At 64.9% G+C, this 56,290-nt stretch carries 50 protein-coding genes and 10 pseudogenes; 19 read left to right on the top strand and 41 right to left on the bottom strand.

Features of this window, described 5'->3' with window-relative positions; translation table 11 throughout:
* Positions 1-67: 67 nt before the first annotated feature.
* The 3 genes and pseudogenes from ACLQI9_RS00905 to ACLQI9_RS00895 all read left to right on the top strand — a co-directional run.
* Positions 68-191: pseudogene (locus tag ACLQI9_RS00905) on the top strand (cytochrome P450); the annotation flags it as partial.
* Between the two features lie 30 nt (positions 192-221).
* Complete coding sequence (locus ACLQI9_RS00900; RefSeq protein ID WP_442384415.1) at positions 222-1,070, top strand: mycofactocin-coupled SDR family oxidoreductase; 849 nt, start codon at positions 222-224, stop codon at positions 1,068-1,070.
* A gap of 53 nt (positions 1,071-1,123) precedes the next feature.
* Positions 1,124-1,972, top strand: coding sequence for an SDR family NAD(P)-dependent oxidoreductase (locus tag ACLQI9_RS00895; RefSeq protein ID WP_442384413.1), 849 nt, complete (start codon positions 1,124-1,126; stop codon positions 1,970-1,972).
* Here ACLQI9_RS00895 and ACLQI9_RS00890 read toward each other — a convergent pair.
* From ACLQI9_RS00890 to ACLQI9_RS00845, 10 genes and pseudogenes are all read right to left on the bottom strand, one after another.
* Positions 1,969-2,471 (bottom strand): annotated as a pseudogene (locus ACLQI9_RS00890) (SDR family NAD(P)-dependent oxidoreductase). The gene ACLQI9_RS00895 and the pseudogene ACLQI9_RS00890 overlap by 4 nt on opposite strands.
* A complete protein-coding gene (locus ACLQI9_RS00885) occupies positions 2,468-4,906 on the bottom strand; it encodes a CaiB/BaiF CoA transferase family protein (protein ID WP_442384411.1) in 2,439 nt (812 codons plus the stop codon). The pseudogene ACLQI9_RS00890 and the gene ACLQI9_RS00885 overlap by 4 nt, the downstream one beginning before the upstream one ends.
* Before the next feature lie 3 nt (positions 4,907-4,909).
* Positions 4,910-5,863 carry an enoyl-CoA hydratase/isomerase family protein gene (locus ACLQI9_RS00880; protein WP_442384409.1) on the bottom strand — a complete coding sequence of 318 codons (954 nt, stop codon included), beginning with the start codon at positions 5,861-5,863 and terminating at the stop codon, positions 4,910-4,912.
* 2 nt (positions 5,864-5,865) lie between these two features.
* Positions 5,866-6,996, bottom strand: a complete 1,131-nt coding sequence (locus tag ACLQI9_RS00875) for a M24 family metallopeptidase (protein ID WP_442390762.1) — start codon at positions 6,994-6,996, stop codon at positions 5,866-5,868.
* Between the two features lie 45 nt (positions 6,997-7,041).
* Positions 7,042-8,283 (bottom strand): M24 family metallopeptidase, encoded by a 1,242-nt coding sequence (locus ACLQI9_RS00870; protein ID WP_442390760.1) that lies wholly within the window; start codon positions 8,281-8,283, stop codon positions 7,042-7,044.
* A gap of 9 nt (positions 8,284-8,292) precedes the next feature.
* On the bottom strand, positions 8,293-9,354 hold the full coding sequence (locus ACLQI9_RS00865; RefSeq protein WP_442390788.1) for an amidohydrolase family protein: 1,062 nt from the start codon (positions 9,352-9,354) through the stop codon (positions 8,293-8,295).
* Positions 9,355-9,532: 178 nt separating this feature from the next.
* Positions 9,533-10,786 carry a cytochrome P450 gene (locus ACLQI9_RS00860; protein WP_442384403.1) on the bottom strand — a complete coding sequence of 418 codons (1,254 nt, stop codon included), beginning with the start codon at positions 10,784-10,786 and terminating at the stop codon, positions 9,533-9,535.
* Positions 10,787-10,789: 3 nt separating this feature from the next.
* Positions 10,790-10,984: a ferredoxin gene (locus ACLQI9_RS00855; protein WP_442384401.1), complete on the bottom strand. Its 195-nt coding sequence runs from the start codon at positions 10,982-10,984 to the stop codon at positions 10,790-10,792.
* Between the two features lie 20 nt (positions 10,985-11,004).
* Positions 11,005-11,667 (bottom strand): TetR/AcrR family transcriptional regulator, encoded by a 663-nt coding sequence (locus ACLQI9_RS00850; protein ID WP_442390758.1) that lies wholly within the window; start codon positions 11,665-11,667, stop codon positions 11,005-11,007.
* A gap of 44 nt (positions 11,668-11,711) precedes the next feature.
* A complete protein-coding gene (locus ACLQI9_RS00845; protein WP_442384399.1) occupies positions 11,712-12,527 on the bottom strand; it encodes an SDR family NAD(P)-dependent oxidoreductase in 816 nt (271 codons plus the stop codon).
* Positions 12,528-12,768: 241 nt separating this feature from the next.
* Here ACLQI9_RS00845 and pstS point away from each other — a divergent pair, with 241 nt between their 5' ends.
* The 3 genes and pseudogenes from pstS to pstA all read left to right on the top strand — a co-directional run bounded on the left by pstS (position 12,769) and on the right by pstA (position 15,777).
* Positions 12,769-13,893, top strand: coding sequence for a phosphate ABC transporter substrate-binding protein PstS (gene pstS / locus ACLQI9_RS00840; protein WP_442384397.1), 1,125 nt, complete (start codon positions 12,769-12,771; stop codon positions 13,891-13,893).
* Between the two features lie 117 nt (positions 13,894-14,010).
* Positions 14,011-14,875, top strand: a pseudogene (gene pstC, locus ACLQI9_RS00835) (phosphate ABC transporter permease subunit PstC).
* Complete coding sequence (gene pstA, locus ACLQI9_RS00830; RefSeq protein ID WP_442384393.1) at positions 14,872-15,777, top strand: phosphate ABC transporter permease PstA; 906 nt, start codon at positions 14,872-14,874, stop codon at positions 15,775-15,777. Before pstC ends, pstA begins: the two are co-directional and overlap by 4 nt.
* A gap of 10 nt (positions 15,778-15,787) precedes the next feature.
* Here pstA and ACLQI9_RS00825 read toward each other — a convergent pair whose 3' ends face one another.
* From ACLQI9_RS00825 to ACLQI9_RS00780, 10 genes are read right to left on the bottom strand one after another with little or no spacing between them, the layout of a single operon-like run.
* Positions 15,788-16,621 (bottom strand): alpha/beta fold hydrolase, encoded by an 834-nt coding sequence (locus ACLQI9_RS00825; protein ID WP_442390756.1) that lies wholly within the window; start codon positions 16,619-16,621, stop codon positions 15,788-15,790.
* Positions 16,622-16,631: 10 nt separating this feature from the next.
* Positions 16,632-16,778 (bottom strand): hypothetical protein, encoded by a 147-nt coding sequence (locus tag ACLQI9_RS00820; RefSeq protein WP_442384389.1) that lies wholly within the window; start codon positions 16,776-16,778, stop codon positions 16,632-16,634.
* 9 nt (positions 16,779-16,787) lie between these two features.
* Positions 16,788-17,384 carry an NADPH-dependent FMN reductase gene (locus ACLQI9_RS00815; RefSeq protein ID WP_442384387.1) on the bottom strand — a complete coding sequence of 199 codons (597 nt, stop codon included), beginning with the start codon at positions 17,382-17,384 and terminating at the stop codon, positions 16,788-16,790.
* Between the two features lie 14 nt (positions 17,385-17,398).
* Positions 17,399-18,388, bottom strand: a complete 990-nt coding sequence (locus ACLQI9_RS00810; protein ID WP_442390754.1) for a cyclase family protein — start codon at positions 18,386-18,388, stop codon at positions 17,399-17,401.
* The gene (locus ACLQI9_RS00805; protein WP_442376778.1) at positions 18,376-19,206 is read right to left on the bottom strand and encodes a coniferyl-alcohol dehydrogenase; all 831 of its coding nucleotides are present in this window, start codon (positions 19,204-19,206) and stop codon (positions 18,376-18,378) included. Before ACLQI9_RS00805 ends, ACLQI9_RS00810 begins: the two co-directional genes overlap by 13 nt.
* 19 nt (positions 19,207-19,225) lie before the next feature.
* Positions 19,226-20,536: an LLM class flavin-dependent oxidoreductase gene (locus tag ACLQI9_RS00800; RefSeq protein ID WP_442390752.1), complete on the bottom strand. Its 1,311-nt coding sequence runs from the start codon at positions 20,534-20,536 to the stop codon at positions 19,226-19,228.
* Positions 20,533-22,278, bottom strand: coding sequence for an FAD-binding protein (locus ACLQI9_RS00795; protein ID WP_442390786.1), 1,746 nt, complete (start codon positions 22,276-22,278; stop codon positions 20,533-20,535). The genes ACLQI9_RS00800 and ACLQI9_RS00795 overlap by 4 nt, the downstream gene beginning before the upstream one ends.
* A 5-nt stretch (positions 22,279-22,283) precedes the next feature.
* Positions 22,284-23,204, bottom strand: coding sequence for a 3-carboxyethylcatechol 2,3-dioxygenase (locus ACLQI9_RS00790; RefSeq protein ID WP_442376783.1), 921 nt, complete (start codon positions 23,202-23,204; stop codon positions 22,284-22,286).
* Positions 23,152-24,861, bottom strand: coding sequence for a bifunctional 3-(3-hydroxy-phenyl)propionate/3-hydroxycinnamic acid hydroxylase (locus tag ACLQI9_RS00785; protein WP_442376784.1), 1,710 nt, complete (start codon positions 24,859-24,861; stop codon positions 23,152-23,154). Before ACLQI9_RS00785 ends, ACLQI9_RS00790 begins: the two co-directional genes overlap by 53 nt.
* A 2-nt stretch (positions 24,862-24,863) precedes the next feature.
* On the bottom strand, positions 24,864-25,727 hold the full coding sequence (locus ACLQI9_RS00780) for an alpha/beta fold hydrolase (RefSeq protein ID WP_442376786.1): 864 nt from the start codon (positions 25,725-25,727) through the stop codon (positions 24,864-24,866).
* 178 nt (positions 25,728-25,905) lie between these two features.
* Between ACLQI9_RS00780 and ACLQI9_RS00775 the strand changes: the two genes are divergently transcribed.
* Together ACLQI9_RS00775 and ACLQI9_RS00770 are read left to right on the top strand one after the other, a co-directional pair.
* Positions 25,906-26,595, top strand: coding sequence for an IclR family transcriptional regulator (locus ACLQI9_RS00775; RefSeq protein ID WP_442376788.1), 690 nt, complete (start codon positions 25,906-25,908; stop codon positions 26,593-26,595).
* 24 nt (positions 26,596-26,619) lie between these two features.
* Entirely contained in the window at positions 26,620-28,233 is a 1,614-nt protein-coding gene (locus ACLQI9_RS00770) for an FAD-dependent oxidoreductase (RefSeq protein ID WP_442376790.1), read from the top strand.
* 8 nt (positions 28,234-28,241) lie between these two features.
* Here the strand turns inward: ACLQI9_RS00770 and ACLQI9_RS00765 are convergent, their stop codons facing one another.
* The 3 genes from ACLQI9_RS00765 to ACLQI9_RS00755 are packed head-to-tail and all read right to left on the bottom strand — an operon-like array spanning position 28,242 to position 30,565.
* Positions 28,242-28,616 (bottom strand): nuclear transport factor 2 family protein, encoded by a 375-nt coding sequence (locus ACLQI9_RS00765; protein WP_442376792.1) that lies wholly within the window; start codon positions 28,614-28,616, stop codon positions 28,242-28,244.
* A 40-nt stretch (positions 28,617-28,656) separates the two neighbouring features.
* Positions 28,657-29,679, bottom strand: a complete 1,023-nt coding sequence (locus ACLQI9_RS00760) for a zinc-dependent alcohol dehydrogenase (RefSeq protein ID WP_442376794.1) — start codon at positions 29,677-29,679, stop codon at positions 28,657-28,659.
* A 28-nt stretch (positions 29,680-29,707) separates the two neighbouring features.
* Positions 29,708-30,565: an SDR family oxidoreductase gene (locus tag ACLQI9_RS00755; protein ID WP_442376796.1), complete on the bottom strand. Its 858-nt coding sequence runs from the start codon at positions 30,563-30,565 to the stop codon at positions 29,708-29,710.
* 66 nt (positions 30,566-30,631) lie between these two features.
* Between ACLQI9_RS00755 and ACLQI9_RS00750 the strand changes: the two are divergent.
* A pseudogene (locus ACLQI9_RS00750) lies at positions 30,632-30,820 on the top strand (TetR/AcrR family transcriptional regulator); the annotation flags it as partial.
* Here the strand turns inward: ACLQI9_RS00750 and meaB are convergent.
* Positions 30,801-31,694 carry a methylmalonyl Co-A mutase-associated GTPase MeaB gene (gene meaB / locus ACLQI9_RS00745; protein ID WP_442376798.1) on the bottom strand — a complete coding sequence of 298 codons (894 nt, stop codon included), beginning with the start codon at positions 31,692-31,694 and terminating at the stop codon, positions 30,801-30,803. The pseudogene ACLQI9_RS00750 and the gene meaB overlap by 20 nt on opposite strands.
* A 136-nt stretch (positions 31,695-31,830) precedes the next feature.
* Between meaB and ACLQI9_RS00740 the strand changes: the two genes are divergently transcribed.
* On the top strand, positions 31,831-32,592 hold the full coding sequence (locus tag ACLQI9_RS00740; RefSeq protein ID WP_442376799.1) for an SDR family NAD(P)-dependent oxidoreductase: 762 nt from the start codon (positions 31,831-31,833) through the stop codon (positions 32,590-32,592).
* Between the two features lie 87 nt (positions 32,593-32,679).
* On the opposite strand, the gene ACLQI9_RS00735 is transcribed toward ACLQI9_RS00740, so the two are convergent.
* From ACLQI9_RS00735 to ACLQI9_RS00720, 4 genes are read right to left on the bottom strand one after another with little or no spacing between them, the layout of a single operon-like run.
* Complete coding sequence (locus tag ACLQI9_RS00735; protein ID WP_442376801.1) at positions 32,680-33,447, bottom strand: enoyl-CoA hydratase/isomerase family protein; 768 nt, start codon at positions 33,445-33,447, stop codon at positions 32,680-32,682.
* A gap of 1 nt (position 33,448) precedes the next feature.
* Entirely contained in the window at positions 33,449-34,537 is a 1,089-nt protein-coding gene (locus ACLQI9_RS00730; RefSeq protein ID WP_442376803.1) for an acyl-CoA dehydrogenase family protein, read from the bottom strand.
* Complete coding sequence (locus tag ACLQI9_RS00725) at positions 34,524-35,429, bottom strand: acyl-CoA dehydrogenase family protein (protein ID WP_442376805.1); 906 nt, start codon at positions 35,427-35,429, stop codon at positions 34,524-34,526. The genes ACLQI9_RS00730 and ACLQI9_RS00725 overlap by 14 nt, the downstream gene beginning before the upstream one ends.
* Positions 35,407-36,852, bottom strand: a complete 1,446-nt coding sequence (locus tag ACLQI9_RS00720; RefSeq protein WP_442376110.1) for a class I adenylate-forming enzyme family protein — start codon at positions 36,850-36,852, stop codon at positions 35,407-35,409. The genes ACLQI9_RS00725 and ACLQI9_RS00720 overlap by 23 nt, the downstream gene beginning before the upstream one ends.
* A 72-nt stretch (positions 36,853-36,924) precedes the next feature.
* On the opposite strand from ACLQI9_RS00720, the gene ACLQI9_RS00715 reads away from it, so the two are divergent.
* Both ACLQI9_RS00715 and ACLQI9_RS00710 read left to right on the top strand, forming a co-directional pair.
* Positions 36,925-37,935 carry a 2Fe-2S iron-sulfur cluster-binding protein gene (locus ACLQI9_RS00715; protein ID WP_442390750.1) on the top strand — a complete coding sequence of 337 codons (1,011 nt, stop codon included), beginning with the start codon at positions 36,925-36,927 and terminating at the stop codon, positions 37,933-37,935.
* 52 nt (positions 37,936-37,987) lie between these two features.
* Positions 37,988-38,440 carry a TIGR03618 family F420-dependent PPOX class oxidoreductase gene (locus tag ACLQI9_RS00710; protein WP_442390748.1) on the top strand — a complete coding sequence of 151 codons (453 nt, stop codon included), beginning with the start codon at positions 37,988-37,990 and terminating at the stop codon, positions 38,438-38,440.
* On the opposite strand, the pseudogene ACLQI9_RS00705 reads toward ACLQI9_RS00710, so the two are convergent.
* Both ACLQI9_RS00705 and ACLQI9_RS00700 read right to left on the bottom strand, forming a co-directional pair.
* Positions 38,437-39,329: pseudogene (locus ACLQI9_RS00705) on the bottom strand (TIGR03620 family F420-dependent LLM class oxidoreductase). The gene ACLQI9_RS00710 and the pseudogene ACLQI9_RS00705 sit on opposite strands and share 4 nt — an antisense overlap.
* Positions 39,329-40,227 (bottom strand): annotated as a pseudogene (locus ACLQI9_RS00700) (SDR family oxidoreductase). The pseudogenes ACLQI9_RS00705 and ACLQI9_RS00700 overlap by 1 nt, the downstream one beginning before the upstream one ends.
* 165 nt (positions 40,228-40,392) lie before the next feature.
* Between ACLQI9_RS00700 and ACLQI9_RS00695 the strand changes: the two are divergent.
* Positions 40,393-41,322: a LysR substrate-binding domain-containing protein gene (locus ACLQI9_RS00695; protein ID WP_442385259.1), complete on the top strand. Its 930-nt coding sequence runs from the start codon at positions 40,393-40,395 to the stop codon at positions 41,320-41,322.
* On the opposite strand, the gene ACLQI9_RS00690 is transcribed toward ACLQI9_RS00695, so the two are convergent.
* The 8 genes from ACLQI9_RS00690 to ACLQI9_RS00655 form a co-directional block, all read right to left on the bottom strand.
* A complete protein-coding gene (locus tag ACLQI9_RS00690; RefSeq protein ID WP_442385261.1) occupies positions 41,289-42,317 on the bottom strand; it encodes a CaiB/BaiF CoA transferase family protein in 1,029 nt (342 codons plus the stop codon). The two genes, ACLQI9_RS00695 and ACLQI9_RS00690, sit on opposite strands and share 34 nt — an antisense overlap.
* Positions 42,314-43,270, bottom strand: coding sequence for an LLM class F420-dependent oxidoreductase (locus ACLQI9_RS00685; RefSeq protein WP_442385263.1), 957 nt, complete (start codon positions 43,268-43,270; stop codon positions 42,314-42,316). Before ACLQI9_RS00685 ends, ACLQI9_RS00690 begins: the two co-directional genes overlap by 4 nt.
* A complete protein-coding gene (locus ACLQI9_RS00680) occupies positions 43,255-43,680 on the bottom strand; it encodes a cobalamin-dependent protein (protein ID WP_442385265.1) in 426 nt (141 codons plus the stop codon). Before ACLQI9_RS00680 ends, ACLQI9_RS00685 begins: the two co-directional genes overlap by 16 nt.
* Positions 43,681-45,258: a methylmalonyl-CoA mutase family protein gene (locus tag ACLQI9_RS00675; protein WP_442390746.1), complete on the bottom strand. Its 1,578-nt coding sequence runs from the start codon at positions 45,256-45,258 to the stop codon at positions 43,681-43,683.
* Positions 45,259-45,395: 137 nt separating this feature from the next.
* Complete coding sequence (locus ACLQI9_RS00670) at positions 45,396-46,208, bottom strand: class I SAM-dependent methyltransferase (protein WP_442378679.1); 813 nt, start codon at positions 46,206-46,208, stop codon at positions 45,396-45,398.
* Between the two features lie 103 nt (positions 46,209-46,311).
* Positions 46,312-47,001, bottom strand: coding sequence for a M15 family metallopeptidase (locus tag ACLQI9_RS00665; RefSeq protein ID WP_442378678.1), 690 nt, complete (start codon positions 46,999-47,001; stop codon positions 46,312-46,314).
* A gap of 33 nt (positions 47,002-47,034) precedes the next feature.
* Positions 47,035-47,382 (bottom strand): hypothetical protein, encoded by a 348-nt coding sequence (locus tag ACLQI9_RS00660; protein WP_442378677.1) that lies wholly within the window; start codon positions 47,380-47,382, stop codon positions 47,035-47,037.
* Between the two features lie 541 nt (positions 47,383-47,923).
* Positions 47,924-48,211 carry a PEP-utilizing enzyme gene (locus tag ACLQI9_RS00655; RefSeq protein WP_442378682.1) on the bottom strand — a complete coding sequence of 96 codons (288 nt, stop codon included), beginning with the start codon at positions 48,209-48,211 and terminating at the stop codon, positions 47,924-47,926.
* Positions 48,212-48,496: 285 nt separating this feature from the next.
* Here ACLQI9_RS00655 and ACLQI9_RS00650 point away from each other — a divergent pair.
* The 3 genes and pseudogenes from ACLQI9_RS00650 to ACLQI9_RS00640 form a co-directional block, all read left to right on the top strand.
* A pseudogene (locus ACLQI9_RS00650) lies at positions 48,497-49,285 on the top strand (IS481 family transposase); the annotation flags it as partial.
* A gap of 236 nt (positions 49,286-49,521) precedes the next feature.
* Positions 49,522-49,770, top strand: a complete 249-nt coding sequence (locus tag ACLQI9_RS00645; protein ID WP_442378676.1) for an IS110 family transposase — start codon at positions 49,522-49,524, stop codon at positions 49,768-49,770.
* Positions 49,739-49,930: pseudogene (locus ACLQI9_RS00640) on the top strand (integrase core domain-containing protein); the annotation flags it as partial. The gene ACLQI9_RS00645 and the pseudogene ACLQI9_RS00640, both read left to right, overlap by 32 nt.
* Before the next feature lie 69 nt (positions 49,931-49,999).
* Here ACLQI9_RS00640 and ACLQI9_RS00635 read toward each other — a convergent pair.
* A pseudogene (locus ACLQI9_RS00635) lies at positions 50,000-50,179 on the bottom strand (hypothetical protein); the annotation flags it as partial.
* Between the two features lie 160 nt (positions 50,180-50,339).
* Between ACLQI9_RS00635 and ACLQI9_RS00630 the strand changes: the two are divergent.
* Complete coding sequence (locus tag ACLQI9_RS00630; RefSeq protein WP_442390744.1) at positions 50,340-50,546, top strand: hypothetical protein; 207 nt, start codon at positions 50,340-50,342, stop codon at positions 50,544-50,546.
* Positions 50,547-50,590: 44 nt separating this feature from the next.
* On the opposite strand, the gene ACLQI9_RS00625 is transcribed toward ACLQI9_RS00630, so the two are convergent.
* The gene (locus tag ACLQI9_RS00625) at positions 50,591-51,421 is read right to left on the bottom strand and encodes a phthiotriol/phenolphthiotriol dimycocerosates methyltransferase (protein WP_442378674.1); all 831 of its coding nucleotides are present in this window, start codon (positions 51,419-51,421) and stop codon (positions 50,591-50,593) included.
* 115 nt (positions 51,422-51,536) lie between these two features.
* Positions 51,537-54,015, bottom strand: a pseudogene (locus tag ACLQI9_RS00620) (SDR family NAD(P)-dependent oxidoreductase); the annotation flags it as partial.
* 154 nt (positions 54,016-54,169) lie between these two features.
* On the opposite strand from ACLQI9_RS00620, the gene ACLQI9_RS00615 reads away from it, so the two are divergent.
* Positions 54,170-55,564 (top strand): cytochrome P450, encoded by a 1,395-nt coding sequence (locus ACLQI9_RS00615; RefSeq protein WP_442378673.1) that lies wholly within the window; start codon positions 54,170-54,172, stop codon positions 55,562-55,564.
* Between the two features lie 389 nt (positions 55,565-55,953).
* A partial coding sequence (locus ACLQI9_RS00610) for an AMP-binding protein (RefSeq protein ID WP_442390742.1) occupies positions 55,954-56,290 on the top strand: 337 nt, incomplete at its 3' end.

Genomic DNA, 56,290 nt, shown 5'->3' with positions numbered 1-56,290 from the left:
GAAGCCCTGTGACGGTCACTGCCCCGGACGGGGTCTATTACGACCCGTACGACGTGCAGATCAATGCCGATCCCTACTCGAAGAGATCTTGAAACGGTTCCCCGAATGGGAGGTCGACCTCAGCTGCGCCGAGTTGTCTCCGACATCCACCGTGCGTGGTTGGGGAGGCAATGCCGGCGGTTCTCGGTTGAGCCAAACACAAATCAGGAAATGAGGTAAAGATGGCGGGTCGAGTGGAAGGCAAGGTCGCGTTCGTCACCGGCGCGGCCCGTGGACAGGGCCGCTCGCACGCGGTGCGGTTGGCGCAGGAGGGCGCCGACATCATCGCAATCGACATCTGTAAGCCGATCCGCGAGGGCGTGACGGACACCGCGATCCCGGCGTCGACGCCGGAGGATCTCGCCGAGACCGCCGACCTCGTCAAGGGCCACAACCGGAGGATCTTCACAGCCGAGGTCGACGTGCGTGACTACGCCGCACTGAAAGCCGTGGTGGACAGCGGCGTGGAGCAACTCGGCCGGCTGGACATCATCGTGGCCAACGCGGGTATCGGCAATGGCGGCGACACTCTGGACAAGACCAGCGAAGAAGACTGGACAGAGATGATCGACATCAACCTGGCAGGGGTGTGGAAGACCGTGAAAGCCGGTGTGCCGCACCTTCTCGCCGGCGGCAACGGCGGTTCGATCATCCTGACCAGCTCGGTCGGCGGGCTCAAGGCCTACCCGCATACCGGCCATTACGTGGCAGCCAAGCACGGTGTCGTCGGGCTCATGCGGGCCTTCGCAGTTGAGTTGGGACAGCATATGATTCGCGTCAACTCGGTGCACCCAACCCACGTGAAAACACCCATGCTGCACAACGAAGGCACCTTCAAGATGTTCCGCCCCGATCTGGAAAATCCCGGTCCGGACGACATGGCGCCCATCTGTCAGATGTTCCACATCCTGCCGATTCCATGGGTAGAGCCGGCCGACATCAGCAATGCGGTGCTGTTCTTCGCATCCGACGAGGCGCGCTACGTCACGGGTGTCACGCTTCCCATCGACGCGGGTAGCTGCCTGAAGTAGCCGGCAAGGGGTCGTCGCCGAGCACTCGAGACCATCGGTTAACGTCGGGCGGCATGGACGGTTTCGAAGGTCGGTTCAAAGGAAAAGCTGCCGTCATCACCGGCGGTGCGAATGGTATCGGGTTCGCTACTGCCACCGAGTTCGCTCGCCGTGGAGCACGTGTCGTGCTCGCCGACGTCGATAAACCCGCGCTGGAACAGGCGGTGGCACACTTGCATGGTCAGGGGTTTGACGCGCACCCCGTGATGTGCGACGTCCGGCAACTCGATGAGATGGTTCACCTGGCGGACGAGTCATTTCGTCTTCTCGGCCAGGTCGACATTGTCTTCAGCAATGCGGGCATTGTGGTCGCAGGTCCGATCGCGGAGATGACCCACGACGACTGGCACTGGGTGATCGACATTGATCTGTGGGGCTCCATCCATGCCGTCGAGGCGTTCTTGCCGAGGCTGCTCAATCAAGGTGCGGGCGGCCATATCGCCTTCACCGCATCGTTTGCCGGCCTGGTACCCAACGTCGGCCTCGGAGCCTACAGCGTCGCCAAATACGGCGTCGTCAGCCTGGCTGAGACGCTGGCCCGTGAGGTCAAAGAACACGGCATCGGTGTGTCGGTGCTCTGCCCCATGGTCGTCGAAACCAAACTGATCTCCAATTCGGAACGAATCCGCGGCGCGGATTACGGCCTGGCATCAACGGCGGTCGTGACGGAGGGGCCGGGGCCGGCTCCTTCCCAGGAGGACACCCTCAGCGTCGATGAGGTGGCCCGTCTCACCGCAGATGCGATTGCGGCCAACCGCTTGTACGTGCTGCCACACGCGGCGGCTCGTGCGTCAGTCCGCCGCAGGTTCGAGCGTATTGACCACACGTTCGACGATCAGGCCGCCGACGGCTGGACCAACTAAAAGGCCAGAGCCACTAGCAAGCCGGGCCCGAACTTGTAGCCGCCCGTTTCGGGGTGGTGGTACCAGCCGCCGGCGGCCTGTGTTCCACCGTCGACGTGAATGGTCTGCCCGGTGATATAGCTCGCCATTTCCGAGGCGAGAAATAGCGCGGTGCTGGCGATCTCGTCGACGTGACCGGGCCGACCCAGCGGGATGGCGTGGCTGATTTCGGGTCCCAGACCCTCGGGACTGAGCTGCATGAGCCCTTCGGTCAGCGTGAGGTCGGGTGCTATGGCGTTGACTCGGATTCCTTGCGGCGCAAGTTCGAACGCGGCGGTCTTGGTGTAGTTGATCACGCTTCGGGGGCCGAGCCGCAGCTTTCTACGTCTCGCTCCCAGATCGCCACCGAGGCGCCGAAAGCGGTCATGCCGGCTGCGATGCCTTGGCCGATACCGGCGCCGCCGCCGGTCACCACCGCGACCCGGTCGTTGAGCAGGATGTCGGACGGCTTGATTGTCACCGCCCGGCAGCCGTTCTCGCGCCGCCGGGGGCCCGGCCGATGACACCCTCGGCTTCCAACTCGGCGATCTCGGGTTCGCTCAGCCCGATCTCCGCGAGCAGCTCGTGGTTATGCTGGCCCAGCAGAGGTGCGGGCTGCAGATGGAATCGATCAGGTCCGGCGGAAAACCGCACCGGCACTGTGCTGTGGGCGACTCGGGCGTTGACCGGGTGACCGACGTCCTCGAAGAAGCCGCGGAACTGGAGTTGCGGAATGTCGGTCTGGCGATGCGGCTGCAGTACTTTGGCCACCGGGACGCCGGCATCCCATAGGCGCCGGACGATCTCGTCGCCGCTGCGATCCTGACACCACGCGCCGAGATGCTCGTCGATCAGGTCGTGCTGTTCTCGCCGGCCGGCTGCATCGAACAGCCCGGTATCCATTGCCCACGGCGGCCGGCCCAGCGCCTCACACAACCCCGCCCACTGCTCATCGTTCGCCACGGCGACCGCGACCCAGCTGTCCAGACGACCGAATTCATCGACATCGGCTGTGCGGTAAAGGCTTTGGGGCGCCGAGGTCGGCCCTCGATTGCCTGCCCGTTGTAGCAATGCCCCGTACGCGGAGTATTCGATGACCTGCTCGGCGGCAATGTTGAGTGCGGCATCGATCATCGCGGCCTCGATCAAAGCTCCTTGCCCGGTGCGGCGCCGGTGCTCGAGCGCCAGCAGCAGCGCGTTGACCGCATGCACGCCGGCGTTCGGGTCGCCAACCGAGTACGGCTCGTAGGGGTTTCGGTCCGGATAGCCGGTCAGCCAGCTCACCCCCGACGCGGCCTCGATGACGTAGGCGAATGCCGGGTTGTCTCGCCACGGCCCGTCCAGTCCGAACCCGGGCATCCGCAGCAGGATCACGTCGGACCGTAGCGCCTGAACCGCCGCGAAGTCCAGGCCGATCTGGTCCAGCACCCGAGGCGTGAAGTTCTCCACGACGACATCAGAGGTTGCGATGAAGCGGCGCAACACGTCCCGCCCCGCTGAGGTCTGCAGGTCGAGGGTCAATCCCTTTTTATTCGTGTTGAGAGCCGAAAAGATCGGCGATTTTTCCCACCATCGGTCTTCGGTAACCGGTACTCCGGCGATCAGCCGAGTGCCGTCCGGTTTGCGAGTGGACTCGACATGGATTGCCTCGGCCCCGAGCATGGCGAGAAAATGCGTGCAGCTCGGACCGGCCCAGAAGGTCGTCATGTCCAGCACACGTAAGCCCTTGAACGGCAGCCGATCCACAGTGCCCGGCAGCGTCAACGGCTTCCGCGGCGGCCGACCGGCCCGGCGGTGCTGTGTGGTGTGCTCACCGAGGCGCGGGGCGGGTTGCGGCCGTCGAAGTAGCGCGGGCCGCATCCGATAGGGATGGTCGGGCTGACGGAACCCGTCGCGGGGGTTGGCGACGAATGACCGTCGCTCCCGGAAGTGGTCGAACTCGGCGATGTTGGCCCCGTTCGCCACCGGCGCGTTGGGAATCCGGAAGCCGGTGGCGACGTCGAGGATCTCGTCAACGGTCTGGCCGGCAAACCACGCATAGATCTCCTCGGCCTTTTCGTTGGCCTGCTCGGTGATTGATACCGGTAGGTCCTCGTCGATCCAGTCCTGGCGTCCGATCATTGCGCACAGGTCGAACCATTGCTGGGCGGTTCCACATCCCACGTCCACCAGCCCGTCCCTGGCCCGGGCGATCCCTGGGACGGTGACCTTGCGGGCATCGCGCCACGGCCGCCCGAGCATCTGGAAATAGGTGACCGGGTAATAGGTGAGCCCCAATATCTGCGCTTCGAGCATGGACAGATCGATGAGTTCACCCGCACCACACTCAATCTGCCGTAACCGCGATGCCAACGTCGCCGCGCTGGCATAAGCGCCGGCGAGATACTCACCGACCTGCCCACCGACGAATGTCGGTGCGCGGTCGGGCGATCCGCGACCAAGCCCGACGATTCCGCCCGACCACGCCTGCAGGGTGAATTCGGTCGCCGGACGATCCCGCCACGGGCCTTCGAGCCCGAACGGGGTAATGGACGTGACGATCAGGTGCGGATGGGAACGACGCAGCGCGGCGGGCATGAATGCGTCGCACTCGGCCACCGTCGAACCACGCGACCACACCACCGCGTCGGCAGAGGCCAATAGATCGCTGACGAACCCGACGTCGCCGTCGACGCCCGGATCGGCGACGACACTATGCTTGGAACACGCCAGGAAACCGAACAAGGCGCCGTCACTGGCGGGTTCGATGCGCGCCCCGGACGCCGACCAGCCGCGCAGCGGATCACCTTGTGGTGACTCGACTTTGATCACCTGCGCACCGCCGTCGGCCAACAGCTTGGTGCAGTAGGCCCCGGCGATGCCGGTGGAGAGTTCGACGACGGTGTAGCCGTGCAGCGGGCCAGTCTCCGGCTGCACGGCCTACCCTTTCTTCGCCCGGCCCGACTTACTCAACCGGAAGTCGGGCGGAAACTTGCTGTCGTTGTCCTTCACTGTGTCGGCGAGGCCGCTGTCGATCGCGTCGCTCAGCATCAGCTCATCACCATCGGGTCTGACCAAGCTGCCCATCGACTCGAAGAAGGCGCTCAGCATGCTGCCCAGGTATTCGCCTTGATACTGCTTCACCATTTCGAAGAATGCCTTCTGCATGAAGACGGTATCGATGGGTCGATTGCGGGCACACGCCAGTGCGTATTTGTCGACCTCGGCTTCCAGCTGATCCCGCGGCACGACCTTGTTCAGGAAGTTGCACTGGAACATCTCGTCTGCGGTGAATGGCCTCCCGGTGAAAACCATTTCCTGAAACTTGCGCAGCCCCATGGTCTGGACCCAGGTCCACATCCGTGGCCCCCAGCCGTAGTACCGGAAGGACGGATGGCCGAACAGCGCGTCGTCACTGGCGATTACCAGATCGGCGTCACCGGCCTGATAGAAATGCCAACCGTAGCAGTACCCCTTGGCCTCGACGATGCTGATCTTTTTGAACTCCTGCAGTGAGCGGTTGCCGGCCTGCGCATTCGCGTACCATGCGCCGATCGTTGCGCCGTGGCGAAACGATCCCTTCGGCGGATACCGAATATCGTCTTCGTCCAGGCGCAGCTCGGCGAGCCGGAAGCCGGGCGAATCCGCGCCTTCCATGACCTCGGGAAGATCTGCGCCGCTACCGAAGTCGTCGCCGACGCCGCGAATCACCACCACCTTGACGTCGTCGTCGACACCGGCAGCGTGCAGCAGGTCGGCATACCGGAGCCGCGCCGCCGCGGTGGGAGCGTTGAGAAACTCGGGACGGTTGAACGTGATCGTCGCGATCTTGGTCTTTGGGTCCTTCGCGTAGAGGATGATCTCCTCAGGCGACGGCCGCTCGTTCTCCGCCATTTTCAAGCGCCGACAGCGACGTTGGCCGACGGGCTCGATGTCAGGATTTCAGGGCCATCGGTCGTGATCAACACCGCCTCGCGCCCAAACACCGCGCCAATACCTTCTTGCCAGACATAGCCGGTAACAGCCAGCACCATCCCCGCCTCCAGGCGTTCCCCGGCAGCTGTCGCCGGCAAGTGCTGCGAAACGACCGGGGGGTCGAATCCCAGGCCCAGGCCTCGGGCAATCGGCATCGGCGGCAGCTGCTCCTCCGCAGCCTGGTAGGCGGCCACCAGGTCGGTACCCGGCGCGCCCGGTCGGCATGCGTCATACAGCTTGTGCCACAAGGCATCCCATCGCCGATACAGATCGGCAGCACCGCTGGGTTCGCCGACAGGCCAGGTGCGTCCCACCTCGCCGGTATACCCGTTGTCCAGCACGCCCGCGGAGAACGCCACTAAGTCGCCGGGCTCAACCCGCCCGTCGTCACTCGCGCGTCGCCACGGGTGATCCCGTGAGGTCACCCACGCAGCATCTTGGGTCGACGGGGTGCTCACCCCTCCCGCCGCCATGGCCTCTAGCAGGACGCCGACCAGCGTCTTCTCGCTGACCCCCGGTCGCAGCTCGGCGACTGCCGCGGCCAACCCGACTTCGGCGACCCGGATGGCCTCGCGAAGCGCGCTCACCTCCTCGGCGGTCTTGATCCGCCGGGCGGCCCGCATGGCCAGCTCACCGTCGACCAGCTCGGCGTTAGGGAAGGCCACCGGCAGCAGCTGCGCAAACCCCGGTGAAAGCGCATCGGTGCCAACACATTTGGCAGAGGCTGCGCCATCGATACGCTTGAGCACCGAGATCGTGTTCATCGGATTCCAAGTGATGCCATAGAGATTCTCGTGCGGGATGTCGTCCGGAACCCCCTCGTCCCAGGTGCTGAGCAGATGGATCGCCCCGGTCCGACGGACGAGCACGCAGGTGGGTCCGAATGGGCGGGTGCCTGCCACCCACAGCTGCGGCGCACCGGAGACGTAGCGCACGTTGGCCTGCCGACCCAGCACCAGCACGTCGAGGTCGTGCTTTTCCATCTGGGCCAGTGCCCGCTCCCGGCGACCTGCGCGCAGCGCGCGGTCGTCCGGCAGAACCTCAGTCGCCATCGGCGCTACTCCTCTTCATCGCTTCGCTCTGCATCGTCGTCAGCGCTAGCCATAGGGGTGATAGGGGTAGTCGGTCAACGGGATCCAGCCTTCCTCGGTGATGACGATGATCTCTTCGCTGCGATAGCCGCCGGTGCCGTCCTCCCACACCACCGGTTCCAGGACCAACACCATCCCCGGCTCGAAGACGAAGTTCTCATCGAACTCATCACCGAGATCGGTTCCGATCATGGGCGTTTCGGCGGCGTTGACACCGATGCCGTGGCCCAGATAGAAGTGCGGCAACCATGGTCGGGTACCGCCGTTGGCTTTGGTGGCCGTTCTGCCCAACTCGGCGGCGGTGGCACCCGCGCGGGTCACGTCGAGCACCGCGTCCATGATTTCCCGCCACTTGGCGAATTGCGCTTGCTGGCGGGGTGTCGGTTCGGCGCCGACCACCCAGGTGCGGCCGAAATCGGAGCAATAGCCCGCGTAAGTGATACTGACATCGGTCCACAGCACGTCACCGGCGACCAGCTCGCGCTCAGTTGTCAACAGCGGCAATGCCAAATCACCATGGGTGGTCCAGACCCCGTCTGCCTTGGATTGCGGCATCACCTGCCAGATCGGTTCCAGCATGCTGGCCATCGCGCCCAGCTCGAAGGCGCGGCGCATGAAACCGGCCGACAGGTCGATCTGGCGAATCCCGGGTGCCAGCGCGGCCTGCACGTCGACCATCGCTTCGTCGGTGATCCGGCACGCGGTGCGCATGCAGGACAGCTCGTCGGGAGTCTTGATGAGCTTGGCGGCGCCGACGATCTGCGCGGCGTCAGCGGGCCGCCCGGACGGGAAAAGTCGCGACTGCGCGCGCCGCATCGCGCCGGTGAGTTCGTCCACGGCGAGCACCGCCCCGACCGGGATCAGGTCCTCGACCACCCGCGCGAAGCTCTCCACACCTTCGTCGAACTCGAGATAAACCGGGCCGTGCAGGTGGTCGGCCGGCAGCCCCGATTCCGACGCGGCCCCTTCACGAAACGGCAGAAACAGGTGCGGATACGGGTCGTCGGCGAGCACCACCGCGACTGGACGCTCGACATAAGACAATCCGGCGTCACCCAACGGCCAGCTCACCCCGGTGGCGTAGACGACGCTGTTGTTTCCGAGCAGGATCAAGGCGTCCACGCCGCGGTCGGCCATCGCCGAGCGCAGCCGCGCGCCGGTCTCGCGCCGCATCCGATCGAGATCGGGTGTGTCCGGGATGTCGAGCGCAGACGTTGGTGCGGCCAGGAACGAAGTGATCGAAGTCATCTAGCAGCCTTAAACACCCAGGAATTCGGTGATATTGCCGCTCACGATCCGCGTCGCTGCCTCAGCGCCGACCGACTCGACAACCGCGGCCAACGACTTCTCGGAATAGCCAAAGGTGCTTTCGTTGTGCGGATAATCGCTAGACCACATCACCTTGTCGACGCCGATCTGGTCGATCAACTTCAGTCCGAGCGGGTCGACCATGAACGATGCGCTCATGTGATTGTCCCAGTAGTAGCGAACGTCATGCTCCAGCGGCCGATTGAACATGTGCTGATACGACGCCACCAGGTGCTCGGCGTCCTGCAAAGCCCATGGCACCCAGGCGATTCCACCCTCGAACCAGCCGATCCGCAGCCTTGGGTGATCATCGAGAATTCCGGAGAAGATGTACTTGGCGAACTGTTCGCGGAATCCGTCGATATTGATCATCATGCCGACGACGACGCTGTTGAACTGACACGGGCTCTTCGGCGGGGTCTCGCCGATGTGGTGGCTCACCGGGAGGCCGGCGTCTTCGATCTCGTCCCATACCGGCTTCATCCCGGTGCTGCCGTAGTCGATCGGATTGCCTTCGTCGTCCTTGCCCGGGTTGAGCGGCAGCAGGAAGGTCTTGAGCCCCAACGATTTCAGCTCCGCAAGCGTCCGGCGAGTGCCTTGTGGATCCCACCAGTTGATCAGGCCCGCACCGTAGAAGTGGCCGTTGGAGCGCTCCTGCAACTCGGCGATGTACTCGTTGTAGATGCGGAACGCGAGCTCGCGAAGTTCCTTATCCGGGTAGTGGAACAGCGCCAGGATGGCATTGGGGAACGCCAGTTCCTTCTCCACACCGTCCTCGCGCAGCTCCTGAATCCGGGCCTCGATGTTGGTACTGGCGGCCCCGGGCAGGTCGTCGTACTGCATCAACACCGCGCTGAAGTCGACCGGCAAGAACGACTGTCCTTTACGCCCGATTTGGTAGGCGCCGTCCTCGTACCAGATTCGCGGCGCCTTGTCCTTGAGGGCCTCTGGAAAACGCTGATAGAAAATATCGTCGGCCAGCGAAATGTGGTTATCCGCAGAGAAAACCACGGTTCCTTCCGGCAGGCCCACGTTCGTGCCGTTGGCTTGGCCGTGCCGATCCTTGGGTGCGCCAAATCCTCCGGGCGGGTAGAGCGAGACGGCGCTTGTTTGAGTCGACATCATTGACACTCCAATCGGATCCACACGTTTTCGACAGTAGTCATTTCGGATCGCTTGGTGAACGGATTCACCAGGTCACCGGTAGTTCATAGACGCCGTATGCGAGCCGGTCGTGCTTGAACGGAATGTCTTCGATCGGCACGGCCAGTTCCAGCGTGGGGATGCGGCGAAGCAGCGTGTGAAAGACGATCTGCAGTTCGGCCCGGGCCAGCTGCTGACCGACGCATTGGTGCCTGCCGTAGCCGAATGCGACGTGCTGGCCGGCGCCCGAGCGATGAAGGTACAGCCGCTCGGGTTCGGCAAATGCGCTGGCATCCCAGTTCGCCGGCGCCAGGTCGATGATGATCCCTTCACCGGCGCGGATCACCTCGCCGTCGATTTCAATATTTTCAGCGGCGACGCGGCGCTGCCCGTTCTGAATGATGGACAGGTAGCGCAGTAGTTCCTCGACCGCGTTGGCGACGACTTTCGGGTCGTCGGTGTCACGCAGCACGGCCGCCTGCTCCGGGTATTGCAGCAACGCCAGCACGCCGAGGCCGATCATGTTGGCCGTGGTTTCGTGCCCGGCGATCAGCAGCCCGGTACCCAGCTGCGCGGCCTCCTTGACGCTGAGCTCTCCCGCCTTGACCCTTTCGGCCAAGTCCGACACCGCATCTGCCGAATCTTCCAGTGGAGCCTCCATCTTCGACTCGACCAGCTGGGCAAGATATTTGTGCAGACTCATCGCACCTTTGACGGTGTCCTCACCGGTCGCGTAGCGCGCAAGCCCGATATTGGCGTGGTGCTGAAACATCTCGGCGTCCTCATACGGCACGCCCAGCAGCTGGCTGATCACCAGGGACGGCACCGGCAGCGCCAGCGCCGTGACGATGTCGCCCGGCTGCGGTCCGGCCAGCATTGCGTCGATGTGCTCGTCGGTGACCTGCTGGATCACCGGCCGCAGGCCTTCGACCCGCTTGAAGGTGAACGGCTTCGACAGCATTCGCCGAAACCGCGTGTGCTCTTCGGCGTCAGAGGTGAAGACCGACCTGGGGCGCTTGTGCACCGTCGACAACATGCCCTCGTTCCAGTGCGGAAAGCCGGGCCGCCGGTCATCGACGCTCACGCGGGAGTCAGAGAACAGCGTCCGCACTTCGTCGTATCCGGTGATGAGCCATGGTGTGCTGCCGTCCCAGATCCTGACTCTGGACAGCGGCCGCGCCGCTCCGAGTTCCATCACCTCCGGCGGCGGGGCGAACGGGCAGCCGGCTGCCCTTCCCATCGGATATTCCGGGGCGTCAGGAACCGCCTCGATTGCGGTGCCGGTGAGGGTGTCGGACACTTCTCACTCCTCGATGTCGATGGCCAGTGCGGGGCAACCCGCGGCGGCCTTGCGGGCGTTGTCAGCCTGTTCGGCGGGCGGGTTCTCGTTCAGCAAAACGACGACTCCGTCATCGTCGCGCTGGTCGAAAAGTTCGGGAGCATGCATCACGCAGTTGCCTGACGAAGCGCATTTGTCTTGGTCCACAGTCACTTTCATAGTTTTTACAGCCAACTTCTTCACTCGTGCGGGGTGACCGGCGCCAGCCAGAGTCCCACGACCGCGTCGATCAGACCGGAACCGGCGGCCTGCCACGACGAACCCGGCACGGATGCGCCCGCGGCCATTGCCCTCTCACGCTCGGCACAGGTGTGCATCAACAGGTTCCGGGCCATCAGATTGCGTTCCACCCGAACCTCGATTGGCAACTCGGGAAGGCACCGGTTGATGCCGTCGATCACCTGGACCAGCGATTCAGAGGTGAGCGCATCTTTCACCACGATGTTGTAGTAGGCCGGATCGGTCATCACTTGCGCGGCGAAGCGCGCGTACCAGGTCGGGTTGCCGAGCGCTGCGAGGTGGTCGGTCAGTGGACGTACCAGACACGCCACCCAGCTCCGCATATCGTCACCGGCCCCCGATTGCAGCGTCTCGGCCACCATGGTTTCGCGCAGCTGCTCGATGGCCACCCGATGCCGCTGCTCGATGGCCCGCACCAAATCGGTTTTGCTGCCGAAGTGGTAGCCGACCGCGGCATTGTTGCCCTGACCGGCAGCCTCGCTGACCTGCCGATTAGAGACCGCGAAGACGCCATGCTCAGCGAATAGCCGCTCGGCCGCGGTCAGGATCGCCTCCTGGGTGGTGCTGGCCCGGTCGCTGCGCGCAGCCCTCGCGGTGGTCACCTGGCCAGTCAACGCTCTGATCCTGATTAAGTCAAGCGATTGATTTAATTCCCCTTGTCGCTGCGACGCCGGATTGCTTTGCCGGTGGCGGTCCCGCCGTCGACTCGCAGGACGATCCCGGTCACGTACTTGGACCGGTCGCCGGCCAGATATAGCGCGGCCTCCGCGACGTCCTCGGGTGTGCCTTCTCGCTTCAGCGGGCGGTCGGCTCGCATCTGCTCTCGAATCGCCTGCTCGAACCGCTGCACCTCGGCGGCATCCTTTTCGCTGTTCGACGAGGCCAGCAGCGGTGTCGGTATGCTGCCGGGCGCGATGGTGTTGACCCGAATGTCGTAATAGGCCAATTCGATTGCGGCGGACTTGGTGAACTGGATGACCGCAGCCTTTGACGCGCGGTAACTCATGACGCCACCGCCGGCCTGGATACCGCCGATCGACGACACGTTGACGATCGACCCACCTCCGCGGGTCGCCATGTAGCGCGCTGCGTCGCGCGTGCCGGCCATCACGCCCAACACGTTGACCGACATGACGCGATGGAAATCGGCGAGGTCATCGTCTAAGAAACTGCGGTGCATCTTGCTGGAGACTCCGGCGTTGTTCACCATCACGTCCAGCCCACCGAACGTCTCGACAGCCCCGGTGACCAGCGCATCGACCTGATCGGGGTCGGAGACATCGGTCAATCGAAAGGCCGCGTCGGCGCCCAGGGTGGCGGCGAGATCTTCGCCGCGATCGCGCTCGACGTCGGCGATCACCACCCGCGCGCCTTCCGCCAAAAACTTCTCGACGATGCCGGCACCGATGCCTGAAGCGCCGCCCGTGACGATCGCGACCTTGCCGGCCAGTTCGTTGACCATGTCGACGAGTTAATCGGCGCGACATCGGTTAAGTCAAGCGATTGATTTACCCAACGGCTCCGCAGCCCGCCTCGGCCTGGTGCTACGTTCCGCTCGGCGAGGCTATTTGTTTGCTTCGAATTTTCTTGGCGTTGGCCTAGAACAGCCACGGTTTCGTAATGTCGGCAGGGTTCCGTGGTCCGGCCTGAGCGGGTGGCGCAGTGAAAGTCGTCGTCACCCCCGATCGTTCAAAGGAAACGATTTGAAAATCAACCGATTTGGCGTCGCGCTGAGTGTGCTGGCCACCGGTGCGCTGATGCTGTCCGCGTGTGGAAACAACAACACGACAAATGAAGGCGGTGCCACGTCTGGTTCGGCTGGTTCGTCAGCGGCCAATGTTAGTTGTGGTGGGAAGCAGACGCTGAAAGCCAGTGGATCGACCGCCCAGGCGAATGCGATGGCCCGATTCGTCAACGCCTTCGAGCAGGCATGTTTAGGCCAAACCTTGAACTACACGGCTAACGGCTCAGGGGCCGGGATAAACGAATTCTTAGGCAACCAGACCGATTTCGGCGGCTCGGACGTGGCGCTGAAGGACGACGAACACGCCAGAGCACAGCAGCGGTGCGGTTCGCCGGCGTGGAACCTGCCGGTGGTGTTCGGCCCGATCGCGGTGACCTACAACGTCGACGGCGTGACCTCACTGAATCTGGACGGGCCGACCGCGGCGAAAATCTTCAACGGGACCATCAAGACGTGGAACGACCCGGCCATCACGGCGCTCAACACCGGCACCACCCTGCCCGCGCTACCGATACACGTCGTCTTCCGCAGTGACCAGTCCGGCACGTCGGACAACTTCCAGCAATACCTCGATGCCGCATCGGACGGTGCATGGGGCAAGGGCGCCGGAAAGTCTTTCAACGGCGGCGTTGGTGAAGGCGCCAAGGGCAACGATGGCACCTCGGCGGCCATCAAGAACACCCCGGGCTCAATCACCTACAACGAATGGTCCTTCGCCCAGGCGCAGAAGCTCAACGTGGCCAGGATCGTCACGTCGGCAGGCCCCGACCCGGTGGCGATCAGCGCCGATTCGGTTGGCAAGACGATCGCCGGGGCGACGGTAAAGGGAATGGGCAGCAACGACCTGATGCTTAACACGATGTCGTTCTACAAGCCGACGCAGCCGGGCGCCTATCCGATCGTGTTGGCAACGTATGAGATTGTCTGCTCCAAGTATCCGGACAGTAAGGTCGGCACGGCCGTGAGGGCGTTCCTGCAGGCCACCATCGGTCCCGGTCAGAATGGGTTGGCGGACAACGGATATATTCCCATTCCCGACGCATTCAAGTCGAGGTTGTCGGCCGCGGTCAACGCCATCGCGTGATCCAGGGCCATCGTGTCGACCGCGACGACGCCTGCGCTGACGGCTAGCGACGGAGATAAGGCACGGCGGGGCGACCGACTGTTCGAGTCGGTCGCCGCCCTCGCCGGCTCGACGATCATGCTCGCGATCGCTCTGATCGCGATCTTCCTGCTGGTCCATGCCATCCCGTCACTGCGCGCCAACCATGCGAATTTCTTCACCAGCGCGCAATTCGATACCACCCACAGCAACAACCTGGCGTTCGGTATCCGTGACCTCTTCATGGTGACGGTGCTGAGCTCACTATGCGCCCTGGCCTTAGCGGTACCCGGTTTCGATCGGGATCGCGGTGTTCCTCACGCAATATGCGCCGGCAAGACTGTCACGCCCTTTCGGCGCGTTAGTCGACCTGCTCGCCGCGGTGCCGTCGATCGTCTTCGGGTTGTGGGGGATTTTCGTGCTGGCACCGCAACTCGAGCCGATGGAAGCATTTCTCAACCGCGACCTGGGATGGTTATTTCTGTTCAAGGGCGGCAACGTTTCATTGGCCGGGGGCGGCAATATCTTCACCGCCGGCGTCGTGCTTGCCGTGATGATCCTGCCCATCATCACCTCGGTATCGCGAGAAGTGTTCCGGCAGACCCCGAATACTCACATCGAAGCGGCGCAAGCATTGGGCGCGACAAAGTGGGAGGTGGTGCGGATGACCGTGCTGCCGTTCGGTCGTAGCGGTGCCGTCGCTGCATCGATGCTCGGATTGGGCCGCGCTCTGGGCGAAACCGTGGCCGTGTTGATCATCCTGCGCGCGTCGGCCCATGCCGGGAATTGGTCGCTTTTCGACGGTGGCTACACGTTCGCCTCCAAAATTGCCTCTGCGGCAAACGAATTCAGTGACCCACTGCCGACAGGTGCCTACATCTCGGCCGGATTCGTGCTGTTCGTCCTCACGTTCATCGTCAACGCGATCGCCCGCGCAATCGTTGGCCGGGCGGTCAAGCAATGAGCGTCTCCACCCTCCACCTGCCCGTCAAAGATGCAGCAGTTCAGCCGGTCAGTGTCGGGCGGCGGATCAAAAACAACATCGCGACGGTGCTTTTCGTCGTTTCCTTCGTCAGCGCGTTGGTGCCGCTGGTGTGGCTGCTGTGGGTTGTCTTCCAACGAGGCTGGTACGCCATCACGCAGCCCGGATGGTGGAGCCACTCACTGCGCGGAGTGCTACCGGAGCAGTTTTCCGGCGGGGTTTATCACGCCATCTATGGGACCCTGGTGCAGGCTGGGGTGGCGGCTATCCTCGCCATACCACTGGGATTCATGACCGCGGTGTACTTGGCGGAATACCGTTCCCGTCGGCTGGCGCGGTTCACCAGCTTCATGGTTGACGTGCTGGCCGGGCTGCCCTCGATCGTGGCGGCACTGTTCATCTTCAGCCTGTGGATCGCCACCCTGGGATTCCAGCAGAGCGCCTTCGCGGTATCACTCTCGTTGGTCTTGCTGATGTTGCCGGTCGTGGTGCGGTCATGCGAGGAGATGCTCAAGTTGGTGCCCGATGATCTGCGAGAAGCAAGCTATGCCTTGGGTATTCCGAAATGGAGAACCATCATGCGGATCGTCGTCCCGATCGCGATGCCGGGCATCATCTCCGGCGTCTTACTGTCGGTCGCGCGTGTAATGGGGGAAACCGCGCCGGTGCTGGTGCTGGTTGGCTACAGCCGCTCCATCAACTTCGACATCTTCAATGGCAACATGGCATCGCTGCCGCTGTTGATCTACACCGAACTCAACAATCCCGAACACGCCGGCTTCCTGCGGGTTTGGGGCGCCGCTCTGACATTGATCCTCGTCGTAGCAGCGGTCTATCTGGTGGCCGCGGCAGCCAATCGCGTGATCACAATCCGCAGACGCTGAAGCACGCGGCTCAGGCAGCTCCGTCGGCATCTACCAGAAACTCCAGCAGCAGCTCGTTGACGATCGCCGCTTGCTCAATCTGCGGGCAGTGACCGGCGGCCTGGACCACGGCTGACCGGGCCCCGGAAATCTGGTTGGCGATTTCCTTCGCCCAGCCCGGTGGAAGAAGTTTGTCGCACGCGCCCTCGACGACAAGCGTCGGAACCGAGACACGCTCATAGGCCCGTTTACTCGACGGGGTCGGTGGTGGCGCCGCTCCTGGGCGGCGAAAACGGACCGCGGCGAGTGCCTCCCACGCACCTGGAGCGATGCTGGACTCGAAACGACGCTGCACGTAGTCATCGTCAGCCGGATAGGACGGATCGTGAAACAGCGCCTCGACGATACGGCGCATGGCCGGCATGGTCGCGTCGTAATCGTAGAGCGCCTCCATGTACTGGTTGCGCTGGATTTCGCCGCCGCCACAGATGGCGACCATGCTGCGCATCGGCAAGGCCGGCGACTCCGATGTGGCGTCGACGAGCAGCATGATGGCGCCCATCGAATTGCCGATGAAATGCGCCGAGGCGATGGACAGCTCGCTGCAGAAGCGGGCGACATGGCGGATCCGCATGCCACGCCCGTCGTTGAAATCGATGACTTTGGCTGATTGCCCAAAGCCCAACATGTCTGGCGCCAGTACTCGATACCGGGCGGCGAGCGCAGGCATCGTTCGCTCCCAGCCGATTTCGGCGCTGACACCGAACTCGCCACCGTGCAGCAGAATCACCGGATCGCCGTCGCCGGCCTCCAGGTAGCTAGTGGTCAGCCCGTCGACCACGATGGTTCTGCGTCGAATCTCCATGGCGGGCACCTCAGTTCGGGTCAAGCGGGCCGACGGGTTTGGTGGTCGTCGCATAGACCAGCAGTTCGGCCAGCTTTTGCGGCCTACTCAGGAACGGAATCCTGCGGCTCCAGCACCGTCCGGAGTGAATCCCACCGCGCACCAGCACAAACCGCATCGCTCATCCTTACCTGACGACTTGGCCCGGGCCCGACCGCGCGAGCGTCAACAACTGCGTCGCCAATAAGTCCAGTTGATTGGCGACAATCACGTCGATCAGTTCGCCCGCCTCGTCCCAGATTTGATCGGCCGAGTTGATCGCGACGCCGAGAGGAGTCGGCCAGGCCCGCAGCGCATGACCGATGCCGCGGAGCTGGTTCAGCGTGCCTACCGCCGCCTGCCACCCGTAAGCGCAGCTGATGCATCCCCACGGCTTGTTGTCGAGGTAGACCCGCGAGTCCGCACGCATGTCTTCGATGTAGTCCAGCGCGTTCTTCACCAGCCCGGAGACCCCGCCGTGGTAGCCGGGCGAGCCGACGATCACGGCGTCGGCCTCACGCAGGGCCTCGATCAGCTGAACAGCCTCCTGCGTGCGGGCGGGTTCGTGCGGGTTGTACATCGGTAGATCGATGTCGTCGCCGCAATAGAGTTTGGTGCGTCCGCCTTGACGCTCGACGGCAGCCAGGCACTGGCGCAACGCTTGTTCGGTCGATGAGCTCGACCTCAGGGTGCCGCCGACGCCGACAACCAGCGGCCCTTGGCCTTCCGGGCCTTCCGTCAACATCGACCGTGCCCTCCTTACTTGATCGCGATGGGATTCACCGGAGAGCCCACCGCACCAACGATTCTCAACGGTGGCGCGATGAGCTGAAACTCGTACACACCATCGGCCGCACAGTCCACCGCCAGTGCGGTGAGATCCCAGTACTCGCCGAGCACCAGCCCCATGTCCCGCAGGCACAGCATGTGCATGGGCAGAAACGTTCCCTCGACCCCGGATACCGGGTCTTCGACCATGAGATTATCGGCGGCCACAGCCGCGATGTCGTGGTCATGCAACCAAGAGGCGCAACGCCAGTCCAGCCCCGAACCAGGCTCAGCCCCGTTGCCGGTCTCCAGAAACCTTGCCCACCAGCCGGTTCGGATCAGGACGATGTCGCCGCGCCCGACTGTAACGCCCTGCGATCGGGCAACGTCGTCGAGTTCGGCAGCGGTGATCGGATTGCCGAGCTCGAGAAAAGTCTCCACACCGCGATGGCGAACGAGATCTAGCAGCACGCCACGCGAGGTGATGCCCTTGCCGTCGACCTTGTCGATTCCGCAGTGGAATGCGCCGAGACTGGTCACCGAGTCTGCCGGGAAGCCGTTGTAGAGCTTGTCATCGTAATAGACATGGGAGAGCGCATCCCACTGGGTGGCCGCCTGCAGCGGCATGATGATCATGTCGTCGTTGAAACGAAATAGACTGTCCTGGAAGTATTTCCCAAGCTCTCGCGCACCCGGGTTCGCGGCCCATTCCGACCCGTAGCGAGCCAGCGTGTTCACATCGCCACCGTCCACCGTCATCACATGGATCGGGTTGTGCCGAAACTTGAATGCCCCCTGGGGACCCGACGAACCGAAGTCCACCCCCAAGGGAAACACCTTGCCGTGCTTGACCAGACTGGCTGCTTGGGCGACCTTGTCCCCAGTGATGAAGTTCAGCGTCCCGAGCTCGTCGGCGTCTCCCCACCTTCCCCAGTTGCGGACATCGCCGGCGACTCGGCGGAAGTCGGTCAGGCTGGCCACAGTGCTCGCCCTTCCTCGAACTCGCGCGCAACTGCGGCGCCGACATTGCCGCCGTCGACCCAGAGGACTTGGCCCGAGATATAGCTGGCGGCTTGGCTATTCAGGAACACCAGGACCGCGGCCTGTTCGGCCGGGTCGGCGACGCGGCCCAATGGTTTGGGGATGTCATCGAGGTACTGCTGCCCGTAGGCAGTGCGCAACTGGTCAAGAATCGGGGTCTCGGTAACGCCCGGCCCAGTGCAGTTGATGCGAATACCTCGAGCACCGAGCGCGGCGGTATTTCTCATGGTGTAAAGGATGATCGCTTCTTTGGACAACCGGTAGCCCCCGTCGGCCAGCGCGTCGGGATGGCGGTGACACCACTGAATTCCCTCGGGCATCGTGCGGGTGTTCAGCAGTCCGCCGACGACCTGCTGGTGCTCCCGATACCCGGCCGCCGCGAGCGAGGACACACTCACGATGGACGATCCGGCCGGCATCTGCTCCAATAACGCCTCGGTGACATGGCGTAGGCCGAGGAAGTTGATCGTGACGACGAGCAACCGATCGCCGATGCCGGAGGAGACGCCGGCGATGTTGAACAACGCATCGACGTCCCGGCCAATCGACGCCACAGCGCGGTCGATGGATGGCGGGTCGGTCAGGTCAAGGGCGTGGAATTCGGCGATATCGGTGCTGGGCGGATGCTTATCCAATCCGACGACGTCGGCCCCGAGTTCGGTGAGCTGTCTGACGACGTGGGCCCCAATGCCCGACGCGCATCCGGTCACCACAGCACGGCGACCGTCGTAACGCCACAGCTCGTCGATCTGTCCCAAGGTCAGGCAACTTCCGGTATCACGACTGCTGCTCTTTCTGCTCTTTGGCACGCTGCGCCGCCTGGACGCGACCTTCGTTGATTTCGGCCATGGCCTCTGGGATCTCGCTGGCGGTGAACTTCCCTCCGCGGCCGGTGGGCAGGCCGCCGAACGAGTAGCCCTCGTCAAACTGCGGGGCGGTCGACTCCGGCCGACGCGCCTCGATCTTCTCGATGACCGGCGCTAACCGCTTGGCCTTGTCGGCCACCGCCTTTGCGTCGCGTTCGATGAATTCCGGCAGCACTTCTTTACCCATCAGCTCGATGGATTCCATGGTGCCTTCGTGGCTGCGCGGGTTGAGCAGCAGGATGATCTCGTCGACGCCGCTCTCCTCGTAACCGCGCAGGAACTCCCGAACGGTGGCCGGCGAGCCGATGGCGCCGCGGCCCGGACCGTAAGCCAGCGTCGGGTCCTTCTCACATTCTTCGAGATAGCGCTTCCAGACTCCGGTCCGTCCGGGCGTGTGGATTCCGGTCATGTAGTAGTGCATGATCCCGAACGAGAAGAACCCGCCGCCCATCCCGAGGCGCTCGAGTGCCTGCTCGTCGGTGCGGGCGACCATCATCGACAAATCGCCGCCGATGGCAAGAATGTTCGGGTTGATCTGCGGGGTGATTGGGACACCGCTTTCCTCGAGCTCCTTGTAGTAGCCGTTCACCCGCTCGGTGAGCGGACCCGGGCCGGTGTAAGCGAAACTCAGTGCGCCGATGCATTTCTGGGCGGCCATCTGCACCGACGCCGGCCTGGTGCAGGCGACCCACACCGGCGGGTGCGGCTTTTGCAACGGCTTGGGGATGACGTTGCGAGCCGGCATCTCGATGTGCTCGCCCTTGAACCCGGTGAAGGGTTCCTCGATCATGCAGCGGATCGCCACCTCCAGCGCCTCTTCCCATTGGGCACGCTTGTCGGCGGGGTCGATACCGAAGCCTCCCAACTCGCCGATCGAGGAGGATTCGCCGGTGCCGAACTCGACTCGTCCGTCGGAAATCAGATCGAGGGTGGCGATACGTTCGGCGACCCGGGCGGGATGGTTGACAGCCGGCGGGAGGTGCATGATGCCGAATCCCAGCCGGATGTTTTTGGTCCGCTGGCTGGCTGCGGCCAGAAACATCTCCGGAGCGGTGGAGTGACAGTATTCCTCAAGGAAGTGGTGCTCGGTCAGCCACACCGTGGAGAAACCGGCCTTGTCGGCCGCCTCGACCTCGTCGAGGCAGTCCTTCAGCAGCTCATGCTCGTCGTCCGGCTGCCATGGGCGGGGTAGGGCGAATTCGTAGAACAATGAGATTTTCAATTGGTACCTCCCGGAACAATCGAGTGAGTTGAGCTCGTGTTGACAAGGTGCTTGGCCGCGACGTAGCCGAAAGTCATTGCCGGACCGATGGTCGCGCCGGCGCCGGCGTAGCTGCGTCCCATCACCGCCGCCGATGTGTTGCCCACGGCGTACAGGCCGGGCACGATCGTGTCGTCGCTGCGTAGCACGCGGGCGTACTCATCCGTGCGCAGACCACCGGATGTGCCGAGGTCGCCGAGAACGACTTGAAAGGCGTAGTAGGGCGGTTTGCCAAGCGGATACAGGTTCGGATTAGGCAGGGTGGGGTCTCCGTAGTAATTGTCGTAAACGCTGTCACCTCTGTTGAAATCGTCGTCGTGGCCGCTGTGGGCCAGTTCGTTGAAGCGCGCGGCGGTGTCGCGAAGTTGGCCGGCCGGCACCCCGATCTTGGCTGCGAGTTCTTCCCAGCTCTTCGCCGCTTTGACCACACCCGACTGCAGCCAGGCAGCCGGGATCTTTCGCCCGGTGGGTACGGGCGCGCCCGGGATCTTCGGCAGCGGAAGATGTCCGGCGACGACGTAGCGATTCCACGACCGATGGTCGGTGATAAGCCAGCAGGGGATGTGGGTGACGCCGGATTTCTGGCCGTCGATCATGGCGTGGCCGAAGTCCATGTAGGGCGCCGCCTCGTTGATGAATCGCTTCCCCTCGCCGTTGACGATGAACTGCGACGGCATCATTCGCTCATTGAGCATGAATTGCATTCGACCATCGGGCCATTGGATGGCCGGAAACCACCAGGCCTCGTCGAGCAGATCGGCGACGGCACCGACCCGCTGGCTGGCCCGAATGCCGTCGCCGGTCGCGGCGGGATTGCCGAAACTCCAATCCTGTTCCACGATCGGCTGGTGCTCTTTGCGCCATGCGAGGTCGTGGTCGAATCCGCCGGTTGCCACGATCACCCCCCGCTTGGCGCAGATCCTCAGCGGTGTACCGTCTTTCACGACGATCGCGCCGGTGACCGAACCGTCGTCGTCGGTGAGTAATTCCGTCATGGGTGAGTCCAGCCACAGCGGGATACCGCGGTCCTTCATCGCCAGCCTTAGCCGCGCGGCCAGCGACTGGCCGATCGCCGCGATTCGATCCCCGAAGACGCGGGCCCGGACCATGCGCCACACCAGCTTCACCAGGACGCCCTTGCCCGCCCACGACTGGCGCACCTGGTAGAACGACCGAAGCTCCTTTGGCCCCAGCCAGATTCCCCGGGGCGCCAACGCCAACGGCTGCAGCAGATGTTGTTCTTCCTCCGCCAACGCGCGCAAATCGATCGGGGGGACGTTGATCGTGCTGCCGAGCTCGGAACCACCCGGCAATTCCGGGTAGTAGTCGGCATAGCCGGGCTTCCACACAAACTCGAACCATGGGCTGAGATGTTCGAGGAACTCCATCATTTCCGGCGCCGAGTCGACGTATTGCTGGATCCGCGCATCGCTGACCAGGCCCTCGGTGATGTGCCGCAGGTAGTCGACGACACCGCCTGGAGACGGCGTGTAGCCTGCCCGGCGTTGCGCCGGCGCTCCCGGTACCCAGATGCCACCGCCGGACAGCGCGGTGGAACCGCCGAATTGGCTGGACTTTTCGACGACCAGCGTCTCCAGATCAGAAGCGTGGGCAGCCAGCGCCGCCGTCATGCCGCCGCCTCCAGAACCGATCACCAGTACGTCGACGACGTGGTCGAACGTACCGGGAGCGCTTGGCGCCACTGCTGTCACGTCGCCGGCACCGCCGTTCTAACGGCGAAGCCGGCGATCAGCTCGGGGGCCGGCTTGTAGTAACGCAATCCCGTCTGGTACGGACCGGCAGCCGCCAGTGCCGCGAAAGCGGCTACCCAGGTGCGGATCTCGTGTGCGGAGTTGCCGCCCTCTCGAGCGATGAACGAGTTGGACCAGTTGTCCAGCTCGTCGAGTCGGCCGCTGTCGAGAATGTCGAGAAATCGGTGATCCCACACCGGGTTGAGTGGTTGGAGTTCACTTACCCCGTCTGCGAAGCTCCTGGCCGCGTCGATTACCGCGGTCTGCCGCGCGAGCCGCTGTTCAGAGGTCATCGGCCGTCCGTGCACAATTCGATCCACGACTGCCGGAGTCGCCGTCGCCAGCGTCGGGACCGGCGGATCATGTGACAGCCCACCGGATCCCACCACCAGGACCCGCTCGTTCAGGGTGGCCAGATAACTGCCGACCGCGGTGCCGAGCGTCCGACAACGATGCAACGGCCCTAGCGGGGTGGCGACCGAGTTGATGAAGATCGGTATCACCGGATGCGCCGTGGCCGCACCGAACAATTTCTCCAGCGGTTGAACGGTGCCGTGATCCACGTCCATGTTCGCCGATATGGCTATGTCGACGCCTGCGGACAGGACCGCTTTTGCGCAGGCAACGGCGGTGGCTTCCGGAACGTCCAGCGGCCCTTTGTGGGTGTCGTAATCGCCGACTCCCTGCGCGTCGGTGCCAATACAGAACGGTGGCATCAGTTTGTAGAAGAAGCCGTTGTAGTGGTCGGGGGCGAAGATGACGACGAGCTCCGGGTTGAAGGTCTCGACGAATTCCCGTGCCTGCGCGAGTGCCGTGTCAATGTGGTCAAGGAGGTCCTGCGACGGCCCGGGCAGATTCAGTAGCGGGCTGTGGGACATACAACACAGGGCTAGCGGCACGGTTTCCTCCCGGTATCAGGACGAGGACGTCGAAGAGCGAGACACTCAACTCGGGTGCGAGTTGAGCGATGCAGGCGCCCGCAATGCAACGATCGGGGCGCAGGAACAGCACGGATTCTTGGTGGGTGTCGAACCAGGCTTTGAGATGACCGCCGCGGTCCCCGACGACCACGACGTCCGGATGGTCGTGACCGGTCCAGTGCAGCTGGCTCAGCGGCCGCGCTGCGACGAACTTCGTGCCCAGCGCCTTCCAGTTCGCAAACGCTGTGGCGCCTAGTATTTCGCGCGGATTGTTGTTCCAGCACAGAACGGCGAACCCTCCGTTCAGGACGTCGTCGAGCAGGACATTCTGGTGTTCGCGGGTGTCCACCCGGGGTTGCACGAACAAGGTACCGACCGGCGAGTCGGTGCGACGCGGCTCGGAATGCACGACGGCCCCCTGCTCGTATCGCGGCATCGGCTTAAACCGCATCTCCAGCACATACCTCTTGAGCGAGGGCACAATTGACGCGGACCGCACCAGAAGATCGCGAGCCGCGGCGACTCGCCGATTGGTCGGAGAGATGACGCGCCCGACCATCGTCGACAGGTCGATCATCGCGCGGGCGTGCTTGCGGCGCTCCACGTCGTAGGTGTCGAGCAACGCATCCTCGGCGTATCCGGTCACCACCGCGGCAAGCTTCCAACCCAGATTCGCCGCGTCTCGGATACCGCTGTTGTAGCCCTGTCCCTGCCACACCGGCATCAGGTGCGCGGCGTCTCCTGCGAGCAGGAGCCGACCACGACGAAACGTCCCGGCGATCCGCGAATGATGGGTGTAAACCCGGTGCCGGATCACGTCGACTCGGTCGGGATACGGGACGAATGAAGCGAGCATTCGCGAGAGAAAGGCCGGATCCTCTGCCTGCTCGTCGGTCTCGTTGGCGTGAATCATGAACTCGAAGCGGCGAATCCCATGTGCGATCGAGATCGAGGCGTAGGGGCGCCGCGGGTCGGCGCCGACCTCGCTGTTGGGATGTCCGAGCGGATCGTTGGCGACGTCGACGACCAACCAGCGTGTCGACGAGGTGGTGCCGTCGAAAGACACCCCCATCAGCCGCCGTGTGGTGCTTCGCCCGCCATCACAGCCGACCACGTAACGGGCCCGCAGGTTCTTCCGCCCAGCCTGGCCGTCGAGTTCGACCGTCACCGCACCGTCGGTTTCTGTGCATGAGGTCATGGGGCGGTCCCACCACACGTCAACGTGCTCGAATCTGTCTAAGCCGCTGAGCAACTCGGCGTCGACCAGCGGTTGCACGAAACCGTTGCGTTTGGGCCAGCCGAACCGCGCGTCAGGCGGGGCCATTTCGGCCAGCACTCGACGTTTGGCGTCGACGAATCGCAGGATCTGGTTGGGCACCGTGTGGGGCAGAATGCGATCGACCAGACCGATCGCCTGAAAGGTCCGCAGCGACTCGTCGTCAAGCCCCACACCGCGGGGATAATCGATCAGCGTTGCGCGTTCATCGACCACCACGGTGCGTACGCATTGCAAGCCAAGGATATTGGCCAGGGTCAGGCCGACCGGGCCCGCGCCGACGACGACGACGTCGACGTCGACCTCGTGGACCTCTTGGGCCTCTTGGTTACGGGCCACTTTCAGCGCCCCAGCAGGAAGTCGAGATGCAGGCGGTTGAAGGTCTTGGCGTCCTCGTACTGCGGCCAGTGACCACAACCGGGCATCAGCTCAAACCGCGCGCCGGGGATCATCGACGCGATTCGGCGGCCCTCAGCGACATCGGCGGTCGGGTCATCGCTGGTCCACAAAACCAGAGTTTGCGCGGTGATCGACCCATACTCGGCCGGGCCGAGGAGGTTGCGCGCCCGAATCTCTGGATCCTGCAGGGCCATAATGTCGCGCATCGCCGCCACGAAGCCCGGCTGGCGATACACCCGCTGCCGGCTGGCGACCAGATCGTCGTAGTCCTTGGACTTGTCGGCCATTAGCCACTTGATTCGCGCTTGGACGGTTTCCCAGGTCGGATTTTCCGCAGCCGCCATCGACAGGGTGATGATTCGCTTCATCACCTCGGGGTCAGCCTGCGAACCGCCGGCGGTGTTGAGGACCAGCCGGTCAATCCTGTCGGGATGGTCGACGGCGGCGCGGGCCGCCACCCAGCCGCCGAGTGATTCGCCGGACAGGCTGGCGTGCTCGGCGCCGATGGCGTCGAAGACCGCCATCAGGTGTTCAACATAGTGGGCGACCTCCAGCGGGTGGCCAGGCTTGTCGGTGTAGCCGTGCCCCAGCATGTCGATCGACCAGGTCCAGAAATGCTCGGCGTGCGCTTCCAGATTGCGGACATACGCCTCGGCGTGGCCACCCGATCCGTGCAACAGCACCAGCACCGGCTTGGCCGAATCGCCCGCTCGCAGGTAGCGGGTTCGCACGTCGCCGGCGTCGAGGTAGCCCTGCTCGAAGGGGACACCCTGCAGATCGCTCCACACGCTTTCGTGCTCGGCCACCGGTTCCTCTCGTGTTAAGGCTCGCGGCCCCTAAGGGAAATTTTGTTCTCGTTTAACGCCAACATCCTGTGCTAAAATCGCACACTGATGTGCACTATGTATAGAGCATCACTCTCCGCCGGTTGTCTGTCAAGGGAAGCGCAGGTCGCGTTGGCCGGCCCCGTCCCGGAGCGCCGACATGGCTGAGACGCCGACCACCACAGCGCCCGGTTCGCAAACGCTGGCCCGGGGGCTCAATGCGCTGCAACTGGTAGCCGACGCCCCGGCGGGGCTGACCGTGCAGCAGGTCGCCGATGGCGTCGGCGTGCATCGGACGATCGCCTATCGCCTGCTCGCCACACTTTCCCAATTTCGGTTCGTCGCCAGGGGTGAGGACGGACGCTATCGGCCGGCTGCGGGTCTGGCGATTCTCGGCGCGTCGTTCGACCGCAACGTGCGCCAACTGAGTCTGCCGACCCTGCGCGCGCTCGCCGACGATCTGGGTACCACGGTGTCGTTGCTCGTCGCCGAGGGCGACCAGCAGGTGGCCGTCGCGGTGATCGTCCCCACCCAAGTCGCCTACCAGCTGGCCTTCCACGAGGGCAGCCGCTACCCGCTGGACCGGGGAGCCGCGGGCATCGCGTTGCTGGCGAGCATGCCCGCACGCCCGGACGAACGCGACCTCGTCGTCCGCGCCCGCGAGCAGGGCTGGGTGATTACCCACGGCGAGATCGAGCCGAACACCTACGGCCTGGCCGTTCCGGTGCACCGCCCACCGCCGTCGCCGCCGACTTGCATCAACCTGATTTCGCACCGGGAAGACGTGGTGATGCGCGGCCAGGACGCAGTCATCAAGGCAGCCAAGGAATTATCGGCGATACTCAGCTGACCTGAGCTGGAAGGAAACGAGCTTATGCCGTCTTGGGACCACGAAGTCGACGTCGTCGTACTGGGCAGCGGCGGTGCCGCTCTCACCGCCGCATTGACCGCGGCGGCCAGCGGCGCTTCGGTGGCGGTCTACGAGAAAGCCGCGACTGTCGGTGGCACCACGGCGGTTTCGGGCGGCGTGGTGTGGATTCCCGCGCATAAGCGTGCGTCCGACGGGGAATTGACGGTGGATGATGCGCTGAAGTATCTGGACGCGCAGTCGTTCGGTTCGATGGACCAGGCGCTGGTCGAGACGTTTGTGCGAACCGGTCCGGCGATGCTCGACTTCGTGGAGGCGCACAGCGGTTTGCACTTCGAGATCGCTAATGGTTTCCCGGATTACAAACCGGAGTTGCCCGGCGGCCGGCCGACCGGGGGACGATCGCTGACCGCTGCTCCCTTCGATCTCGCCCGACTGGGCGAATGGCGGGATCGGATCACCTCGTTCCCGGCCGATTGGTCCAACGTCGGTTTCGACGCCGAAACCCGGGCGAGGCTGCACGCGGCTATCGATGAGAGCACAACGGACCTGTGCGTGGCAGGTACTGCGCTGATCGCCGGGCTGCTGAAGGGATTGCTGGATTCCGGCGTGACGCCGCAGACGAATGCTCGGGCCGAGGAGCTCTATGCCGAAGCCGGCGAGATTGTCGGGGTCCGGATCAGCTGCGCGGGAGAGCAACTGAGGGTGCATGCCCGTCACGGCGTCATCCTGGGCACCGGCGGGTTCGAATGGGATCCGTCGTTGGTCAACGCTTTCCTGCGCGGACCGATGCACGGCGCCGTCTCACCGCCCAACAACACCGGCGACGGGTTGCGCATGGTGATGGCTCACGGTGCCGATCTGGCCAACATGGGCGAAGCGTGGTGGGTGCCGATCGTCCAGATCCCGGGCGACACGATCGAGGGGAAACAACGCAGCCGCAGCGTACGCCTGGAACGAACTCGCCCGCGCAGCATCATCGTCAACCGGGCCGGGAAGCGATTCGTCAACGAGGCCTGCGACTACAACTCGATGGCCGGCGCCTTTCACTACCTGGACCCACGTGACGGCTACGTCAACGACCCGGCGTGGATCGTGTTCGATTCATTGCACCTCAAGCGTTACGGGTTCCTGGGTGTCGAGCCGGGAGACCCGATTCCGGATTGGTTCTGCGCGTCGGCCGATCTGGCCGAGTTGGCTGCCAAGACCGGAATCGCACTCGACGGACTCACCCGCACGACCGAGGACTGGAACCACAATGTCGGTGAGGGATCGGATCCCGACTTCGGCCGTGGCTCAAGCGCATACGACGGCTATTGGGGTGACGACCGCGCGACGACGCTGGCCGGCAAGACGCTTGGCCCCGTCGATACCGCCCCCTACTACGCGGTACCGGTTTCGGTCGGTGCGATGGGAACCAAGGGCGGGCCGCGTACCGACCGCGACGGACGGGTCTTGCACGTCAATGGCGCGCCGATACCGGGCTTGTATGCCGCCGGCAACGCGATGGGCGGCGTAACCGGGCGGGCCTACGGCGGCGCCGGCGGGACCATCGGTCCGGCAATGGTTTTCGGATTCCGCGCCGGCTACACCGCGGCAACAGGCAAGTCGGTTGACTAGCTGACGGCCTAGGTAAAGGCCTTCGTGATGGCTGCCATGTCGAAGTAGTCACGCCAGGCTGCGATCTTGTCGTCGTGTACCTCGAAGACACCCATCACCGGTAGCGGTACCTCGCCGCCGTCCTTGCGATGCATCACGTCGGTGCGTTCGTTCATCACCACCGTGCCATCGCTGACCTGCCGGTGCACATTGAAGTCGATGCCGTCAACCGCGGCGAGGAATCCCGCGATGAATTGCTTGATCGCCTCTCGACCCTGCACAGGCTCCATGGGAATGTTGTGATAGACGGCGTCTTCGGTGAAGTACCCGGCCAATTCTTCCGGGTTGGGGGACGACCACAGCTTGCAGAATTCGGTTACCAGCTCATCAGCAGAACGAGTCATTACTTTATGAAACACGTTGCAGTACAATAAATCAAGACCGTTACACGTCTCCGCTGCCGAAAGTGACCACCACCTTGTCGGCCGCACCGGGCGTGGTGGCAAGCCGCAGCGCTTCGGCTACGTCATCGAATGGGACCGTATGGCTGATAATGACCGCGTACTTCTCCCAGTTGTCGATGATGTCTTTGGTGACCTCGAAGATCTCCTCCGGATAGCCCATCGATCCGACGATGGTGATTTCGTTGCTCATGACGTTGAGAAAGTCGACCGGTATCGGCTTCTTGTGGACGGCGACCACCACGACCCGGGCTCCCGGCTTGGCGGCCGTCAAGGCGGTGTTGATCACCGCGGGCGCACCCGCGGCGTCCAGATAGATGTCGGTGGCGGCCTTCCCCGGGAACATCGACTCGCCTGCGCCGTGGAGTTCGATCAGGCGGCGCGCCACGTCTTCATCGGTGGAGTTGATAACCGCGTCGGCACCCACTTCGAGGGCCTTCTCCAGCCGTGACGAAATCAGGTCGACAACGATGACATGTTGTACACCAACGGCTTTGAATCCGATTGTTGCCCCGAGCCCGATCGGACCGGCACCGAATACCACGACCTTGTCGGACGGTTTCGGCCCGACTTGATTCACCCCATGTCGCGCGACAGCCATCGGCTCGTTCAGTGCCGCCACTTCGAAAGGTATGTGGTCAGGCACGATCTCAAGGCTTTTACCACGAACGGCGTTCTCGATCAGCAGATAGTCCGCGAGCGCACCGGTCGCACCGCCGTTGCCGATGATGCCACTGGGCGCCGCCATCGGATTGATCACGACATGATCGCCCACGGACACGCCGGTGACGTCGCGACCGACTTCAACGACTTCGCCCGCGGGTTCGTGGCCGAGCGGCATCTGTCCCTGCCGCGGCGGCAGCCCGCCCAGCGCGATGTACAACGCGTCCGACCCGCAGATGCCGCAGGCCCGTATCTTCACCAGGACATCCGTCGGTCCGACCGCAGGCTTGGGTAGCTCGACGACCTGCATCTGTCCCGGCGCTGTCACCACGGACGCTCTCATCGAAGCTCCTCGTCTGCAAAGACGCGCGTCAGCGTTCGGCGAGTGCCTTGGCGAGATCGATCGTGCCGGTTCGGATCGCGGCGACGACGCCGCCATCGACCAACAGGTCGGTGCCGGTGATGAATGCGGCCGACGGGCCGAGCAGGAACTCGGTGGCGGCGGCAATGTCCTCGGGGGTCCCAAGACGTCGCAGGCCGGAGTTGTCGACCATGGCTTGCATGAGCGCGCCGGATTCACTGCTCAACTCCAATCGACCCATCGCCGTGGAGATGACACCGGGGCTGATGGAATTGATTCGCGCGCCGCGCTCACCCCAGGACCCGGCCGCGGCGGCAACGCGGATTTGGTTGGCCCGCTTGGCGAATGGATACGCTATCCGGCTATCGGTGATCTTCGAGCACGCTTCGAGGCCGAGCAGCTCGTCAGTCGGCGCGCTCGCCAGCTGCCGCTCAACCGCCGGATCAAGCGCCGGCTGCATGTGGCCGGCCATGCTGGCGATGACGACCGCGGCGCCACCGGGCTCGATCACGCGGCCGAACTCGTCGATGCTGAGCGCGACCCCCAGCAGGTCGACCGCCAGAACGGCTTCAGCGGGTGCCTGTTGCGGCGAAAGTCCAGCGGTATGAACAACAGCCGTGACACGGCCGGCCTCGTCTGCCATCTCCGCAACGGCGGCCACCGAACGCCGCGAGGTGACGTCGACTTCTCGCGTCAGCACCCGATGCCCGTCGCTGGTAAGCGCATCGGCGGCAGCATTCAGGCCTGCCGCGTTCACGTCGGCCAGCACGATTGTTCGTCCCGCTCCGACGCGGCGGGCGATCGACAGCCCCATCCCGCCGGCACCGATGATGACCAGAACCTCGTTGTCCGTTGATCGCGATGTCATGAGTCTCCGCGGGCCGGGTTTGTCGCCGATGAACCACTCGGCACAATAGCCGATCGGCGACAACGCGCTGTCGCCCGCCGCCACATGATGAGCGTGCTGCAGTTCGATCCGGTGGCGCGCGTTCCGGCGCCGATGCTGTCGGGAGCCATCTCCGCCGGCGTCATGCATCCACTGGTTACCGACATCGACGACGACACCCTGCGCGCCGACCTGCTGCGCACGACACGGCGGATCCTCAACCTGCCGGTTGAGTAGATCCGCTCCCCGCTCCGGGGGTCAGCAGCTGTTCGGCCGCGGTGTAGGGATCGTCGCGGCCATCGGCCACCGACTCCGCGAGCCGATCGAGATCCGGGTGCGTGCGCAGCCGGGTTTGTGCCAACGACAGGATCTGCGCTCGCGCGCGAGCGGACCGGCGCGCGGCGCTGTCGGCGCGGTGGTGCGCGTCGATCGCCTCCATCAAGTCCGACAGCCCTTCACCTTTCGCGGCGATCAGGCTGATGATCGGGGCTTTGGTCTCACCCCGAAGGTCGCGGACGGTCTGCTCGGCGCCGTCCCGGTCGGCTTTGTTGACCGCAACGATGTCGGCGACCTCCAGCAGTCCCGCCTTCGCAGCCTGGACCGCGTCGCCGGCACCGGGATTGAGGATGACGACGGTCGGGTCGGCGACCGCGGCGATCTCGATCTCGGACTGCCCCACGCCGACCGTTTCCAGCAGGATCACGTCGTAACCCAATGCCCCGAGCAGCCGGATGGCCGCCGGCACGGCCGCGGCGAGCCCGCCCAGATGTCCCCGGGTGGCCACCGAGCGGATCAGCACATCGGGATCGTTGATGTGCGCCGCCATCCGAATTCGGTCGCCGAGCAGCGCACCCCCGCTGAACGGCGATGACGGATCAACGGCAAGCACCGCCACCCGCAACTCGCGCTGCCGATAAGCCCCCACCAACGCCGCGATCGTCGTCGATTTACCCGCGCCCGGCGGGCCGGTGATCCCAACGACCAGAATCGACGACGGACCGAGGTTCGCCAGCACCTCGTCGCGACGCTCACCCTCGACCAGGCTGAGCAGCCGGCCTGCGGCACGCGGGGAACCGCCACGCGCGGCCTCGATCAGATCACCGATGGTCATCTGATGATCATGCAGCCGGAACCTCGCACATCGCGGTTTCTCTCCAATTCGGCAAGCGGGACCCGAGTCGCCCGCGGCGAGGCGAGAATACTATTCTCTCAGTTCGAGAGTAAGAGTTGCAAGAAGGGAAACATCAATGCAAATCAGCGGTAGCTCGGCGATCGTCGTCGGCGGCGCCGGCGGTCTGGGTGAGGCCACCGTTCGTCGGCTGCACGCGGCGGGAGCCAAGGTGGTCATCGCCGATCTGGCCGACGACAAAGGCAAGGAGCTGGCCAGCGAGCTCGATGCCCGCTATGTGCGCACCGATGCCACCAACACCGACGACGTGCAGGCGGCGCTGGCCGAAACGGAATCGCTTGGCCCGCCGCGAATCTCGGTGGATGCGCACGGCGGCCCGGCCAGCGGTGGCCGGCTGGTCGGCAAGGACGGCTCGCCGTTGGACCTGGACGGCTTCAAGACCACGATCGACGTCTACCTGACCGGGGTGTTCAACGTGCTGCGGCTGGCCGCCGCGGCCATGGCGCGTCAGGAACCCGTCGACGGCGCACGCGGCGTCATCGTCAACACCGCATCGATCGCCGCCTATGAGGGCCAGATCGGCCAGCTGCCCTACGCGGCCGCCAAGGGCGGCGTCGTCAGCATGACGCTGGTCGCTGCCCGTGACCTGTCCCCGCTCGGGATCCGCGTGGTCACCATCGCCCCAGGCACGTTCCTGACGCCGGCCTACGGCAAGGCCGGCGACCAGCTGGAGGCTTACTGGGGCCCGCAGATCCCTTACCCCAAGCGGATGGGCAGGTCTGCCGAATACGGCGCATTCGTGCAGAGCATCGTCGAAAACGATTACCTCAACGGCGAAGTCATCCGGCTGGACGGTGCGCTGCGGTTCCCGCCGAAGTAGGCGTCGGCGCCTCGAGCGTCACGCCAGCGCGACCGTCGCCGCCGAACGCCACTCTGGCGTGACGTTCGGCAGCATGCCGGCGGCAGGTCAGTTTTTGCCGGCCGCCAACTTGGTCACGATCGAGCGGAAGTCCTCGGTCTGGAAGGACTGGTTCTCGGCGGACAGAGCGTAGTCCAGCGTGGCAAGAACCGCGCGCTCGAGATGCACGTTCAGCACGCGTTTGGTGCTCTCGACGGCCTGCTGCGGCAGTTGCATGATCTTCTGTGCGCACTGCACCGCCTCGGCGACCGGATCAGCGACCATGTGGTTGGCCAGGCCCAGTTCGACCGCCCGCTCGGCGGGGATCCGGGTGCCGGTCAGCGCGTACTCCTTGGCCAACAGCAGGCTGATGTGCAGCGGCCAGGTCAGCGGTCCGCCGTCGGCGGCCACCAACCCCACCTGCACGTGCGGGTCGGCCAGGTAGGCGTTCTCGGCGATGTAGACGATGTCGCTTAGCGCGACCAGGCTGCAGCCCAGACCGACTGCCGGGCCGTTGACCGCCGCCACTACCGGTATCCGGCACCGTGCCATGCCCAGCACGATCTCGCGTCCGTCGGCGATGGTCTTGGCGCGCAGGTCTGCGTCGCCAGCCAACTCGGCCAGATACGCGAAGTCACCACCGGCCGAAAAGGCCCGGCCCGCACCGGTTATCACCACGGCTCGGGCGCTGCGGTCGTCGCTCAACCGCTGCCACAGCTTCGCCAGCCCGTGGTGTAGGTCATCGTTGACCGAGTTCAGCGAATCGGGCCGGTTCAGCGTGATAATGCGCAGCGGCCCGTCGGCCTGCACGTCGATTTCGGTCGGCATGTCGTACATGTCAGGCTCCTAATCCCAAGATTCGTGCGGCGATGATGTTTTTCTGGATCTGCGATGTTCCGCCCATCACGCTTTGCGCGCGGCTGTACAGATAGGCGCTGAGCAGGCCGGGGTCGTCGATGCCGGCAACAGCCAACGCGGCGTGGCCGACCGACTGCTCGACCCAGGTCATCAACAACTTGTCCAGCGATCCGTCCGACGTGTGCGTCACCCCGTCGAGCTGTTCGGACAACCGCCGCCGGACGTGATGGGTCAGCATCTCGGTCTGCACAACCGCCCAGGCGAGCTCCTCGCCCGGCGGCCCGTCGGTGCGCGCGGCCAGCTCGCGAACGAGCTTGCCGTAGCGGGCCGCGTAGCCCAGCGTGGAGGGTTCGCGTTCGTGGCCGACGACCGTCATGGCAAGTGCCCACCCCTCGCCCGGGGCACCCACCATGTGGTCCGCCGGCGCGAAAGCACCGTCGAAGAACACCTGGCCGAATTCGGTGGTGACACCGTTGATCATGCGCAGCGGACGCTGTTGCACGCCAGGCTGTTTCATCGAGATGATGAACGCCGAAATGCCGCGGTGGCGTTTGGCGTCCGGATCAGTACGGGCCAATAGCAGACACCAGTCAGCGACATCGGAGTAACTGGTCCAAATCTTGTGTCCCTGGATGACGTAGTTGTCGCCCTCGCGGGTGGCGGTGGTTGTCAGCGAGGCGAGATCGGAGCCCGAGCCGGGCTCGCTGAAGCCCTGGCACCACCGTTCGGTGCCGTTGATCATGCCGGGCAGAAACCGGCGGCAGAGCTCTTCGCTGCCGTGTCGGGTCAGGCCGGAGACGAGGTAGCCGAGGCTGGGCCGGGGCGGGGAGCCGGCCCGTGCCAGCTCTTCGTCGAGAATGACGTCGTACACCGGCGGCAGTTCCTGCCCGCCGTACTCGCGCGGCCAGGACAACCCGAAGAAGCCGCCCTCATACAGCGCACGATGCCATTCACCCTGTCGGGCCCGATACTCGTCGCCTGAGCTCGGAAATTCCTTGGCGTGCACCGAAAGCCACGATCGTAACCGCTCTCGGAAGGCGGCTTCGTCGGGCGAATCACGAAAGTCCAACGTCGATCTCCTCCAGCTTGACGGGCCACAGTTCGGTCGATGTCAGCGCACGTCGCAGATAGACGTGCGCCAGGCACTCCCAGGTATTGCCGATGCCGCCGTGCACCTGGATGGCGGTCTCGCACACGGTTCGTGCGGCGCGCGCGCAGTAGATCTTCGCGACCCGAGCGGCGCGGATCGCCTCGACCGGGGCGAGCTCGTCAACCGCCCAGGCGGCATGGCGCAGCACACTCAACGAACCCTCGATCAGCGCCAGGCTTTCCGCGAGCAGGTGCGCGACGGCTTGATAGGACCCGATCGAATGGCCGTATTGCTCACGGATTTTCGCGTAGTCACAAGCCAGGGTGTGTGCGCCTCGGGCCGCTCCGACCAGGTCCGCCGACGTAGCGGCCAGAGCGAGTGCCAGCCACCGGTCGGCGACATCGGAGTCGACTTCGCCGACAGCGACCCGTGTCACGACGACATCGGCGGTGGACCGGGTCAGGTCGACGGCGTCGCGGACGGCGCCCAGGTCGGCGGCGAGCACCGTGGTCCCGTCCAACGCCAACGCCCGCTGGTAGCCCCGTGCGTCGATGCCGTGACCACCCAGCGCGATCGTCGACCCGGAGCCGTCGTGGCCGACATGCCGCGCCAGATCGTCGGCGAGGACCGGACCGAGAAACGGCGCGTCCACCAATCCGCGGCCGAATTCCTCAGCGACGATGGCGACTTCGACGCCGGAGGCACCGTCGGAACGCAGCGATCGCCAACCCGTGATCTCGATTTGCTTGTCCAACCGGGAAATTCGATCGTCGTCGGCGAGAGCTTGCACCGATCCCGGGCCGAGATCGTCGGCCAGCTTTGCCGCGGCGTCGCGCAGTTGTTGTTGTTCAGCTGTCAGACGTACATCCATAGCGCTCCTTGAGAACTCGGCGTAGCACCTTTCCGGAGGGCAGCCGAGGTATTTCGGGCACGAACACGACCCGGCTCAAGCGTTTGTACGACGCGAGCCGCTCGCCCACCCGGGCACTGAGTTCGGCGGCGTCGACCGGTGCCCGCGTCGCGACGGCGGCGACCACCGACTCCCCGTCGACGCCGTCGGGGATTCCGAACACCGCGCAGTCTTCGACGGCGGGGTGAGCGTGCAGCACGGCCTCGATCTCGGCGGGCGCGACCTGGAAACCCCGGACCTTGATCATCTCCTTGGCCCGGTCGGTGATCCGCAGCCAACCGCCGGTGTCTAAATATCCGACATCACCGGTGCGATACCAGCCGTCGCACAAGGTATCTCGCGTTGCCTCGCACGGCAGATAGCCGGCCATCAGCGAGTCCGACCGCGCCTGGATCTCACCGACCTCACCCGGGCCGATCGGCTCGCCGGTCTGTAGCGACACCACCCGCACCTGCACGCCCGGCACTGGTTGCCCAACCGAATCGAGCCGGGCGCCGTCAAGTGGGTTGCAGGTGATGACCGGCAGCTCGGTGGTGCCATACGCGGGAACCCAACCGACGCCGGTGCGCTTTGTGACGGTCTGGGCGACGCTTTCGCTGACCGGGGTCGCGCCCCACATGATGAACCGCAGCGACGAGAGGTCGTAGGACTCCAGGTGCGGGTGCGACGCGATGGCCAAAGCGATCGGCGCGACGGCCATCTCGACGGTGATTCGATCGGCTTGGATGTGCTGCAGGATTCGGTCGATGTCGAATCGGCGATGCAACCGCATCCATACGCCGGTCTGCAGTGCCGTCACGATGTTCAGCAACCCGAGGATGTGCGACGGCGGCGTGGCGATCTGGATTCGGTCGCGGGAGGTCAAGCCCAGCGCGTCACGCCAATGCCGAACCGCGGCGTGCAATGACGCATGGGTGTGCCGGACGGCCTTGGGCAGACCGGTCGTGCCCGAGCTGAACGCCAACACGGCGTCGGCATCCGGCGGCGGTGAGCCGAACACCGCTTCGCCTGGCGAGATCGGCTCGTCGAGATGCAGCATCGGCATCAGTTCCGACAAGACCGCATGGTCGCCGACGGCGTGCGACGGATTCGTCAACGCCAGCGCGTGCTCGACTTCGTCGCGCTTCCAGGCGGGGCTGATCAGCACGACGGTCGCCGCCAGCCGCCAGATCGCGTGCAGCGCGATGATGAACTCGGGGCGGTTGGACGCCATCAACGCCACCCGCGCACCAGCCGTCACGCCACGTCCGCCCAGGCTCGCGGCCAGCCCGTCAGCCAGCGCGTTGAGCTCCGCGAGGCTGTAGTGCCGGTCTTCGAACACAAGCGCGGTCGGCTCACGCGGCGGCGCCAACCCGCACTGCGACATCGAGGACGTTGAGAACATTGAGAACATCCTATCGTTTTGAGAGAATAGTATTCTCTGAAGTGAAGAACGCAAAGTGTGGAGGGTGCAGGCATGGCGGAACGCCACGTGTTCCAGCAGGCCACGGTGACCCGGATCATCAAGGAGACGGCCGACACCCGCACCTTGGTGATCGCCCCACACGAGCAGCCCTTCTCGTATCGCGCCGGACAGTTCTGCACATTCCGGGTGACGGTCGACGGCGAGGAGCTATATCGGTCGTATTCGATGTCGAGCGCACCGGAGACCGACAGTGAGCTGATGACCACGGTCAAGCGGGTCGCCGGCGGCAGGGTATCCAACTGGATCGTCGACAACGTGGTCGAGGGCGACGAGCTGACCATGACCAGAGCCGCGGGAACCTTCGTCTTGAGTCCAACCTCCGTGCCGCTGCTGGCCTTTGCCGGCGGCAGCGGCATCACGCCGATCCTGTCGCTGACCAAGAGCGCGTTAGCGACCACGGACCGCGCGGTGCGGATGCTGTGCGCCGACCGCGACCGGGCGGCGGTGGTCTTCGAGGCGGCCATCGACGAACTCGTCGAGCGTTATCCCGGCCGGCTGTCGGTGGACCGCCATATCGATGCCGAGCACGGGCTGTTGAACCCGGATGCGGTCACGAAGTTCGTCGGCAGCGATACCGATGCCGAATGCTATCTGTGCGGCCCAGAAGGCTTCATGGCCGTGGTGCGCTCCGCGCTGCCGGATGCGGCGCGAGTCCTGGTCGAGGACTTCGACGCATCACCACCGGTCAAATCGCCTGCATCCGAAGTGGCCGCCGACGACGGCGAGGCGGGGGGCACGGTGACGATCCACCTCGAGCGCAAGAAGGTGTCGGTGCCGCAGGTCCCCGGCGAGACTCTGTTGGAGAGCGCGCGACGCGCCGGGCTGTCGCCGCCATTCAGTTGTGAGGCCGGCAACTGCGGGACGTGCATGGCCAGGCTCACCGAGGGCAAGGCCACCATGCGCAACAATGACGTGCTCGAAGACGACGAGCTCGCCGACGGCTATATTCTGACGTGTCAGGCGGTACCCGACACATCCTCGGTGATGGTGGTTTACGAGTAGCCCTGCACTGCAACGGCTTAGGCATAGCCCTGGCCGGAAAGGAGCACGACTCATGACCGACCTTTCAGCCTTCGCTGATCTCGCCGCCGCCGATCAGGGGCTTATAGTGTTCACCACCTTGCGCCGCGACGGCAGTGCCCAGGCGTCGGTGGTCAATGCCGGGGTCATGCCACACCCGCTGACGAGTGCGCCGGTGGTCGCACTGGTGGCCATCGGGGGCGCGCGCAAGCTGGCCAACCTGCGCGCCGACCCGCGAACCACGGTCGTAGCCCGCGCCGGTTGGCAGTGGGCCACGGTCGAAGGTTCGGCCCAGCTGATCGGTCCTGATGACCCCCACCCGGAGGTGGACGAGGAGCGGCTCCGCGTCCTGCTCCGCGAAATATTCACGGCGGCAGGCGGAACCCACGACGACTGGGACACCTATGATCGGGTGATGCGAGAGCAACGTCGCACCGCTGTGTTGATCTCACCCACGCGCGTTTACGCCAACCCGGCGTCAAATTAGCCGAGTTCGGCCAGCGCCGGTGCGAGTTGTTCGAGTTGGTCGATGCCCGCGCTGAATTCGCGGCCGATCGGCATCAGCAGCGTCACGTGGTCCGCGCCGGCGAGCAGGTGCTCGCGCACCTTGACCGCGACAGCCGTCGAATCACCGTGCGCGACAACCGCATCCACCAGCCGATCGCTCACCTCGGCGATCTCCTGGGCGGAGTAGCCCAGCCCCGCTATCCTGGCCGCGTATGACGGCGCGGCGAGCCGGCCCGACACCGATTCCCGCGCAGCGGCTTTCGCCCGGTCAGCGTCGGCGTCCGGGATCACCGACAGTCCGACGACCAAGAGCTTGTCGGGTCCAAGCGCCTCGCGGGCGTGAGCGGTGAACGTCGCGGGCAGCCCGGCCGGCATTGCGCCATCGGCAATCTCGCCAGCCAGCGCAAGCATTTTCGGCCCGTTGGCGGCAATGATCCGCGGATACGCCGCGTCAGGTGCTTGCGGCCAGGTGGGGCTGTCCATCCGGTCCAGGTAGTCGCGCATCGTGGCCAGCGGGCTGCCGAATTTCTGTCCGACGCTGGCCGCCTGCTCGGGATACCCGACGCCCAGACCTACAGCGAGCCTGCCGGGGTACGCCTCGGCGAGTTGGGCAGCCGCGGCGCGCATGGTCTGCGCAGGCCGGGCCCAGATATTGCCGATAAAGGTGCCGAACACCGTCCGCTCGGCCGCGGCAAGCAGCACGCCGAGTTGCACAAAGGCGTCCTTGCCGATGACCTCATTCGTCCAAATCGCTGATAGCCAGCGTCTTCCAGCCGCCGCACGGCCGCACGCTGCAGATCGGCCTGCGGGGTGCTGGTGAACGAGACCGGCAGGCAAACGCCCACCGGCCCCAGCGATTGGCGAGCCATCACTGTTGGAAGTAGTGGCCCGCGTCGAGATCCTCGATGAGGCCTGGACCGTCGGGATGCCAGTCGAGCACTTTCTGCGTCAGGGCGCTTGATGTCGGATTGTCCAGAGATCCGAAGACCGAAAGGAATCCGAAGTGCTCATAGGCTTCTTCGGCGGAGATGCTCGCCACCGGCAGGTCCAGGTGACGGCCGATGAGAGCCGCGATCTCACGGAACGGCACGCCTTCGTCGGCGACACCGTGCAACCTGGTCCCCGTGGGAGCCGCCTCGACCGCAAGCCGGTACAGGCGCGCTGCATCGAGCGTGTGGACGGCGGGCCAGCGGTTGGACCCGTCGCCGACGTAGGCGGCGACGCCTTTCTCGCGGGCGATGTCGATCAGGCGGTGGGCGAAGCCGTGGTGATCGAGTGTGCTGTGCACCAGCGGCGACAGCCGGACGACGGACGATCGCACGCCGCGTTCGGCCATCGCGATGGTCGCATTCTCCGAGTCGATCCGCGGACCGCCCTCGGCGACATCGTTTTCCGTCGCGGTCCGTCCTTGCGCGACTCCCGCCAGCAATAGGGTGCCGGAGGTGTTTACCAGCGGTCGGTCGGAACCGGCGAGCACTTCGCCCATTGCGTTGACGACACGCAGGTCAGTCTCGGCGGCACCCAGGAAGTCGTTGTCGAAGTCGTCTCGATAGGCGAGGTGAATGACGCCGTCGGCTAACGCGGCGGCCGCCCGGAGGCCGTCGAGATCGCCGAGGTCCCCCGGTGCACCTCAACGCCCTTGGCCGTCAGCGCCGCGGCGGAGGTGTCCGAACGGGCCAGGCCGGTGACGCGGTGCCCGGCCTCGAGGAGTTCGTCGACGACGGCCGAACCGATGTGTCCGCTCGCGCCGGTAACAAAAACGTGCATGGGTTTCAGGTCCCTTCTGATTGGCGTCCGATGCCATCAAGTCAACGAGCGCCTTGGCCGCGCGTCCAAGATCTATTCCATATGATGCGATGCAGTTTAGGCATCACCGCAGTTCATTAAGGCCATACAAAGATCTGAGGCTTATCGGACCGCTACAATTTGCGCATGACCGACTCGACATCGCCGGTGGTGGACCTCGACCTGCGACTAGTCGGGTACTTCGTTGTGGTGGCCGAGCACCGACACTTCGGCCGCGCGGCAAGCGCGTTGCGCGTTGCGCAGCCGTCGCTGAGTCGGCAGATTCGCCGCCTGGAACACCAGCTCGGCGTCCGCCTTTTCGACCGCACACCGCAAGGCACCCGGCTGACCGAGGCGGGTGAGGTGTTCCTGCCGCGGGCCAAGGCCCTGTTGCGTTCGGCGGCCCAAGCCGCGGCGCAGGCCCGGGCCGCGGCCCAGCCCAGCCGCGTCATCATCGGCTACACGACGGGCATGATCGTCACCCCGGCGGTGCGCGAGTTGCGCCGCGAACGCCCGGACGCCGACGTGCAAGTCTCGCACCTGGACTGGGACCAGGCGCGCGATGCGCTCCTCGACCATCGAGTGGACGCGGTGGTGACCCGCCTGCCGTTCCCGACCGACCAGCTGCACGTGACGGTCCTCTACGACGAGCCCCGGGTGCTGGCGGTGCCCATCGATCACCGCCTCGCGGGCAGGGAATCCGTCACCCTCGACGAAATCGCCGACGAGCCCATGCCGCGGGTGCGGCACTCCGATCCGGCCTGGAGTGCCTTCTGGCGCATCGATCCTCGTCCCGACGGACGCAGGGCACCCGACGGTCCGTTCATCGACGCGCTCGAGGACAAGTTCGAACTCATCGCTTCCGGCCAGGCGGTGGCCATCACAGCCGGCTTCCACGGCAACAGCGTGCGCCCCGACATCACCACGGTCCCTTTGGAAGGCGTCGAGCCCAGCCACGTCGTCTTAGCGACCCGCGCCGGGGATCGCAGCCGATTGGTGGCGGCGTTCCGCAAACTCGCCGAAGCCCACCTCACCGGCCCCGGTCAGGCGTCAGTCAGCTTCGGCGGCGGGCGGTAGTCCGGCTGGTAGCCGGCGACCCGGATGGGGTTGCCCACCAGGCGGAAATCACCCGCGGTGACCACGATTTCCGGTGTGGCCTGCAACGCTTCGGGCAGAGTGCGCACCGCTGCCGCAGGCACCCCCAGCGGACGCAGGCGGGCTTCCCAACTAGCGGCGGTGTCGGTCGCGAGCGCGGCCGTGACGACGGTCAGCACCTCTTCACGCCGCGACACCCGTTCGGCCATCGTCTCGAACCCGGTGATGTTCGCTTCATTGGCAAAGGATTTCCAGAAGCCGTCATGGGTGATGAACAACGCCAGGTAGCCGGACGCCGTCGAGAACATTTGCGCCGGAACGTAATACGAGTGAGCGCCGAACGGTCGGCGCTGGGGCTCGATGCCGCTGTTGAGGTAAGCGGATGCGTGGTAGTTCAACTGGGACAGCATCACGTCACGCAGCGACACATCGACTTGACCGCCCCGCCCCGAGGTGATTTGGGCCAGCAGCCCGAGCGCCGCCGCCAATCCGGTGGAGTTGTCTGCCGACGAATAGCCGGGCAGCGTCGGCGGCCCGTCCGGCTCGCCGGTGAGCGCGGCTATCCCGGTGGCGGCCTGGATGACGTAGTCGAAGGCCGGGTCATCGCCGTTGTCCAACCCGAAACCGGTGATCGCGACGCATACGATGCGCTCGTTCCACCGTCGCAGCGACTGGTAGGTCAGCCCCAGCCGGTTGATCGCCGACGGCTTCAAATTCACCAGCAGCGCATGGGATTCCGCGACAAGCTTCCCCAGCTCTCGTTGACCCTCGCCCGAGTTCAGGTCCAGGCAGACGCTGTCCTTGTTGCGGTTGAGGCTGGCGAAGTAGCTGTCGGAGACCCGCCGCGAGATCTCGCCGCCGGGCGGCTCGATCTTGGTGACCTGCGCGCCGAGGTCGGCTAGCAGCATGGTGGCGTATGGCCCGGCCAGCATGGTGCCGACCTCGAGGATCTTGATCCCCGCCAGCGGGCCCCTCATCGCACTTCGGCGCCGAGTGCCGCGATGACTTCTCGGGTACGGCGTTTCGACGCGACCAGCTCATCGCGGTTGTCGCCGATCGGCAGCAGCCGCACCGACAGGTCGGTGACTCCGGCGTCGGCGAACCGGCGCATCCGCGCCAGGATGGCCTCCTCGTCGCCGGCCGCGCAGATGTCGCCGACATCCCGCGCGTCGCCGTACTCCAGCAGCCGCTGATAGTTAGGCGAGACCTCGGCTTCGCCCAGGATCCGGTTGGCGCGCTCGCGGGCCGCGTCGACTTCGCTTGTTGCGCAAAGGCAAACGGGTATTCCCGCGACAATGCGTGGCGCCGGACGGCCGGCGTTGTCGGCGGCCTTGGTGATCCGTGGCACCACATGCTCGGCGACGGAACGCTCGTCGGCCATCCACAGCACGGTTCCGTCGGAACGCTCCCCCGCCAGCGACAGCATCACCGGACCCAGTGCGGCGACGAACACCGGCAGCGGTGCCACCGTGCTGAGATCCAGCGGATTGTGCACGGTGAAAGTCTCGTTCTCGACGTCGACCGGCCCCGGGCCGTGGAACGCCGCGTGCAGCACTTCGAGATAGTCGCGGGTGTGGGCGGCAGGCCGCTCGTAGGGCAATCCGAGCATGTCGCGGATGATCCAGTGATGCGATGGCCCCACCCCGAGCGCCAACCTGCCTCCGGCGGCGGCATGCACGGACAACGCCTGCCGCGCCAACGCGATCGGGTGTTGTGCCTGCAACGGCACCACCGCGGTGCCCAGCTCGATGCGGCTGGTGCGGGTCGCCATCAGCGCGACCGCCGTCAGCGCGTCGAAGTCGTTGGGAACCTGCGGAATCCAGGCGGTGTCCATCCCTGCCGCCTCGGCCCACTCGATATCGGCGAGCAGTTTGCTGACCTTGTGCGCAGAATCGCCACGCTCGGCGCCGATCATTACTCCGAGGCGCACGGTTCCTCCATCGTCGGTTCGGGACTGCCAGTGAGAGTGCGGATCTCGCGCACCAGGACATCCAGCGGCGTCCCGGTCGGGAACACCGCCGCCGCACCGGCAGTCAGCAGCTTGGGCACATCAGCCTCGGGTATCGTCCCGCCGACCACGACGGCGATGTCGGCGGCGTCGGCCGCGCGCAACGCCGCGATGGTGCGGGTGGTCAACGCGACATGCGCACCGGAGAGAATGCTCAGCCCAACGACCGCCACATCTTCTTGTACGGCGATTGACGCGATGTCCTCGATGCGCTGCCGGATGCCGGTGTAGATCACCTCGAATCCCGCGTCGCGCAGGGTGCGGGCGACGATCTTGGCGCCGCGGTCATGTCCATCGAGGCCGGGCTTGGCAACCAGGATCCGCACCGCCATCTAGAACACCACCGGCTGCTGGAATTCGCCCCAGACCGCTTTGAGCGTCGCGACCATCTCACCGACCGTGCAGTAGGCGTTTGCGCAGTCGATCAGCTTATGCATCAGATTGTCGGTTCCTTCGGCTGCACCCGACAGCGCAGCGAGGGTGGATTCTACTGCGGCAGCATCTCTTTCGGCCTTCACCTTGGAGAGCCGTTTGAGTTGGAGATCGCGTCCCTCGGCGTCCAGCTCGTAGGTGACGACGTCCGGCGCCGGCTCCTCGGAGACGAACCGGTTGACCCCGACGACCGGCCGCGTGCCGGCCTCGATGTCCTGGTGGATCCGATAGGCTTCGTCGGCGATCAGGCCCTGTAGATAGCCGTCTTCGATGGCGCGGACCATTCCACCGTGCTGCTGGAGGTCATGCATGATCTCGATGATGCGGGCCTCGGTGGCGTCGGTGAGGGCCTCGACGAAGTAAGAGCCGCCGAGTGGATCCGCGACGCGCGCGACGCCGGTTTCGTGGGCCAGGATCTGTTGGGTGCGTAGCGCCAGGGTGGTGGACTCCTCGGTGGGTAGCGCGAACGGCTCGTCCCAGGCCGCAGTGAACATCGACTGCACGCCACCCAGCACTGCGGCCATCGCCTCGTAGGCCACTCGCACCAGGTTGTTCTGCGCCTGCGGCGCATACAGCGACGCGCCACCGCAGACGCAGCCAAAGCGGAACATCGACGCCTTGTCGGTGGTGGCGCCGTAGCGTTCCCGCACGATCGTCGCCCAACGTCGGCGTCCGGCACGATATTTGGCGATCTCCTCGAAAAAATCGCCATGTGTGTAGAAGAAAAAGGAAATCTGCGGTGCGAATTGGTCAATGGTCATCCGGCCGCGTTCCACCACGGTGTCGCAATAGGTAACGCCGTCGGCCAAGGTGAACGCCATCTCTTGCACCGCATTGGCCCCGGCGTCACGGAAGTGCGCCCCGGCCACCGAGATCGCGTTGAATTTGGGAACTTCGGCCGCGCAGAACTCGATGGTGTCGGCGATCAGCCGCAGCGACGGCTCCGGCGGCCATATCCAGGTTCCGCGTGAGGCATATTCCTTGAGGATGTCGTTCTGGATGGTGCCGGTGAGCTTGGCGCGGGGCACCCCTTTGCGCTCGGCGGCCGCGACGTAGAACGCCAGCAGGATCGCAGCGGTCCCGTTGATGGTGAAGCTGGTGCTGATCTTCTCCAGCGGAATGCCGTCGAACAGGATCTCCGCGTCGGCGAGGGTGTCGATCGCGACTCCTACCCGGCCGACCTCCTCACCGAACTCGGGATCGTCGGAGTCGTATCCACACTGGGTGGGCAGGTCGAGCGCCACCGACAACCCGGTTCCACCCTGTTCCAGCAGGTAGCGGTAACGCCGGTTGGACTCCTCGACGGTGCCGAACCCCGAGTACTGCCGAAACGTCCACAGCTTGCCGCGGTAGCCGCTGGCGAAGTTGCCCCGGGTGAATGGATAGGTGCCCGGTGGCGGCGGCTCGTTACCACGGTCCCCCGGCCCGTACACAGGCTCCAGCGGGATGCCGGATGAGGTTTCTGTGTGGTTATCCATCGATGGATAACGTACTTGCAAAAAAAGAGAATGCCAATACCATGCGCCTGACCAGCGCAAAGTGAGACTGCACCGGTTGACGACGAGACGGTGCTCACGTTCGCCGATGCCTTCGAACGGCTCAGCGGAGGCTTTAGCTATGCCCGACAGAGAATCTCGCCATGCGGGATCGCCAGCCAGCCGTTCGGCGCAGCGGCCCAATCCCGCCATGCCGACGAGATCTCGTTGAGCTCCGCGGTCGTGGCCATCCCCGAGTCCACCAGCTGACGGGCCAGGGCCGACTCGACGATCCGGTCCGCCCACATCCGGCCCCACCAGTCGCGGGTCTCCGGCGTCGCAAAACACCACATGCTGCCCGTCGGCGTGATGTCGTCGAACCCCGCTTCTTGCGCCCAGGACAACAAACGACGACCGGCCTCGGGCTCACCGCCATTCGCGCGGGCCGCTTCGTCGTAAAGCTCCCGCCAACGCTCCACTGGCGGAAGTAGCGGAAACCAGATGAATCCGGCGTAGTCGGCGTCGCGGACCGCGACGATTCCGTCCGGCACACACACCCGCCGCAGCTCCCGCAGCGCCTGCACCGGATCGGCTACGTGTTGCAGTACCTGATGCGCGTGCACGACGTCGAAGGTGTTGTCCGGGAAGTCGAGAGCGTGCACGTCGGATGTCACGAACGAGATGTTTGACTGGTTGCGTGCCCGCGCCTCAGCGCGAGCCAAATCCAAAGCCGCATCGGTGAGTTCGACGGCGGTGACCCGGCCGGGCACGACGAGGGCGGCAAGGTCGACGGTGATGGTCCCGGGTCCGCAGCCCACGTCGAGCACCGACATCCCGGACCGCAGGTGCGGCAGCAGGTAGCCGGCAGAGTCCTTCGCGGTGCGCCTGCGGTGCGCGCGCAGCACCGACTCGTGATGCCCGTGGGTGTAGACGGCCTGAGGTTTGGTGTTCATCCTGCGGCTCCTTGTGATCGGACCATGCCCGAACCAAAGGCTACCGCCGGGTGTCTCATAATCCGAAACAGTTATCTCATATATTGAGATACGTCACGCCGGCTCAGTCGACCGGAACGTTGAGGATCGGGCGCCCGACCCCGGCCCCGGGGCCGTCGAAATGCCACCACTCCCCGGAGTACACCGACAATCCGCCGGCACTCATCGCATTGCGTAGCCGCGCCCGGTTTGCCTGCTCGTCGGCGCTGACGCCGTCAGTGGCGAAGGCAGTAGCGCGGGGCGAAAAGTCGTCGAAATCGGTTCCCATATCGGCGAGGCATAGGCCGGCCAACTGGCGCGGGGGCGGGCATTGCTGTTGTGCGCTTGCGATCGTCACGTCAACCGAACGTCCCGCCTCATGGCTGCGCGCATAGGGACCAGGCTTGGCCACCCAGGCGGGATTCGGCACAACGTTGAACATCTTGGCCTGCACATCGTGCGGTCGATAGCAGTCCCAGAAAACCAGTACCTCGCCATGCGAAGCCAATGCCTTTGCCCCAGCGGCAAGCCCGGGAGCCATGGATTCGTGCACCAGGCAGCGGGCATCGGCCGGATACAACGTCATGCCGGTGAAATTGTTCGGCGTCGCGTAGCGCAGATCGATGAGCGCGCTGGGAACGACGGAACGCACATCGACAAATCCCGCCGAGCGTGCCTCGGGGCTCAGCGGCGGCACGTCGGCATTGGCGCGGGCAGCCCAGCTGGGGGCGGACACCGCGACGAGCAGCGCGGCAAAGAACCTCGCTACGGGCATGCGTCCAAGTCTGCCCTTCCGCGGCCGCTGACTTCAGCTCCAGTCGATAGCCGCGGCGCGCTGCGGGACGTCCTCCACTCTGGCCGCGACTTGGGCGGAAACCGCATGTTGATCGTGTTCCATTGTCCTGGCCAAAGATTCGGCTTCCGCGACAATATGCTTGAGTAGGTCCCGGTGGTCTTCGATCATCGCGATGGTCGCGTTTCTGATGGCCACCACCGCAGCACCTCGAGCCTCCGACGGTGAGAAACTCCCGGAGAGCAGCGGGGGCAGCGTCTGGCGTTCGAAGTCCGTCATGTCGCGGGACAGGTGCACGTTGAAGGTCGCTCGAAAAGGATCCCGATCGTCGAGCTCAACGCTGGATATTTTGAGTGGGTCCATGGGCCGTTCCTTTGGTCGGCGAGGGCGATCTTCGCCCGCGTCACGCCGAATTACATGTTTGTAGTTTACCTGCGTTCACGGACCGCTGCGGAAGCCGCGGCAACGGACCGGCGTCGAGCGCAGAGCCGGTAGACTGTCGCCGTCAGTTCCGCAAGAGCATCGGCTTGGAGGAATGGCCTCGAGACTCACGCCGAGCTACGGAGGAACATGAAGCGCCGTGTATTGAAGGCCAGGCCCGCGACCGCTTTCGGGATCGCCGTTGCGGCGACGATCTTGGCCGCACCTCTTGCCCACGCGCAAACCGATGTTCAGACCAACTGCGCGAATTCCGGCGGCCAATATACGTCGGAGGAGGTATCACCTCACTTCGGTTCGGCCCCCACCCTGATCGAGACCTGTTGCATCTCCACCGGGCCATCGCAGAAGTGCACTACCTACCGCGATGGCGTGCAAGGCCCTACCTACGGCGGGAATTAGGCCAGATCCCGATACGTTCGCTGCCGCCGTAGCCGGTGGTGCCGTTGCCACGGTTGCCGATGCGTTAAGCCATGCGTACCGCGCCGGTGTCTCCGTCGACCTCGATTAGGTCGCCGGTGCGCAGAACGGCGGTACCGCGTTTCGTGTTGATCACACAGGGGATGCCCAACTCGCGGGCGACGATCGCCCCGTGGCTGAGCGGGCCGCCGATGTCGATCACCACAGCGGCGGCGATCGACAAGATCGGCGACCAGCTCGGATCGGTGACGTGGCACACGAGGATCTCCCCTGGCTGGAAGAGCTCGAGCTCGTCGGCGTTGGCGGTGAGTAGGACGCGGCAGGTTCCCGTGATCTTGCCACCTCTGACGCCGAGGCCGGAGACCTCGGTCGCGGTCTCCGTTGATCGCTTCAGGGGAGTGGCGCGGGGCGTGTTCCGTCTGGGATCAACGGGCTTGTTATATGTGCCAAAAGTGTCCGCGGCGGCGCCGAAGACGGTGTTGATGCGGAGCTGTCGGCTGCGGATGCCCTAGGTGTAACTCCCAGACAGGTTGTGAACGGCGTGGCTAGCGGAATGTAGATGAGGACCTCCGGTATCGGTGTGGTTACCACACGCACATTCGATTGCCGAGAGGTCCTCATGTCCCACGCTAATGCTTTATTGACCCCCAAGGGCCGGTTGCGGCTGGCCCGCTGTGTTGTTGAGGACGGCTGGCCGCTACGCCGGGCTGGTGAACGGTTCCAATGCTCGCCGACCACAGCCAAGAAGTGGGCCGACCGGTACCGTGCTGGCGGCGCGGCGGCCATGGTAGACCGGTGCAGTCGTCCGCATCACAGCCCGCGCCGGCTCGATAAGCGTCGGGAGCGCCGAATCATCAACGTGCGCTTCACACGCCGGTGGGGACCGCACCGTATCGCTGCCTACCTGCGGCTGGCCCGGTCCACCGTGGAGGCGGTACTGCGCCGCTACCGCATGCCCTTGCTGCGCGATCTGGACCAAGCCAGTGGCTTGCCGGTACGCCGGCCCCGGCCGCACCGCTACGAACATCCCGCCCCTGGGGATTTGGTCCATGTCGACATAAAGAAGCTTGGGCGCATCCCCGAGGGCGGCGGACACCGCATTGTGGGCCGCCAAGTCGGTCGCCGTCACAGCGGCCAGCGTGGGCGCGGGTACGGATTCATGCACCATGCCCTCGACGATCACAGCCGACTGGCATATTCGGAGATCCTCGCCGATGAGCGTCGAGAGACCGCAGCGCAGTTCTGGGCCCGTGCCAACCAGTTCTTCAATGAACACGGATTCACCGTCAAACGGGTGCTGACTGATAATGGATCCTGTTATCGGTCAAAGCTTTTCGCCGAAGCACTCGGGCCCAACATCAGCCACAAGAAGACCCGACCTTATCGACCTCAGACTAATGGGAAAGTCTGTGAAGACTTATCGACGACGCTGCACCGGTTCGGCCTGACCCCGGCCAAGGTGTGACCACGGTGTCCTTCGTTCGATTTGTCGGTCGACGCCGGTGCAGCGTCGCGGCGCGCACCGGCCAGACGGATCTGACCTGATAGGAGCTTGGACTAGAAGCCCCGTCACAGACTTGTCGCTCCGCCCGACCGGTTCGCCCACCCCGTCAGATCAGTCCTAACGGAGGAGCGGATTCCATCATGACAACAGAGGACAACGATGTCATTGGCGGCGTCGACACCCACAAACACACCCACTATGCCGCGGTCATCGACAAGCTCGGCCGACTCCATGGTCATCAGCAGTTTTCCGCCACCGACAGCGGCTACGCGGCGTTGCTTTCGTGGATGCGTACGTTTGGACCGCTGCGGGCGATCGGCGTGGAGAGCACCGGCTCTTTTGGCGCCACCAGTGAGCATCGAGAGGTTCCACCGCACGATGGCCACTGAATGGGCCTACGCCCAGGCCTACCTATCTGAGGCAGACCGTGCATCGACCTACCAAGCTTGGCTGCATCACTACAATCACCACCGACCCCACACCGGCATCGGCGGAAAAACACCTATTGAGCGCCTACGTGTCCACAACCTGCCCGTGAAGAACACCTAGGGCTGCGGTTCCCGAGCCCCAACTTGGTGTCTTCGGCGGCAGAACTCTAGGGGTGGCCTGGATGTGGCCGGCACGGAGGTGCTCGAACAACCCCGAGCGAGCCAGGATCAGGGCGCTGACGACCAGCACCCACACCGGGAAGGCCAACGTCACCCACATGCTCAGGTCGCTGACGATCAGGATCGAAAGCGCCGCAAAGTAACTCAGTGCCACCAGCCAGCGCGGCATCAAGCCGGTCCGCAGCCAGATGCGGCCCCAGGGGCGCTTGGTCGAGGGGCGGCCTGTTGGTCCGGTTGCGCGAAACGGAATGCGCGCGGCGTTTTTCGGCGTGTTGGCGCGGAGGTTTACGTGTCGCAGTCAGGGCTGGCCGGGCAGCAGCTGCACCATCAGCCCGTGCGTCACCAACGACATGGGCGGCAAGACCGCTATTGCCGACTTTAACGACGTTGCGCTCAACGGGCGGCGGGTGAGCCTACGCAAGCTGCTGGAGATGGCTTCCGACACAACGGTTTCCGAGACCGTGCGGCTGGCCGCGATCCGCGAGGCGCTGGACCGGGCCGAGCTGGCCGCACAAACATGTGCGCCGAGTTCCATGGCGGGCCAGTCCGGTGGGTAACCCGCCGGCGTCAGGTTTTCGAGCACTGCGGGACGGGGGCCGATTCAATCCTTGGCGTACCAATACATCCGGTACGAGAGTTTTGCGCGTTCAAGGTCACGATAGGCCTGCGAGCCTTGCACACCGCTGAATTCGCGGCCGAAGCGACGCAGGAACGCGGGCACATGGCGATCGACCAGGTCCAGTGACCGCTGCGTATTTTTCTCCATCCCACGCAGGACCTCGGCATTGACGACCCTGTCCGAAAGCAGCCGCATCGGTGCGTCGGCGAGCGCCGCCTCCCATTCGGCAGCAAACTCGCGCCGACGGAGATCCGTGTACAGGAAATGCCCGCCCGGGCGCAGCACGCGCGCCACTTCGGCGAGGAAACGCGGAAACCGCGGGTAGCAGTGTGAGGCTTCGACATTGATCACCGCGTCGAAGGATTGGTCGGTGAAGGGCAGGTTCTCGGCGTCGCCCTGCACGAAATCCAGGCCGGGCAGATTGTGCCGTTCTCGGCAAAACGCGACGCCGGCGGGGTTGAAGTCCAGCCCGGTATAGGAGGCCGGGCGCAAGGTGCGCACGAGGTAGGAAGCTCCGCCGCCGTGGCCGCAACTGACCTCCAGCACTTGTTTGCCCTTGAGCTCGGCCTGCGTCGCCGTGCGGTGGTAGAGCTGGATGTAGAACCGGTTGCGCTCGTCGGACGCCGCCAGCGGCAGAGCCATCGGCGGATCCTCCTCATAGCCCCAGTTGAGAAACACGACATCGTCCGCGTAGAGCCAGCGGGTTATCAAGGGATACCAGTACTTCAGGAAGAACGGGACGGACCCCACGCGGTAGACGAGACCCAAGCCGATTTGCTCAACCGCTTCGGACCGAGAACGAATGGAGGCCATGCCGGGGAAGTATGACAGGTTCAAGTTCCCCTCACGGGTCTTCGGGGATTTGTGCTGCGCCCGGCCAGGCTCTGGCGCTGACCTTCGACCGCGTCGCATCACCGGCTGAACTGAGTCACGATGCCGTTGCTACGGCGTCATCGGCCGCCAGCGTGTCCGACAGGTGTCGGCCCAGTGCGCGCGGTGTGTTGTGGGTGGCGATGGCCTTCGGGGTGATGCGTATTCCGGTCTCGGTCTCGATTCGAGTGCGTAGCTCGAGGTTGGCCAGCGAGTCCAGACCGTGGTCGGTGAACGGGCGGTCGGGGTCCACCGCGCGGCGCAGGATGAGGCTGGCCTGCTCGGTTACCAGACGTCCAAGCCGGGTGGGCCACTCGTCCGGCGAAAGAGTCAACAAGTCGGCTCGCAGCGTGGCGATGTCCGCCGGGTGTTGCCCATCCGCGTGTCGGAATGCTTCCGCGAACGGGCTGCGGTTCACGAGCGCCAGCCACAGGGGTTCCCGTTGCCGGAAAATAGCCGGTGTAGCTGCGGTTGTGACGCAACAGTTGTTCGAACGCGTACGCGCCGTCGTCGGGGGTGATCATCATGGTCCGGCCGCCTCCTGCAAGGAAGGTGGCGCGCCCGATCTCGCCCCACGCTCCCCATGCGATCGCGCTGGCTGCCAGGCCCTGGCTGCGCGCCAGTGGGTGAAGGCGTCCAGCCAGCTGTTGGCCGCGGCGTAAGCGCCCTGGCCGGGCGAACCGAGCAGGGCGGCTGCCGAGGAGAACGAGCAGAACCAGTCGAGAGGCTTTGTGGCGGTTGCGTTGTGCAGGTGCCGCGCACCCTAGACCTTGGGCGCCCAGTCTCGGTCGATGAGCTCGTCGGTGATGTTGGCCAGCGTGGCATCTTCGACTACCGCTGCGGCGTGCAGCACCCGCGCACCGGCAGCCCCGTTGCGGTTGCCGCGGCCACAACGCGGGCCGCGGTGTCAGCCTCGGCGATGTTGCCGCACTCCACCACGACCTCGGCCCCGGTCGAACGGATGCGCTCGATGGCCGTCATGGCCTCGGGAGCGGGTTTGGAGCGCGCGGTGAGCACGATGCGGCCACAGCCCGCCGCGGCCATCCCGGCGGCCAGGAATAATCCGATACCGCCAAGGCCACCGGTGATGATGTACGCGCCGTCGCGGCGGAAGACCCGGGCCCGCTGCCGCGGCACCGGCACGCTGCTGTGCCCGGCGCGGGGAACGTTGAGCACGAGTTTGCCGGTGTGCTCGGCCCCGGCTATCACCCGAATCGCGGTGGGCGCATCGTGAAGCGGGTAATGAGTGATCTCCGCTGGCGGCAACTCCCCGTCTGCAACGAGCCGCTACACAGTGCCGATCAGATCATGGAACTGCTCGGGGTGGCTGTCGCTCCACAGCGCGATGTCGAAATAGAAAAACGTGAGGTTGTGACGGAACGGATAGAGCTCGAGCCGGGTGTTGGCGTAGACGTCACGTTTGCCGATCTCCACGAATCGGCCGCCGAACCACAGCAGGTCCAGCCCGGCGCGCTGCGCGGCGCCGATCAGCGAATTCAGCGCGACGTCGACGCCATACCCGTCGGTGTCGCGCCGAATCGCATCGGCGAATTCGGTTGTCCGCGAGTCATATACGTGCTCGACGCCCATGTTGTGCAGCAGCGCACGTCGCTGCGGGCTGCCGGCCGTGGCGAAGATCTCCGCTCCCGCCAGCCGCGCGATCGCAATCGCCGCCTGCCCCACGCCGCCGGTTGCCGAGTGGATCAACACCTTCTCACCGGACTCGATCCTGGCCCGGTCGTGCAGCCCATGCCAGGCTGTGCCGTATGCCCTCGCCGCCGCGGCGGCCTCGCCGGCCGCCAGGCCGGGCGGCAGGGTGACGGCAAGCCGAGCGTCGCAGGTGACGAACGTGCCCCAGCAGCCGTTGGCAAGGCCCGAGAAGCCGGCGACCTGATCACCCACCCGGGGATCGGTGACATCGGGCCCGACCGCGGTGACCACGCCGGTGAAATCTATGCCCAGCTCCGCCCGGCGCCCGTCGATGCTGGGTACCGTCCCAGGGCGGCGAGGACATCGGCGAAGTTGACGCTTGAGGCGGCAATCTTGACCTCAATCTGTCCCGGCCCCGGCGGCCTGCGATCGAACGGGACGAGCTCGACGGTTTCCAGGTCGCCCGGATTGCGGGCTTCCAGGCGCATGCCGTCACGTTGGTTGTCCACGGTGGTGGTGCGCCGCTCCCCGGTCCCCAGTGGGCTGTTACGTAGCCGGGCCGCGTACCACTGGCCGCCGCGCCAGGCGGTCTCGTCCTCGTCTGAGCCGCTCAATAGTTCCCGCGCCAGTTGTTCAGCGTCGTTGTCGTCGGCCAGGTCGATCTGGGTCGGCCGCAGTTGTGGGTGTTCGGCGCCGATCACCCGGAGCAGGCCGCGTAGCCCGGACTGATCCAGGTTCGGCTGATCGTCGGGCCGGACTATCTGCGCCCGCCTGGTCACGACATACAGCCGGGGCGGGTCTGACAGGTCCGGTAGCTCCCGGGCGATCCGCACCAGGCGACGTACTTGCTCCCTGCCCCGCAGCAGGCTCCGTTCATCGGGGTCGCCGTACCTGGCGGGGGCAGACACCAGGCCTGGCGGCCACCTGTTGAGCAAAGCCGTGTTTCGTCTCGTGCGGGTCATGGTTTGATTGATGAAGAAGTACAGCCGGTCGGGCGCTGATGCGTCCGCGTCATGTGACGTTTTGAACTTGGAGGCAGTGATGACCGCCAGCACTGGGGGCGACCGTGAAACCCACACGGCTCCCGAGCATCCGCAGTCCTCTCTGGATACGGGTCCGCTGTCCTCACTGGATATCTTGCCCAGGGTTGGAATCCGGGAGTTGGCGCGTGACCACGGCCGCTTCTTCCGACCTGGGAGACAACACTCGCCGTTGTGGGGCCTCGGCGACCGCTTCCTGATCGATGTTCATGCGGGTCCGAGGGTGGTCATGACCTCGTGCCCTCAGGACGCAAAGGTGGTCTTCGCCGACCGGGACGGCGCGCTCTCTTTCGGCGAGGTGCTACGGCGCTTCACGCCCCATGAGGCGCTGTTCGGCAGCGACGCGTACATCTTCCGTGAGGGCGAGGCTCACCTGACGGAGCGCCGCAAGATCGCGCCGCCGTTACACGGCAAGGTACTCAGGTCTTACGAGCGCGCGATGGTTGACATCGTGCTCCGTAGGTTGCCCGAATATCCGCTCGGCAAGCCTGTCAGGTTCAGCACGATCGGCGGACAGCTCGCGCTCGACGTGATGATGACGGTGATCTTCGGCGTCTCGAAGCCCGAGCGGATGCGACGCTTGGAGCGCGCGATGCTCGCCTACTGCGGGGTCGCGCAGGGCCCAAGTTTCCTCGGCGTCGGCGTGCTGTCGACGGTGCTCCGCGGCGGCTGGCTGTCCATCCCGCGGTTAGCGCGGACCGCCGCTGCGGTCGACGCGATCGTCCTCGAGGAGATCGCGGAGCGCCGGCGCACGGGATCACGCAGCGACGACTGCCTGACCATCTATCTGGAGCTAAACGAGCAGGAAGCTGAGCCGTACGACGACGCATTCCTGGCGCGCTCGATGCGCGGGCTGATGCTGGCCGGCCACGCGGCCACCTCGGTCACCATCGGTTGGTTTGGCGACCTGCTGGTCCACCACGCCGACGCGCTCGCAGCCCTCGAGCAGAGCCTGGACCGGGGCGAGGAGGATTACCTCGACGCGGTCATCGCTGAGACGTTGCGGTTGCGCCCGGGGTTGCCGTTCACCGGCCGCCGCACGCTAGCGCCCTTCAACCTCAACGGGCTGCTCGTCCCGCGCGGCGCGTTTATCATCATCGCGATCATGGCGCTGCACGAGCGCGCCGACCTTTATCCTGACCCGCTCGCGTTTCGGCCCGAACGATTTCTGGGCTCGCGACCGCAGCCTTACACCTGGGTGCCGTTCGGCGGTGGTGTGCACTACTGTCTTGGCGCGGAGTTCGCGCTGTTCGAGGCGCGCGTGCTGTTGCGGACGCTGTTGCAGCACCGCCGGCTCCGTGCGGTCGACGGTCGCCGCGGCGGTCGCTCCAGCCTCACACACCCATTACCTGTGCCAGCCGGCGGGGCCCCGATTGTGTTGACGGCGCGCGACTGAGCCGGTTCCAGCAGTGTTGACCGCGCGCGCGATTGAGCGGTGAGCCACCGGGGAAAAGTTGCTCAGTTACTGTAATGGAGGTGCCGCCGAGCGCCGCGACACAGGCACTGCGGCCCCGTGGCAAGGGCCGAAATACCCTAGCGATCAATGGAAGTACGAGAAATATTAACAGTTCGTACAACGGCAAACTGCTTCTTTGGGTCACCGGATAGGAGGCCATTAATTAGTAACCAAGTTATGGTCACCGGGCAAACCGTGGTGAACCGGGCTCGCCGGCATTTCTGGGGTGCGAGTCTCTGCTCGCATCCCCGAAGAGTGCATAAACCGAGCGGTGCTCTGACGTTCAAGATAAAGTGACGAGTATTCACAGCTCAAGATCAGGCGACGAGATGCCAGAGGACACGGCGTTCACGGCACGAACTGTGCTAGATCTTGTGCGGCACAGAGCAGAGCGTTATCGAGACAAGCTTGCTTTTGACTATTGTCGCCATTCCCCGGCTGGGGAAGAACATAGTCGGTTGACCTATCACGAACTGGACATAAAGGCTCGGGCAATCGCGTCGACTTTGCAAAGACAGGGCGCTGCGGGCGAACGTGTACTTGTCCTCTGCCCCTCGGGCCTGGATTTTGTCGCCGGCTTTTTCGGGTGTCTCTATGCCGGAGCCATCGCGGTGCCGGTGCACCCGCCGGTCCGCAGCCGCGTAATCGGCCGCGTCGCTTCGATTG

The sequence above is a fragment of the Mycobacterium sp. genome (assembly GCF_052143115.1).
Classification (GTDB): domain Bacteria; phylum Actinomycetota; class Actinomycetes; order Mycobacteriales; family Mycobacteriaceae; genus Mycobacterium.
The sequence above is the reverse complement of the archived record's forward strand: the minus strand, read 5'-3'. Positions and strand labels throughout refer to the sequence as shown.

Bases quoted from the DNA above. Each gene is read 5' to 3' on its own strand.
- ACLQI9_RS00870 (WP_442390760.1), bottom strand. From the start codon at position 8,283: ATGACTTCGATCACTTCGTTCCTGGCCGCACCAACGTCTGCGCTCGAC.
- ACLQI9_RS00790 (WP_442376783.1), bottom strand. From the start codon at position 23,204: ATGTCCCACAGCCCGCTACTGAATCTGCCCGGGCCGTCGCAGGACCTC.
- meaB (WP_442376798.1), bottom strand. From the start codon at position 31,694: ATGACCATCGGTGATCTGATCGAGGCCGCGCGTGGCGGTTCCCCGCGT.
- ACLQI9_RS00735 (WP_442376801.1), bottom strand. From the start codon at position 33,447: ATGTACGACATGCCGACCGAAATCGACGTGCAGGCCGACGGGCCGCTG.
- ACLQI9_RS00660 (WP_442378677.1), bottom strand. From the start codon at position 47,382: ATGGACCCACTCAAAATATCCAGCGTTGAGCTCGACGATCGGGATCCT.
- ACLQI9_RS00770 (WP_442376790.1), top strand. From the start codon at position 26,620: ATGCCGTCTTGGGACCACGAAGTCGACGTCGTCGTACTGGGCAGCGGC.
- ACLQI9_RS00740 (WP_442376799.1), top strand. From the start codon at position 31,831: ATGCAAATCAGCGGTAGCTCGGCGATCGTCGTCGGCGGCGCCGGCGGT.
- ACLQI9_RS00825 (WP_442390756.1), bottom strand. From the start codon at position 16,621: ATGGAGATTCGACGCAGAACCATCGTGGTCGACGGGCTGACCACTAGC.
- ACLQI9_RS00645 (WP_442378676.1), top strand. From the start codon at position 49,522: ATGACAACAGAGGACAACGATGTCATTGGCGGCGTCGACACCCACAAA.
- ACLQI9_RS00765 (WP_442376792.1), bottom strand. From the start codon at position 28,616: ATGACTCGTTCTGCTGATGAGCTGGTAACCGAATTCTGCAAGCTGTGG.
- ACLQI9_RS00675 (WP_442390746.1), bottom strand. From the start codon at position 45,258: ATGGATAACCACACAGAAACCTCATCCGGCATCCCGCTGGAGCCTGTG.
- ACLQI9_RS00775 (WP_442376788.1), top strand. From the start codon at position 25,906: ATGGCTGAGACGCCGACCACCACAGCGCCCGGTTCGCAAACGCTGGCC.
- ACLQI9_RS00845 (WP_442384399.1), bottom strand. From the start codon at position 12,527: ATGGTCAACGAACTGGCCGGCAAGGTCGCGATCGTCACGGGCGGCGCT.
- ACLQI9_RS00725 (WP_442376805.1), bottom strand. From the start codon at position 35,429: ATGGATGTACGTCTGACAGCTGAACAACAACAACTGCGCGACGCCGCG.
- ACLQI9_RS00820 (WP_442384389.1), bottom strand. From the start codon at position 16,778: ATGCGGTTTGTGCTGGTGCGCGGTGGGATTCACTCCGGACGGTGCTGG.
- ACLQI9_RS00710 (WP_442390748.1), top strand. From the start codon at position 37,988: ATGACCGACCTTTCAGCCTTCGCTGATCTCGCCGCCGCCGATCAGGGG.
- ACLQI9_RS00665 (WP_442378678.1), bottom strand. From the start codon at position 47,001: ATGCCCGTAGCGAGGTTCTTTGCCGCGCTGCTCGTCGCGGTGTCCGCC.
- ACLQI9_RS00625 (WP_442378674.1), bottom strand. From the start codon at position 51,421: ATGGCCTCCATTCGTTCTCGGTCCGAAGCGGTTGAGCAAATCGGCTTG.
- ACLQI9_RS00715 (WP_442390750.1), top strand. From the start codon at position 36,925: ATGGCGGAACGCCACGTGTTCCAGCAGGCCACGGTGACCCGGATCATC.
- ACLQI9_RS00690 (WP_442385261.1), bottom strand. From the start codon at position 42,317: ATGAGGGGCCCGCTGGCGGGGATCAAGATCCTCGAGGTCGGCACCATG.
- ACLQI9_RS00880 (WP_442384409.1), bottom strand. From the start codon at position 5,863: ATGGCGGAGAACGAGCGGCCGTCGCCTGAGGAGATCATCCTCTACGCG.
- pstA (WP_442384393.1), top strand. From the start codon at position 14,872: ATGAGCGTCTCCACCCTCCACCTGCCCGTCAAAGATGCAGCAGTTCAG.
- ACLQI9_RS00875 (WP_442390762.1), bottom strand. From the start codon at position 6,996: ATGGCGACTGAGGTTCTGCCGGACGACCGCGCGCTGCGCGCAGGTCGC.
- ACLQI9_RS00815 (WP_442384387.1), bottom strand. From the start codon at position 17,384: ATGTTGACGGAAGGCCCGGAAGGCCAAGGGCCGCTGGTTGTCGGCGTC.
- ACLQI9_RS00615 (WP_442378673.1), top strand. From the start codon at position 54,170: ATGACCGCCAGCACTGGGGGCGACCGTGAAACCCACACGGCTCCCGAG.
- ACLQI9_RS00630 (WP_442390744.1), top strand. From the start codon at position 50,340: ATGGGCGGCAAGACCGCTATTGCCGACTTTAACGACGTTGCGCTCAAC.
- ACLQI9_RS00680 (WP_442385265.1), bottom strand. From the start codon at position 43,680: ATGGCGGTGCGGATCCTGGTTGCCAAGCCCGGCCTCGATGGACATGAC.
- ACLQI9_RS00755 (WP_442376796.1), bottom strand. From the start codon at position 30,565: ATGACATCGCGATCAACGGACAACGAGGTTCTGGTCATCATCGGTGCC.
- ACLQI9_RS00720 (WP_442376110.1), bottom strand. From the start codon at position 36,852: ATGTTCTCAACGTCCTCGATGTCGCAGTGCGGGTTGGCGCCGCCGCGT.
- ACLQI9_RS00670 (WP_442378679.1), bottom strand. From the start codon at position 46,208: ATGAACACCAAACCTCAGGCCGTCTACACCCACGGGCATCACGAGTCG.
- ACLQI9_RS00855 (WP_442384401.1), bottom strand. From the start codon at position 10,984: ATGAAAGTGACTGTGGACCAAGACAAATGCGCTTCGTCAGGCAACTGC.
- ACLQI9_RS00900 (WP_442384415.1), top strand. From the start codon at position 222: ATGGCGGGTCGAGTGGAAGGCAAGGTCGCGTTCGTCACCGGCGCGGCC.
- ACLQI9_RS00760 (WP_442376794.1), bottom strand. From the start codon at position 29,679: ATGAGAGCGTCCGTGGTGACAGCGCCGGGACAGATGCAGGTCGTCGAG.
- ACLQI9_RS00895 (WP_442384413.1), top strand. From the start codon at position 1,124: ATGGACGGTTTCGAAGGTCGGTTCAAAGGAAAAGCTGCCGTCATCACC.
- ACLQI9_RS00695 (WP_442385259.1), top strand. From the start codon at position 40,393: ATGACCGACTCGACATCGCCGGTGGTGGACCTCGACCTGCGACTAGTC.